Source organism: Streptomyces sp. URMC 127 (assembly GCF_051386535.1).
In the GTDB taxonomy this organism is placed as follows: Bacteria; Actinomycetota; Actinomycetes; order Streptomycetales; family Streptomycetaceae; genus Streptomyces.
Window position 1 is genome coordinate 1 of record NZ_JBPQTW010000004.1, and the last position, 57671, is coordinate 57671.

A 57671-nucleotide genomic window follows, 5' to 3' on the forward strand; every position below is an offset into this window, starting at 1 on the left:
TCCCCCCACCAGCACCCGCGCATCTGGCCCCTCCAGGGACTCGCCGGCACGCCGGTCCCTACATGTGCCCACATGCCACATGCCACATGCTCACCACGTCTTGCTGAAGCGGCTACTGAAATACTGAAATGTCGAACGAGACACTGAAGCGCCGGATGAGAACCGACAACCCCTTCGACCGTGCCATGGCGCGGCGGGTGGTTCAGCCACGCCAGGTTCCTCTCGACGCTGCGAACCACGTGGCAACAGATTGCTTGTAGCCGTCCGGCATGACCAGCCCGGAGACCTGGCCTTCGGGGAAGAGCCCGATCTTCTTGTGCTCGTGGCTGATCACCGGCTGCACGTCGGGGCTCAGGACAGTGCAGCCGTAAGTGACGATGAGGACCCGGCGGCCGGGGGTCGGCTCGTACAGCCACGCGCTGAGGACGGGCCCGGCTTTGATCTCCAGCCCGTCTCTTCTTCGAATTCCCGCTCGACCGTATGCTCGGGGCTGGGGTCGGTGGGTTCGAGGCGCCCGCCGGGCAGCTCCCACTCGTCCCGCTCGTTGTGGAGCAGAAGAACACGGCCCGCAGCGTCAAGAGCGACGCCTTTGACGGACACGGGCCAGGACGGTGGTACGTACGCGCTCACGTGCTTCTCCGGTAGCCGGCTTCTCGGTCTTCATGTAGGGTCTCGACTTCGATGACATGTTGATCTTTAGTGACCTGCGGTTTTGCCCGTTGTCTCACCGCAGGGTCCTGAAGGACAGTCTCAAAGTCATGGCATTTCTCGGGTCGCGGGCAGCGGTGGTTTAGCGGCTGCTGAGTTCTCCCTTGGTGAACCCGTGTGTGCGTGCCATGAGCACAGTGGCGAGTGCAGGGACGAGCAGTGCGAGCGCGACCCAGCTCAGCCAGGATGCATCCAATCCGCTGAGGACGAGGCCCCCGATGATGCCACCACCGGCGATTCCGACGTTCCATCCGGTGGTGAGGAGTGCTTGGGCGACATCGCCGGCGTCGCCCGCTGCTTCGGCGGCTGCGGTCTGCAGCAGGGTTGAGGTGCCGCCGAACGCGAGCCCCCAGAGCGCCGCGCTGGCGTAGACGAGCGTGGGCACGCCGGAGAAGAGGCCGAGCAGCAGCGTGCATGTCGCGAAGAGCACACACGCGAGGATCATGAGGAGGCGCAGGTGCCGATGGACGAGCGCTCCGGCGATCCAGATGCTCACCAGCGACACCAGGCCGAGGGTGAGCAGCACTGCGTCGACTTGCCCTGCCATGCCGAGCGGCGTGAGGAACGGGGCGATGTAGGTGTAGAGGATGCTGTGCGCGAGCACGAACGTGAGGGTCACGAGGAGCACGGCCGCTACGCCGGGAATGCGGAAGGTACGGGTGAGCGGGAGCCGCGAGCCCTTGGGCTGTCCGGGGAAGTTCGGCACCGCCGCGATGACCCACACGATCAACGCGAGCGTGAGGGCGGTCATGATCCCGAACGCGTATCGCCACTCGACGAGCTTGGCCAGAAGCGCCGCAGCAGGAACTCCGACGGACAGGGCAACGATTGCGCCCGCCATCGCGATCGCCATCGCCTTGCCGCGCTGAGGTGGGGGAACCATCCGTACCGCGTACCCGGCCAACAGCGCCCAGAGCAACCCGCCGACGATGCCGCCGAGGAACCGGGCGGCCAGCGTAAGTGCCAAGCTATCGGAGAGCGCGGTGACGGTATTGGCGATCGCGAATCCTGCGATCGCCACCAGCAGCAGGTGCCGGCGCGGCCAGCCGACCGTCGCCTTGGTGAGCGGGATCGCGGCGAGGATCGCCCCGATCGCGAAGACGGTGACGCTCTGCCCGGCAGCACCCTCGCTCACACCCAGGTCTCGGCTCATCTCGGGAAGCAACCCGGCGGGCATCGTCTCGGTCAGGAGCGTAATGAACCCGGTGGCGGCCAAGGCCAGAAGACCCGCCAGCGGGAGCCGGGCGTTCGTTGTCGAGCGAGGCGTCAGCGTATCTGGTCGTGTCATAGCCTTATCATCGATGGTTGACATTAGTGTGAAGGTCCACTCGGTGTGTGCCGAGTCACAGAACGCCAGCCACAGAGGGCAAGGAGAGGGATATGCGGATCGGTGAGCTGTCGACGCGCACGCGGACTCCGATGAGGTTGCTGCGCTACTACGAGGAGCAGAAACTGATCGAGTCAAATCGACTGCCCAACGGATACCGGGACTATGAGGAGTACGTCGTTGACCGGGTTCTCCAGGTACGAGGCCTGCTCGATGTAGGGCTGCCCACACGGATCATCAAGCAGATCCTGCCCTGCCTGAACACCCCCCGCACGATCCACATGCCCTACGTCACGCCAGACATGGTCGCAACGCTCGAACACGAACGCGACCGCATGGCCGAAAAAATCGAATGCCTCACCAAGAACCACCAAGCCATCACCGACTACCTCGACGCCGTACGCCGCAACATCCGAGCCTCCTAACCGATGTCGGGCCTGCTGAGCCTATTGCCAGCCACTCGGTCAGCTTCTCCGCATCCGCGACTGCCCCGTCGACGTGCATCTGCCAGATGGCGAGCCGCTGACCTGGTGGGATGTCACGTTGATTGAGAACGCTGGCCCTCGACGTTCTCAACGGACATGGCTTTCACGGAATTGTTCTGACGGATGGGACGGCTGACTCAGCCGTCTTGCTCTTCAACGAAGCTGCCCATGGTCTCCCTCAGGCGGCGCCGTGCTGCATCCAGACGCTCCGCGTAGTCAGCGGCGAAGATCCCGGGAAGTGCCTTGTTCAGCGTCCCTGTGAGCTTGTGGATCGGAGCCCACGCGGCTGGGTCGTCGACCAGACGGCTGAGGTCGGTCATCTGAACTCGCTCCAGCCAGTCCGAGAGGACGAGGGCTTCGTCCGGGGTGAGCTTGATGGTGATCTCAGTGTCGTCCATGAGTCGAACTTAGACCGGAGCCTCACGGAGGTCTCGTTCGCGGTAGAGACAGAAGTGCCGGTAGAGGGGTCCTGGGTTCCGAGGATGGTGTAGATCCGCGCGAATCGTCGGCTCAGGCCGGCTCCGCGTACCTGCCAGAACGATCGTGACAGGTACAGCGAAAACCAGAGCAGGAAAATGAGATCAACCCCCATGTACGGGACGAACATCCCCGCTCAGCACACGACGCAATGAGAATCCGAAACCGCGAACGAGAAGCGGTGAGAATCCGACAGCTTCAATGCGACAGGACAACTGCGAGTCTCACGACAGTGGCATTTCTGCCATCCATCTGCCGACTGCCGTGAGATTCTGCCAAGGCTTTTGAGACCCTACAGAACGGTTGTAGGGTCTCAATTCTGATGTCATTCGCCGAGGCTGTGACCAGGGCGGTCTCTCGTTGTCTCAAGCCATGTTATTCGGCTGCAGTCTCAGTTCCTTGCCATTTCCTCTCGCGGTCTCGTCACCGCCGCGCTGGCGGCCTTGAAGGCGTGGAGGGCTTCGAGGACTTACTCGCCGAAGGGAGTGAGCCTCAAGGGCTGCTGTTGGGTCCCGAGGATCAGCACTGTTCCCCCGAGGTCTCGTTCGAGGCGCCGGGTTTGGGCCGCGAAAGTGCCGACGTCCATGCCGGCAGACTGCTGCGGCTTTGAGCTGGGGTGGCGGCTTGTGGCCGCGAAGTGTTCTAGGCGTCGGAGTGCTGCCGCGCTGAAGAGCGTTGGTCGCAGAAGGCTGGGGGCTTGGTCGCCTCCTTCGATGAGCCTGCGTGTTTGGGCAAGGGCTGTTTCGCGTCCTCCTGTGCGCCGCGTCGGGATCTTGTGATCCTTCATCCAGGCACCCAAGGTTGATCGGCCGACACCCAGCTGACGGGCGATATCGTGCAGAGACCGGCGATGGGTGACGTACTGCTCATAAAGCCACTCCCGAGTCACGCTGATTCGGTGATGTCGTGGGTAACGGAGACGGACGTCGTAGAACTTTGCGAGTTTGCTGATCATCTGGTGGTTGACGCCGCTGCGAGCTTCGATCTCTCCGAGGGTGAGGCGCTGCTCTTCGTGAAGCCGTACCAGTTCCTCGCGCGGGGGGGGGCGTCCAGAGCTTTCGACATTGCTGGCCACGCCGCGAGGGGCGCGGGTGGGGCAAGTGCTGGGTGCGCATCCAGGAGATAGCGGACACATCGATCGTGGTTCCTAGGCGCTCAGCGGCTACTCCAGGCGGGAGACTGCGCTCACGGACCAGGTGGTGCAGCGTGCTGATGTCGACCTCTGCCGGATCAGGGCCGGGCAGCTGCATCCCGTCCAGGAGAGAGATGGGCGACTGCCAAGTGAGGGGTCCATCACGGATTCCGTGACGAGCGAGGAAGGAACTGGCCTCGTGGTCGAGTTCGTGCGCGATCTCGGGGGTGATCTGGCTGGTGTAGTGCGCCAGGTCGGCGCGGATTTCGCTGGTGGTAGTGGCGAATGCCGGGGGTGCGAGGTCGCCGGGCAGGCCGCTGAGATGTTCGAACATGAGGCAGCGGATGTGACGCAGACGGGTGGTTTGGCCAGGAGAGGCTCGATGGCGGCGGCAGATCGTCCTCCAGGATCGTTCGGACCACCGCACCCGGGTCGCGCTTGAGATCGCCGAGGAGAGCGGTCGAGCGGGCGAGGAGGTACAGGCCCTTGTCGTCCAGCTCGTCTGGCTGGAAGCGGTTCAACCATCGACCGAGCAGATTGCCGGCGAAGGCGAAGTTCTGGCGGCTTAAGGCGACGATGGCCCGATCGAGGTCGTCGGTCCACGATTCGTATTCCCAGGTCCTGGGGCCGGCCGAGGTGACGCGGCAGATAACCTGGGCGGTCCGCCGACTTCGGAGAGGAACGTCTCGAACCGCAGATGCACAGCCGCATCCGCGCGGGCGAGCGCGGTATCCAAGATCGCCTGAGTGTCCGGGCGAGGCTCCGTCGCCGCCCGGTGTTTCTCCCACTTGGAGACGGTTCCCACGGCGACGCCGAGATGCTCGGCGAACGCGCGGATGCTCATCCGCAGGGCAAGCCGCAGGGCCCGAGCCTCCAAATCGGTCCAGTGGTGCACGGTCGCCACGCGTCGCTCCCTTCCGAGAGCTCATGCAAGCACGACGCACGCATGCGGGGGGACGCAAGTGCAACACAAGTGCAACAACACGTCATTTCGCTGCCGCCCACATGGGAGAACGCTTCAACACGCAGGTCACAGCCTTCTGTTCACCGGGCAGCGCTCCAATGTCGCCACCTCCTCATCTCTTGGACGGTCACCTCCATGGAACCCCTTACCGAGCAGCGCCACGTCAGCGGCCCGGTTCGTCTACGGCTTCCTGCGGCTGGTCAACGTCCCCGCGGAACGCGAGGCAGCCCTCGAGCAGTCGCCGGCCGAGTACTGCCGTCGGCATGAGCTGACCTTCTCTGGACTGTTCACCGAACGCGTTGCCAAGGTCACCTCAGCGACGCTCACCGGGCTGATGGACACGCTGGAGGTGCCCGGCGTCTACGGCGTCGCGCTGCCCTCCGCCTCCCACCTGGTCCCCAGGCCATAGCCGAAGTGAGGGGCAAACGCATCTCGGAGACGGGCGCCCGTCTCCTGATCGCCCGCAAGGCCACCCCTGACCCGGCCCACCGCAGGCGCCCAGGCTCGAGTGGCTCCCCGGGCCGGCCGCGCGGACACGCCCCGTGCCAGCCCTGGAGACCGAGTCGTGAGTCCAAACGTCAGCGGACACACAGCAGGAGGCAGCGTGCTAACGCCCGCTTACTCGGCCCAGGCTCTACGACTTCCGCGTGCAGGTCTTTGGAACCTGATGGCCTCGCGGGCGGGGTTACGGAGGGGGCAGCGCGCCCTGTGCTTCAGCCCTCCGTCGGAAGCGACCAGTAGTTCTCCAGCATTTGCGTAGGCCAGGCTGGTTGGCTGACCTGGCCGCGCGGCCCGAATTCGGCGAACCACGGGGCGATGTCGATGACCGGGGTGCCGTCGATGGCATCAAGGTCGGTCACGTGCAGGTCGAGGCCGTCAACTTTGAGGAGCCGGGGGAAGGACATGCCCAGGCGGTTGGGCCTCTTCATGTTCCGGTGGACGAACGTTCCGGTGGCCGGCCAGTCGGGGTTGTTCCTGGGGCTCCGTGCCCCGAGGTGCACCTCGGACGGGTCGATCAGGTGGAAGCGGTACACGACGACGAGGTGGGAGAACTCCTCCAGGCCCTGAACGCTGTCGACGGGGAACCGATCGGGGTCGATACGGATGATCGACTGGGTGCCTCCCCAGTAGTCGTCAGTGGGCTCAATGCGTCCGCCCACGACTGTTGCGACAGGCTCGACGGTGATCGGCTCGGTCATCACATTCCCCTCTTCCGCTGGACGCTGCGGGGAGCACGGGGCCCGGTCTCGGGAATCCTCGCTCCTCATGGTCGCGTCAGGCTACTGTGTCCAAGATCCCCCGGGCTCGGGTATCCAGCTCGGTGGCGGCGACGATACCCCGGTGACGGAAGGGCGACAGCACCCTGCGCATGGTGACCACGGTGTCGCGGGCGCGGCCAGACTGAACACCGTCCATCGCGTCCAGGGCCCTCGACCAGGTCGCGCAGGCAGCCTCAACGTTGCCTTGCCGGGCCTGGACAGCTCCGAGATAGCCCAGGGTCACGGCGTGCGTGCGGCTGAAGGTTTCCGCCTTGCGGGTGCGCACACTGCGTTTGAACTGCTGCTGTGCTCCCTTCAGGTCGCCCATGTCTCGCAGTGCGCAGGCGGTCTCGTGGGCCAGGGATGCTTCCGAGAAGAAGAAGGTCCGGCCGGGTTCCTCGATTCCCTCGTGGGCGGAGCTCAGGTCATTCTCAGCACGCAGCAAGGCGGCCACGGCGGCCTGCCTTTGGCCAGCGACGGCCAGGGCGCGGGCGTGGACGACTCCGAGGAGAGCCTTCTCGCGGGGCGTGGCGAGGCGGTACCGGTTGCGATGGACGGAGGCTTCGGCCAGGTCGAGCGCTTGTCGGGAGTGGCCGAGGTCGACGGCCTGGTGGGCCATGGCGCGCAGGATGTGCCCAGCCAGCGGTGGGTCGTCGGCTTCGGCGGCCAGACGTACGGCGAGCGTGAAGTACGCCTGAGCGGTGGACTGCTGGGAGGCGTCAAAGGCCATCCATCCGCTGAGGTAGGTCAGTTCTCCTGCTGCGGAAAACAGATCGCGCCGCAGGCGTTCGCTGGGGAACGTGCCGTTGAGGGCGTCAGCGACACTGGAGCGCAGGTGGGCGACCACGGCGGGACGCCCGTCGGCGCCGCCGCGTCGCTGGTCGCGCCGGGAGAAGAAGGCCGTCATCTCCTGGATGGCTTCGACGTCGGCGCTACCGATCACGCGTTTGGATGCTGGCGGGCGGCTGCTGGCCCGTCCGGGGGCGTCGTCCCACCAGTGCGGTCCGGGCAGGGCAAGGCCGGCCAGCGAGTAGGCGGTGTTGGTCAGGGCTTGTCTGCGGTTGATGTCCAAGTCACTGCTCCCGAGGTCCCACAGCACCGTCCGTGTGTCGACGCTCCACTCAGGAGCGGTTGGCGCGTAGGTGTCCGACGGCCGAAGACCGATCTCGGATGGCGTGACCGTGCGTCTGAGCCCTCGCGACAGCGTCTCGCACAAGATAGGGCCCGCCTGCCCTTCAGGCTGCGACCCCAGAACCCACTGCGAGACGTGGGAGCGGGTGACGTGCGTGAGATGGTCGGCGCCGACTTCGGCGGCCACTCGGACGAAGCGCGCCGCTACCTGTGCCTGCGACCAGCCGGCTTCTGCGATGACGGCCGCCAGTTGGCCGTTTCGTGTACGCGCCACAGCCCGCCCCTGCCTGGAAAACGATCTTTAGCAGCTTTAGCCGCACTCCAGCCCTTGACGTCATACCCGCCCGGTGCCTTTCGCGGTTCGCTCAACGTACCCAATAACGTCTTTGCCCTGAGGGAGTACCCGGTGAACTCACCCGAGTTGGCAGGGAAGTTCGCGCTCGGGGCGGATCCCTTTGCCGCCCACTTCGTAGGCCTGGGGTTGCACTGTGTGGTGAAGAGGGTGGCCGACCGGCTGCGCTCTGCTGGTCTGGTCACCCTGGGCGGGCTGACCACCCACGCCGCTGTGCTGGCCTTCTCCCAACAAATCATGGTTATCCAGCGCCAGCGGAACAGCGGCCCAGACGGTCTCGCGGCGATCTACAACACCGGCCGGCATGACGAACGCCCCGGCTTCGCCGGGCTCACCAACGAGGAGCTGTCCTTACACACCGAAGGCACAGCGCTGCAAAGCCCTCCCCGGCTGGTGCTGCTGGTGTGTACGCAGCCCGCTTCCCGGGGCGGGCAGGCCCTGCTCGTGGACAGCCGCACGCCCTACGCGGAGCTCGCGGAGCGGCACCCGGACGCGGTGACTGTCCTGTCCGGCCCGCGTGCGGGGTTCTTCGGTCCGAGCACCTGGGTCTTCGCCCCTGCCTTCGCCCACCACGAAGGCAGGTGGGTCTCGGTGCGCTACCGGCAGGACAGCCTCGTCCGCTGGAATCCCCTGGCGCAGATGCACCTGCACGAGTTCCGGATGGCGACCGAGCGGAACCAGCAGATGCTGCCCTTGGAAGCCGGCCAGCGATACCTGATCGACAACCACCGGTGGCTGCACGCCCGCACCGCGTTCAAGGGCGCCCGACGCTGCTACCGGGCCCTGGGCTATCCGAGTACTCCCGCTCCCCCGGGTTTCATCCCCGCCAGTGCGGGCGGTGCGGCATGAGCGTCGCAACGGCCTCATCAGCCTCCCTGCCCCAGGTGTCCCCGACGGTTCCCGCGCTGCGCAAGCGCCCCCGCCTGCGGGCTCAGCGCCTCCAGGCGATGAGCGTTGCGCCGCAAGCGAGCGCGGTCAGCGATGCCCGCCGTGCGGTGAATCAGACCCTCACCCGGTGGGGCGTCGCCGAGGAACCGGTCTTCGTCGCAGAGCTCTGCGCCACCGAGCTACTGACCAACGCCGTCCAGCACGCTGTGCCCAGCCCCGGTGGCGAGATCAGCTTGCAGATCACGCAGGGCCGCGCGGGCGTGCTCATCGAGGTCGAGGACGGAGGCAGCAAGGAAGAGTCCGCAGCCGTTGCCGCCCGACCGTCCGGCTCAGTGGACGACGGCAAGTCGGAGCACGGTCGCGGGCTGCTGCTCGTCGAGGAGCTGAGTGGCGGCTGCTGGGGGCGGCGCCGGGTGGGCCCCGGGCAGTTCTCCATGTGGGCCTACGTCGCCGTGAGCGGAAGCCGGGGCGCCCGATGAGCTCTGCCCACGCTTCGGCGGCCCCGAAGATCAATGGCCAGCCCCGTCAGCGCCGTAGCCCACGGCTGTTCAAGGCCCATTTGGTCACCGGCTGGGACGGCGACGGGCTCAAGGTGATCGTTGAACAGCTTGAGCGGACCGGTCTGGTGACCTTGACCGGGCTCACGACGGCGCAGGACGTCGCCGACTTCGCAGCCCAGGTGATGGACACCAGCCCGTACCCGGGAGCGGGGCCGTACGGGCTGCACGGGATATGCGATACGCGTGAGCACGCGCACCGCATTGACGGTGCGGTCCTGACCCGGGGGCCGGTGGATCTGCATACATGCGGGGCCACGCTGCGCTGGTCGCCACGCCTGGTCCTGCTGGCCTGCGCGCAGAAGGCACGGACGGGCGGGGAGGTGCTGCTGGCCGACGGCCGGGCCCTCAACGTTGATCTTCTACGGTCGCGGCCGGACGCCGCACAGGCCCTCTCCCTGCCGAGGGCCGCGTACTTCGGGTCTGGGACGCAGGCGTTCTTCGCCCCGGTCTTCAAGATCCGGGCCGGCCGGCTGAGCGCCGTGCGATTACGGCAGGACGGGTTCCTGCGGTGGCCCGAACACACCCAGCCGTATGTGCCGGTGCTGCGCTCCCTGCTGGCCCGGCACCAGCAGGCGATTTCCTTACGTTCCGGCGAGGCCGTGCTGCTGGATAACGCCCGCTGGCTGCACGGCCGGACAGGGTTCACCGGCAACCGGCTCTTCTACCGGGCCGAAGGGCAGCTGCTCCCGCCTCCGGGCAGCGAAACCTGGCCGGAGGCGAGCACAGGGTGAACCGCGAACGCATCGAAGCCGCTGCCCGCGAGGGCTTCCAACAGGCGCTGGGAGCGACGGAGCCCGTCTCGACGGAAGACCTCGAACGTCTTTGGGACGCCTTGCACCGCTGGTGCCCCGAGCCGAACCCCGGGCCCGCACCCGTGCCGGTGCCGACGTGCGTGGCGTCGGTGCCGTCCTGGCGCCCTCCGCCGGTTCAGCGCCCCCTGCCGCGGCGTAGACGTCACGCCCGGGCCCGCCACCGGCGCCCGCGCACCAGGCGGCTGCTGCTCTTGTGCGGCGTTCCGTGGATCTTCGGGCTCGGCCTGCTGCCGGCCGTCCTCACCTAGACCCGGCACTTGCAGACCTTTCGCGCTGTGCGTCCGGAAGCACCAAGTTCCTGCCGCGCTGACGGGGGCCCGAATCACCGGACGGACTACCGCTCAGCGCCCGGCAAGCGCCGCGGCGTATCAGCGCACTTCTCCGAATCGATCAAGGGACATAGGGACATATCGCCATGCTGGCCCGTTCCACGAGCACGCAGCAGACCGGCCTTCACGGACCGTCGCCGTCGGCCCACGTGCGCTCACTGCCCGACCGCCCCCGTGGGCTCACTCCCGTACCGGCCCACCCCACGCCCGCCACGAGCGCCTCGCCCGGGGGCCGTGACCCGGTGCTGCCCTCGCATCTGGACCCTTCTTCCAGCGCGCGGATCATCGTCTACAACACCGGGACCGGGGGCATCGATGCGGGCGGCGACGAGCAGCGGCGGCGGGGGCAAGCGGCGTTTTCTGGCGAGCCGGGTTCCGGACGTGCTGGTGGTCTCGGAGTTGCGGGGCTGGGAGGAGGGTGGCTGGTGGCGGTTGTGGGAGCTGGCGGACGGCCTCGGCATGATCGCCCTGCCGCCGGTGCTCTCCGCGCGGGGTCGCGGCAATCACCTCGCGGTGCTGATCCGCCCGGAGACCGTGCGCGTGTACGCCTACGACCCGGACGCCTGCCGGGGTGCCTTCTACCACGGGCTGGCACGGCTGGTCGTGTACCTCAAGGATGCCCCGCAGCGGGTGACGATCCTGGGCACCCACCTGTGCTTCCTCGGCGGGGAGGAGCGGCTCGCCGAGGCACGGTGGCTGACCGGGTACGCCGACGACTACGAAGGCAACGGCCAGCGCGTGTTCCTGGCCGGCGACCTGAACACCATCGGCCTCCACGACGAGGAGCCGGACTGGTCGAAGATCCCGAGAAACCTCCGCAGCCGCCACTGCCTCACCAACACCGACGGCAGCTTCGGCGCCACGGACCGGCGCGCGATCGGCCATCTGACCGCTGCCGGGTTCGCCGACCCCTACGAGCTGCTCGACCGGCCCCCGCAGCGCACGGCCGGCTACTGGGGCTCCGAAGAACTCCTGAACCATCGGTCGGACTTCATTCTCGCCAACCGCCTCGCCGCCCCCGTTGTCCTCTATGTCCTCGATATCACGGTGCACGACACCGAGGTCACCCGGGGCCTGTCGGATCACCTGCCGGTCGAGGCCACCGTCGCCACCACCCCGCGCACCGAGCGGGGCACGCGATGATGGGCGGCGCGGTCACGGTGGTGGTCGCCGTCCGCGGGCAGGTGCGGGGTCTGCGCGCCCTCCTGGACCGGCTCGCCCCCAGACCTACTGCGGCCCCCTGGACGTCATCGTCGTCGACACCAACCCCCGCCCCCTCCTGTGCCGCACGCCCTCCGTGGCCTCCCTGCCGGTGACGGTGCTCTACGAGGAACGAGGGGGCCTCGGACACGCGCTCAACGGCGGCACGAGAAGAGGACCCGGCCGGGGTGCAGCGGTACTCGCTGGGTGAGGCGCTCTCACTGCGGGCGGGGTTCGACCGGGCGTGGCTGCTGTCGGCTGTGGCCGGCCTCGCGGCATGAGAATCGTCCATGTTGCCGCCCGGCTCCAGCACCCGGTGCACGCCGGTCCGTTTCTCGCTCTGAACTACCGCTCCCCCGACGGCGAGGAGCACGAGTTGGAGGCGCTGCGGACAACCTCGTTCCTGGAGCCACGGCAGGGCGTGGCCCTCACCCTGCTCGCCCTCGGCAGCTTCCACACAGGCGTCGCCGGAGACATGGCCAGGACGCGACAGGAAGTACAGCGCCTGCTCCAGGCAGCAGCACGGGTCCTGCGAGTGCCGGGGCGTACGGCTGCACTCATCCACTCCACGTACCAGAACCCGGCCTTCCCGCTTCCCACCCTCGCAGGCGGGGAGCGTCCGGCGCTGAAGCCCGGGTAACTGAGCGTGCTCGCCTCATACGCCGCTGCTCCCCCGCTGCTCTCCCGTGCTCTCCCGCTGCCCACGCTCTGCCAGCCGTTCGTCGTAGCCCGCAAGCAAGTGGAGCGCGCCCAGATGTACCTCCTGGGCGCGCTCCATGCCCGCACCCGCGGGCACGCCATTCGCCGTGCCCGGCAGCTGGGCATCTACGCCCCTCCGCGAGGACCGGAGAAGATTCGAGCAAGGCATCACGCTGGGGTGGCCGCGACGGTCGGTTGCGCCACAGCAGCCTGTCTGGGGGCGGTGAGAGCAGTGCCGTGTGCGTCACCCATCAACGCGCAAATCCGTAACCACCACCTGTCCGGAGACAGGCAGGCCAAGGCATCGGCCCGGCTGTTTCCGTCAGCAATGCAAGTACCGAATCGGGTGAGCGGCCCCGCCGGAGTGAATCGCACATCGACCGGCGGGCCGCCTGCCCAGCAGCCAGGGGCCGCTTGACGGTCACTCGAATTCCTGAACGACACACCGCCCTCGGGAGGCCGTGACCACACCCATCCGGGGGCCGTTTTCCGATCACTCGTCCGACCCGCTCGTCAACGAGGAGGCGTAGTGCATCACCACCAGGACCGGTTCACCAATGCCACAGGGGTGCGTTTGAGATTCGAACACGACCAGGCGCCTGGCCGCCGCACTGGGACGGCCACGGGGAGGTGGGCGTGACGAAACCGCGCTACCGGCTCGTGGTCGACGTGATGGTGCTCATGGTGCGTGCTGACGGGCGCGTCCTGCTGCTTCGCCGGGCGGGCACGGTGTACGCCTCCGGGCTGCTGTGCCCGCCCGGCGGGCACCTGGAGACCGGCGAGCCCGTCACCCAGGGGGCCCTTCGCGAGGTCGCCGAGGAAGTCGGGGTCACGATCGCGCCCCGGGATCTGGAGTTCTGCCACGCCATCCACCACCGCAGCCCCGAAGGCGAGGGCCGCATGGGGATGGTGTTCACCGCGCAGCGGTGGACGGGCGAGCCGGTTAACCGGGAGCCGGAGAAGTGCTCCGCCCTGGTGTGGGCGGATCCCGCACGGCCGCCGGCGGACTGCGTGCCGTACACCGCCGCCGTCCTGAAGCAGTTCTGCGCCGGTGCCCTGCTGTCCGAGCACGGCTGGCCGGCGGAAGGAGCGGCGTGAAGACGACGAGGCAGAAACGGGCGAGCACCGCTCCAAGTGCGAAGAACGGCTGAGGAGGAGGGGACATGGACGAGATCGTTTTGATGAGCGACCCGAGGGTTGCGGCCATCGGTATCCAGGAGTGCGGCGAGGCGCTGGTGGATGTCCGCCGGTCGACGTTGCTGGTGGACCACAGCAGGAGCGATGCGGAGGGGGCGTTCGCGCACCTGCGCGAGAGTGTGCTGGAGCGGCTGCTGGCCGCCCAGGCGGGTCTCCCCGAGGGGCTGCGGCTGCTGGTTGTCGAGGGCTACCGGCCGCCCGCCCTGCAGGCCCGGTACTTCGAGGAGTATGCCGCCGCGCTGCGGGCTCTCAACCCGGCGTGGTCGGAGGACGAGGTGCGTGCGGGAGCGTCGCGGTATGTCGCCCCTCCGGAGATCGGCCCGCACACCGCCGGGGCGGCTGTCGACATCACCCTTGCCGGTGCGGACGGCCTGGAGCTGGACCTGGGCACCCGGACAGACGCGACGCCCGAGGAGAGCAAGGGCGCCTGCTACACGGCCGCGACGAACATCAGCCCCCGCTCGCGCGAGCTGAGGAAGCTCCTCGGCACGGCTCTCGCATCGGCCGGCCTGGTCAACTACCCGAGCGAGTGGTGGCACTGGTCCTACGGGGACCGGTACTGGGCCCTGGCCACCGGGGCGTCTGCCGCCCCCTACAGCCCGTGCCCCCTGCCCCGTCAAGGGGGCAGCCGGTGACGGCCACGAAGCGGGCGCCGTTGTCGGAGAGCGAGAAGCTGCTGTTCTCCGGCGCGCTGCGGCACGACAAGGCATGGGCGAAGTACTCCGACCCGTTGCTGCGCATGAGCTTTTGGGCCATGGCCCGGCAGTTCCCCGGCATGCTCGCGATGATCGGCCGTGTCGCGTGGCGCGAAGACCCCCGCGCCCTGCTGGTGCTCGTTGCTGCGCAGCTGGCCTCCGGTGCGATGTCGGCGTTCCTGCTAGTCGCGACGAACCAGGTGCTGGTGCATCTCTTCGCCGACGGGCCCACTCCGGCCAAGTTGCGCGAGGCCCTGCCCGCGCTGCTGCTGGGCGGCGCGTCCTCGGCCGGGTCGGTGCTCCTGGGGTGCTTGATCACCCAGATCGAGGGGCGCCTGTATCCGAAGATCGAGCTGTCGTGCCGGACGGCGTACTACAGCATGATGACGCGGGTCGAGATGTCCGCGATGGAAGACAAGGACATCCACCGCCAGCTCGCCCTCGGCCAGTACGGCACCGACTCCGTACAGCGCATGCTGTCGAACTCCGTATGGATCATCAGCGGCCTGATGAGCTTCGGGGCCGCCGGCATCGTCCTGGCCACCCTGCACCCCCTGCTGCTTGCTGCGCTGCTGCTCATCGCGGCACCGCGCTGGTGGGGCGCCGTAGTCGTCATGCGCCGCGCCTACGCCTCCCGGCACGCGTGGATCGACCACCGCCGGGCCACCGACGTCCTGCTCTGGCCGATCACCCGGGCCAGCGCGACCCCGGAACTGCGCGTCCACGGCGCCGGGCGGCTGCTGATCCACGCGCAGGCAGACATGGGCCGTACCGCGGCGGCGGAGAAGGCCCGCCTGGCGCGCGCGGAAGCCAGGACGGAGATCGTTACGGCCGCGATGTCCGGCACCGCCCGCATCGTCGCCTACGGCCTGCTGTGGTGGCTGCTGGTCGCAGGCGGCATGCCGCTGGCCGCGGCCGGGACCGCGGTGCTGGCGATCCGCAACGCCACCGGCTACCTCAACCAGATCGTCTCCCAGCTCAACCGCATGTGCGAGGAGTCTCTGTACCTGACCGACATGAACAACTCCATCCGGCTCGGCGCCCAGCTCGCCATCCCCGACCACGGCGCCCGCGTGGAGGGCGAGGGCGTCGAAGTCGTCCTCCACGACGTCACCTTCCGCTACCCCGGCGCCGAACGCGACGCACTCCAAGAGATCTCGCTCACCATCCCCAAGGGCAAGGTAGTAGCCCTGGTGGGTGAGAACGGATCAGGCAAGACCACGCTCGCCAGCCTCATCGCCGGCCCCTACCTGCCCACCACCGGGACCGTCTCCTACAACGGCGTCGACGTCCGGGAGGCCGACCGAGAAAGCGTCTTCGACCGCATCGCGCTGCTCCCGCAGGACGTCGACTGCTGGCCCATGACCGTCCGCGCCAACGTCTACATCGGCGACCCCGACCAGCCGCTGGACCAGGAGAAGATCGAAGCCGCGGCCGAACGGGCCGACATCCGCACCGTGGTCGAGGAACTCCCCTACGGGTGGGACTCCATCGCGGCCAAGGACTTCGAACGCGGCGTGCGCCTCTCGGGAGGCCAGTGGCAGCGCATCGGCGTCTCGCGCGCCGTCTACCGCGAGCGCGATCTGCTGATCGTCGACGAGCCGACGGCTGCCCTCGATCCGAAGGCCGAGATCGAGATGTTCGACTCCCTGCGCTCCTTCACCGATGACGGCATCACCACCGTGCTGCTCATCACCCACCGGCTCGCCGCCACGGCCACCGCGGACGTGATCTACGTCCTCCACCAGGGACGGCTCCTCGAATCCGGCTCGCACGCCGAACTGACGGCCCTCACCGGCGGCCACTACCGGGAGTTGTACGAGCTCCAGGCCGCCCAGTACGGGAACGGGACCGTACCCGCTTCCAGGAAGGGGGAACCCGCAGGCGCCTGAGCCCAAGACCAGAGGGCTGACCGCTCGCTGCCCGCGGACGAGCATCACGCTCGCCCCCAGCTTGATGTTCCGCGAACTCGACCAGGAACGATAGGAGAGCGCATCTTGACCGTGATCGTCGGACTCGTAGAAGACGACCGGGTCCACATCGGCGGGGACTCCGCCGGCATCTCCGGATGCAGACTCACCGTCCGCAAGGACCCGAAGGTCTTCCGCAACGGCCCCTACGCCCTGGGCTTTTGCGGCAGCTTCCGCATGGGCCAGCTCCTGCACCACGCCTTCAAGACACCCAAACCCAAAGGCGATCTCGACGCCTTCATGACGACCCGGTTCGTCAACAAGCTACGCACCTGCCTGAAAGAAGCGGGCTGGGCACGCAAGGAATCCGAGCAGGAGAAAGCCGGCACCTTCCTCGTCGGCATTCACGGCCGCCTCTTCATCGTCTACCCGGACTACCAGGTAGCCGAGCCCGCCGACGGATACGCCGCCGTCGGCTGCGGCAACGAATTCGCCCTCGGCGCCCTCCACGCCACAGCAACCGCGAACCTACAGGCACGCGAACGCCTGACCACCGCCCTCACCGCAGCCAGCCACCACAGCACCGACGTCTGCGAACCGTTCACCTACACCACCGCACCCTCCCTAAGCGAGCTGTACGAGATGCAGGCCCGCAAGTACCAGGACGCTGCGGTGCCCGGCCCGCGCAAGCCCTCCGACGCGGTGAAGAAGGGCGCACAGCAGTGAGCGGCGCCCCGGCGGGAGAGGGAAGCAGTCTGTGGCGGCACCGGGACTTCGTGCGGTATTGGAGCGCGAACGCGGTCGACCTGGTGGGCAGCGGCGTCACGTCCGTAGCCCTGCCGATGATCGCCATCGTCGCGCTGCACGTCTCGGTGTGGGAGGCCTCACTGCTGGCGTTCGCTGAGCGGCTGCCGCCGCTGCTGTTCGCCCTTCCCGCCGGGGCCCTGGCCGACCGGTACCGCAAACGCCCCACGATGATCGGTGCGGCCCTCGTCTCCAGCGCGGCCCTCGCGGTCGTCCCGCTGGCCGACGCCACCGGTTGTCTGTCGCTGGAGCTGTTGTTCGCGGTGGCGCTGGTCGATTCGACGGCCGTCGTGTTCGGCTCTACCGCCCGCATCAGCTACCTGCCGTCCCTGCTGCCCCGCAACCGGCTGCTGGAGGCGAACGCCAATGCCGGTGCCGTCTCGTCTCTGGCCGACTGCGCCGGTGCCCAGCTCGGCGGCGCCGTCGTCGCCGTCCTCGGTGCGGCCCGCGCCGTCTACCTCGACGTCGCCTCCTATCTGCTGTGCGCCCTGTTGCTCGGCAGCATCCGCACGCCGGAACCCGCCCCGGAACGGCCGGTGAAGACGCCCACCTTGCGCAGCGAGATGAAGGAGGGAGTGCTGTACGTGGTGCGCCACCCCACGATCAGGCCGCTGCTGGTGACCGGCACCGCCTTCACGGCCGTCTTCGCCGTCCTGACCACCGTGTGGTCGGTGTACCTGCTGCGCGAACTCCACTACTCCGCGACCGCGCTGGGCACGCTGCTGAGCGTGGCCGCGCTCGGCGGAGTTGCCGGCGCACTCGCCGTCCGCCCGCTCGTGACCCGGTACGGCCCGGCCCGGGTCATGCTCACCGCCCTGGCCGTCCTTCCGATCACCGAACTGCCGCTCCTGCTCGTGGGTCCCGGGCGACCAGGGCAGGTGGCCATCGCCACGGGCCTGTTCGCCCAGCTCGCGGTCTCCACCATCCAGGGCTCGACCCAGCGCAGCATCCGCCAGGCCCTGTGCGATCCCGGCATGCAGGGCCGCATGCTCGCCACCGGCCAGTGGATCACCTACGGCACCCGGCCGCTGGCCGCCCTCCTGGCCGGGGCATCCGGCACCTGGCTCGGCCTGTGGAACACCCTCGCGTTGGGCACCGCCGCGCTCGCCATCCCGTTCCTCGTGCTCCTCGCCTCCTCGATCCGCACCCTGCACCACGTCCCCGGCCCCTCGATTGCCCCTCGGCCGCCCAGCCCGGAAGGAGAACCAGCGTGACAATCGAGAACCCTGCCGCCTACTGGGGCGAGCTGTGGGCGTCGAGCCCCCGGTACAGCCCGCTCACCACCGCCGAGACCGCATTCCTCGGCCAGTACGCGGGCCCCGGCCGCGGGCGCCTCGCACTCGACATCGGGTGCGGCGATGGCACGCTGACCCGCCACCTCGCCGGCCTCGGTTACGGCGACCGGGCTCGACTACACCCGGCCGCCTCTGCCCGCGCCGAGCCGAGCACGGAGGCCGTGCGTTACATCTGCGCAGACCAAAGGCGAGTTCCAAAGGCATGTTGAACGTCGCGACAGTGAAGACGACGGGCAGCGTACGGGCCCGGTACTCGGTCACCATCGGCAGGTCGAACGGAGCGGTCCCGTCACCGCTCGGCGTCTCCTCGGCCGACGCCTCGGGGCCGGGAGGAGGCGCCGGTTGGCGAGCTTGCGCGCCCTCTCGCCAATCGCGGCAGTCGTCACAACCCGGCCGTAGCCCGTGCGCCTCTGCGGAAACGTCCCCGCGCCGACAGGCCGTTCGGACCGTCGTCGCCGTGGGGCGGGAGGACGAAGCCGACCTCCGCGCCGCCGCCATCCGCGGTGCCGGCGAAGACCGTTCCGGCGTCCGCTGTGACGATGTCGTGCACGATGGCCAGACCGAGGCCGGAGCCGGGCGTCGCCTGGGTGCGGGGGCCACGGTAGAAGCGGTCGAAAACGGCCTGCTCCTCGCCAGGCGCGATGCCGGGTCCCTGATCCCGTACGGCCAGCCTGCCACCGCCGACGCGCACGGTGACCGGCGTGCCCTCGGGGCTGAACTTCACCGCGTTGCTCAGCAGGTTGTCCACGCACCGCTGGAGCGCGCGCGGCCGGGCTCGTACGGGCACCGGCGGGTTCGTGTCGTCCTCGATGACGAGGACAGCACGCCCGGTTCGCAGACGGCAGCGCCGCGCGCCGTCTTCCGCGACCACGGCCAGATCGACGGCCTCGGGCTCCTCTTCGGTGTAACGGTCGGTGGCCAGCTCTACGAGCTCGCGCACCAGCTCGTCGAGGGCCGCGGTCTCGGTGACCAGGGTGGTGAGGATCTTCTCCTCGTCCTCGGGGGCGAGCCTGCCGCGCGCCCGCTGGAGCAGCTCGGCGCTTCCGCGCACCGAGGTGAGCGGGGTGCGCAGTTCGTGGCTGGCGTCCTGGACCAGTTGCTGCTGCTGGGCACGGGAGCGGCGCAGCGCGGCGAGCATGTGCGCGAAGCTGCGCGTCAGCTGGCCGATCTCATCGGATCCTGCGGGGGGCAGCGGTGTGGCGAGGTCCTGCGTGGTGGTGATGCGCCGGGTGGCGACGGCCAGCCGGCGCACCGGTCTCAGGATCCGCCCCAGGACGAGCCAGCCCAGGAGCGCCGCCAGGCCGATGGCGCCCGCGGTGGTCCAGGTGATCCGCCGCTTGAACTGGTCGTCGACGTGCGCGGCGTTCTCGTAGCTCTGGGCGACCATGACGGCCCCGCCTCCGGGCAGGGGCCTGGTGAGAGTGTCGTACTCGGTGCCGGAGACGACGATGTCCACGCTGCTCACCCCCTTGCCCGTCCGGGCCACGCGCAGCGCGCCCGGCGGGACCGGCAGGACGTCGCGGCCGGGCGCCAGCGGTCTGACCGTGCCGTCGGCGGAGACGATCTGCTCGGTCATGTCCGGACGGGCGGGCGGCGTCAGGCCGGCTGCGAGGAGGCTGACGACGGTGCTCGCACGGTCGTCGAGGCCCCGCTCGAGCTCGTCGGCGACCAGCGCGCTCACGCCCCGGTACGACATGAGGGCGGCGAGGGAGATGGCGAGCGCGGCGGCCACGGCGACGACGGCGGTGATCTTCGTACGGAGGGTACGGAGAGGGCGGAGGGTACGGAGAGGGCGGAGGGTACGGAAATGGCGAAGTGGGCGGGGCATCACGCGAGCCGGATCGTGTAGCCGACGTTGCGGACGGTGTGGATCAGGCGAGGCTCGCCGCCCTGCTCGGTCTTCTGGCGCAGATAGCCGATGTAGACGTCGAGGGAGCGGGAGGTGGTGTCGAAGTCGAAGCCCCAGATCCGCTCGTACATCTGCGACCGGCCCAGGACCGCGCCCGGGTGGGACAGCAGCAGTTCCAGCACGTCGAACTCCGTCTTTGTCAGGTCCAGTTCCCGCTCCCCGCGGAACACCCGCCGGGACGAGGGGTCCAGGGTGAGATCCGCGACCGCCAGCGCCCTGCCTTCCTCGGCGGGCTCAGTACGCCGCAGCAGCGCCCGTATGCGGGCGAAGAGCTCCTCGGTCGCGAACGGCTTGGCCAGGTAGTCGTCGGCGCCCGCGTCGAGCCCGGCGACCCGGTCGCCGACCTCGTGGCGGGCCGTCAGGACCAGCACGGGCAGCCGGTCGCCGCGCCTGCGCAGCATCCGGCACAGGCCCAGGCCGTCGAGGCCGGGCATGACCACGTCCACCACCGCCAGGTCGGGCCGTTCCCGTTCCAGGAGGGCCAGGGCCTCAAGGCCGTCGGCGGCGAGGAGCACCCGGTAGCCCTCGAAGCGCAGCAACTGGTCCAGGGTGCTGCGCACTCCCGGGTCGTCCTCGGCGACCAGCACCGTCCGGCGGTGTCCCGTTTCATCCGTCATGTGATCATCTTCGCCGGTGGTGGACGGGGTCACGGCGCCGGCCCGTCAGTCGTGGACAGGAGCGTGGACCGACGCGCGGACCGACGCGTGGACCGGAGCGTGGACCGGAGCGTGGACCGGAGTGACGGTGATCGGCGGGAGGGTACGCAGGCAGGAGGTGTCGCCCGCCTCGCCGGTGCGGATGAAGTGCGAGGAGGCCCCGGTGACGCAGCCGCTCGGCTCCAGCTCGGGCACGTGACCGGTGTTGCGGACCGAGAAGAACCGGCTGTGTCGGAACTGCGCGGCGGCCTTCTCGCCGTTCGCGTCGGGCGTGTTGGCATCGAGGTCGCCGGAGAGCACCAGGACCGGGACGTCGGGCAACTCGATGTCCGTGGGCTGCGGGTCCGGGGTGTTCTCGCCCGGCCAGCCGATGCACACGTCGCCGCCGTCCGTGTGCCCCTCGGTAAAGCCCTTGGTGCTGAACGCACCGTGCTCACCGGAACGCACGGCCGCCAGCGCCGCGCGGTACTGACGCCACCGCACGGACAGCGGCGCGTCCTTCGACCAGGGCTTGCGGTAGTCGTTGCAGGCGACCGCGATGTACGGCGCCTGGTCCACCGTGCTGCCCGTCTTCCCCTCCTCCGCGACCAGCTTGCGCAGCGGCTCGGCATCGCCCTTGACGAAGCGGTCGAGCGCGTGGGGCAACTGCCCGAGCAGCGATTCCTTCTCCGGCTCGTGGCCGACTCCGCTGCTGGCCGACTCGAAGAGCAGGTTGGCGAGCTTGTCCTCGGTGAACTTCTTCTTGTAGATGCCATGTTCGGTGGCGATCGGCATGGTGATGGGCCGGTCCCGCAGGCGCGCGGCGGCGGTGGCCAGGTTCTTGACGGCCTGCTCCCCGTCGCACGCGACGGGGACGCTGCGCTCACAGACGCGGCGCAGGGTCAGGGAGACCGCCTGGGCGCTGGGGCGCGCCAGCGGGTCGTCGTGGAGGGGAAAGGCCCCGGACAGGACGATGTTGCGTACGTGCTCGGGGTGGCGGGAGGCGTACACCGGCATCAGGTAGGTGCCGTAGGACAGCCCGTACAAGCTGAGCTGGGGTATGCCGAGGTGGTCGCGGATCGCGTCGATGTCGTCGGCGGTGGCCGCCGAGGTGTAGGCGGCGGCCTTGGGGCCGAGGTTCGCGGCGCACCGTTCGACCGCGGCCCGCTGCTGGGCCCGGGTGCCGAAGCGGTACGCGGCGTCGGTGACCCCGCACGGGATCGGCTCCGACGCCCCGGTGCCGCGCGGGTCGACAAGAAGCAGGTCATGGTCCTTCAGCAGGCCACCGCCCTCCAGGCCGCGGGCGAAGTCCTGGGCCTTCTCGATGGCGGTCTCGCCCGGGCCGCCCGGGTTGACGGCGACGGTGCCCGCGGCGGGGCCGGGCGCGCTGTGGCGCACCACCGCGTAGCTCACGGCGACCTCGCCGAGCTCCGGTTTCCCCGCGACGAGCGGGCGGTCCAGCCGGCCGCAGTCGACCTGGTGCCCGTCCACGTCCGGGCACCAATCCGGGGTGACCGTGGCCGTGTGGCCGCTCCTGGGAGCGGAGGCGGTGGCTGACGCGGACGCGGAGGCGGAGGCGGAGGCGGAGGCTGACGCGGAGGCGGTGGCAGTCGCCGCCGGCAGGATCGAAGCCATCACCGCCGTCATGCTCACCGTCAGCCCCGCGCGCCGGACCGTGCTCTTGTACGTCATCGCCCTCTCCTTTGTCTCAGGTGCGGGCACAACGTTGCCGGGCGCGTTTCACAGCCACGGCAGAGCAACGGCAAAAGTGTGTAAGAACCACTGGGAGCGGGTCCAGGTCGACGACATTAGGCGGGTCCATCCAGTGCCGGAGCTCGTCCTGCCGCCAAAACGGCTCCGGCTCCGGTGCCTGGCAGAGTGTGCCGTCACCGTCGGACCGTAGAGCCTGCGCAGGATGAAACCGGCTCTCGGAGGGACACCGTCTGCTGGGACCGGTCACGGGCTGCCACGGCACCCGGCCATGAGGAACGAGCTCAGCGGTCTGCCGTCCGCATCGGCAAGGTTTCCAAGCCACCGTCGCGTGCCCGAACGCAACGACGGCTTTCTGCCTACCGCTCCGGTGAGGTGCCCCTGGGTGAGGTGAGTGCGCGGAATGCGGTGGGGGTAGTTCCGGTGTGCTGACGGAAGAAGGCGCTGAAGGCGGTGGGGTGGGTGAAGCCGGTGCGTTCGCCGATCGCGGCGGGTGACAGGGCGGTGTGCACCAGGAGGCGCTTGGCCTCCAGCAGCACGCGGTCGTTGATGAATTCTTTGGCCCCGCGGCCGACGGCGACGCGAGTGGCCCGGGTGAGCGTGCGGGTGCTGTAGCCGAGCCGATCCGCGTAATCCTCGACGCGGTGGGTCCGCGGGAAGTCTTTCTCCACCGCTTCCCGGAAGCGGTGGAACGTCTGGTTGCCCGGTGCCTCTCGGTCCATGACCGGGTCGAGGTGGGCCAGGCGGATGAGCAGGGCGGACAGCAGGTGGCGCATGGCCTCGATGTGGGCTGCCAGCGGCAGGTCGGTCAGGCTCGCGTATTCGTCCTCCAGCGCGTCGAGAACCCGGTCGAGGTACCGCGCTTGCCGCTCGGGTGGAGTGATGTGCTCGCCGTGGGTGTGCGGCTCCATGGCGCGTAGCAGAGCAGTAGTGGAACCGCTGATGAAACCGGCGGGAAAGACGACCACGGCGCCTTCGGACTCTTCCAGGGTGGAGGAGAACTGCACGACCTGCCCGGGTCGCACCCACAGCCAGTCGCCGGTGGCCATGTCGTGTGCGGTGAAGTCGACCGAGCAGCGCAATGCTCCGGCCCGCACGGTGATCAGCTGGTGGAACGCCGGGCGGCTGGGCCGGGCCGGGTCGATTCCGCTCTCCCGCGCGCGTTCGGCCAGCCGCGGCAGCGTGAGCACTTCGATGCCGGGCGGGGCACCGAGCGCCGGACGGTACGGGACCGCGGCAATGTCGTACGGCGGCCGGCCGTCGGCGGGGTGTCCGTTTTTCTTCATGACGTGTCCCAAGTTTATGGGAGCGGCATGCCGGACCGGCCCTAGCGTGGAGGGCGAGCACAGAACACGGCGGCGCGGGCCCGGATGACGACCGCAGGGTTCGGCCGTGCGCGCATGACCGAAAAGCCCAAGGGACGGGATGGAGCGGCCGGTCTCTGGTCCCGCAACTGCCCCCCTTCTCACGATGACCGGGAGACCACGGACATGACCTTCGAGTACGCCACCCGCTACCGCACCCGTTCCCGCATACCGGCCGAGCCGGGTGTGCCCTATTTCATCGAGAAGGGCATGGGCGACCGCGCCCATCTCTTCGGCGATCTGGTCACCGTTTACGCCGGAGGCGAGCAGACGGAGAACACCTTCAACTTCTTCACCGTCGAGGGGCCCAAGGGCGACATCATCCCCGCTCACTCGCACCCCGACACGCATGAGGTCTTCTACATCACCGACGGCGCCGTCCGGCTGTTCGTGGAAGACCTGCAGGGCAACCAGCACGAGAAGCTGCTCACCCCGGGTGACTTCGGCTTCGTGCCGAAGAACTGCCCCCATGCGTACCGCATGGAACGCCACCACAGCCGGGTCGTCGGCGTGGCCGCCGGCCCCGGAGGCACGTTCGAGCGGTTCTTCGAGAACTTCGGCGCACCCACCGACGAGCTCACCCTGCCTCGGGAGCCCGTGGTTCCCGGCCGGGAGAAGTTCGCCACGGTGCCCGAGCAGTACGATGTCCGTTTCCTGCCGGACCACCAGTGGCGCACCGGGAGCTGAGCGCAGTCCCTGACCCGCCCCGCCGCTGCCTGCCACTCAACATATGTCTGTCCTCAGCGACCCGCCTCCGCTGCCGCTGGAGTTCCGGCTGGAGCGACTGCGCGCCTCCCGGGGTTCACCCGATCGGTGCCCGGTACGCGCAGCGGATGCCCTTGGCTACGGTCCTGCTTCGGCTCCAGCTGATCTGCTCGGCGATCGCATTCGCCGGCATGTCCGGCTACTGTTCCGTCAGCTCGCGGGGGCTGCGGCTCGGTCGCGTCCACGATCGGGGCCTTCGGCGCTCGCTGGTACTTCGACGGCGCGCGTCACTGGGCACCGGCCGCCGCACCGTGTGCCTGGCGATCCCGCGCTTCCTGGCGATCGCTTTGATCGACATCAATCGGCATCAATCGGCGCCGTTCGGCATCTTCTCGGCCCGGTAGGCAAACTCCGATCTGCCGGTTCTCAGTGCGGCCGGCCGGCCGTGCCAGAGTGCTGCCGCTGGACACCGGCCGAAGCCGTGCCCCGCTTGATTCAGCCGGGACCGCTCTGGGAGACCCGCTCTCTCCCACCCGGCGCAAATCTCCTGCGCTGGGGCGTTCATGGATGAGCCCGGAATGTTCTGGAAATCTCCCTCATCAGAGGATATTGGGGTGCTTCCAGCAGCATGCGCGGGTAGCGAGGTATCGAGGCAAGAACGACGAGGCAGTCGCCTCCGAGGTCCCCGGAGGCCGAGCTGCGCGACATCGGCGCGGGGGAGGCTTCGCATGGCCGCACTGGACTCGGTCGTCCAGCACATGGCCCTTGCCATCGCCGCGTTCACCGGCATTTACAACGTCGTACTCCTTTCCCTGGGAGCCTTCCGTCTCCGCCGCGCAGACGGCTCGTTGCGCGGTCAGCTCCGGTGGACGCATGACGGACCCGTTCCGCTGCCGTCGGGCTGGAGCGTCTTCGTTCTGGTCCCATGCCTGAATGAGGAGCGCGTCATCGCCAACACGTTGCGCTGTCTGCTCGACGGACAGCCGGGGGTGCGCATCGTGGTCGTCGACGACGGCAGCGACGACGGCACTTCACGCATCGCACGCGCGGTGGGCGGGAGCAGTATCACTCTGATCCGCAGGGCGCCCCCCGAAGCCCGGCAGGGCAAGGGCGCCGCGCTCAACGCCGCACTCGGGGTCGTACGCGTGCACGTCGCCAACGAGGGCCTCGACCCCGCGCGCGTACTGGTGTGCGTGCTGGACGCCGACGGCCGGATGACGCCGGGCGCAGTGAGCCGGGTCGCGGAGCTGTTCGAGGAACCCGCGGTGGGCGGGGCACAGCTGGCGGTACGCATCCGTGGCCGGAACCGCTGGGCGTTGCAGCTGCAGGACCTGGAGTTCTGGGCGCTGAGTGCGGTCACTCAGTTCGGCCGGGTCGCCACCGGCACGGTGAGCATGGGCGGCAACGGCCAGTTCAGCCGGCTCTCCGCCCTCGACCAAGTCGGTTCGCGCCCCTGGTCGGACTCCTTGACCGAGGATCTCGACCTGGGCATCAGCCTCGCTGCCCGCGGCTGGACGGTCACCTCCACCACCCATGCCTTCGTGTCCCAGCAGGGACTCACCAGCCCCCGCCGCCTGCTACGGCAGCGCACTCGCTGGTACCACGGCCACATGAGCGCCCTCACACGCCTGCCGGACCTCTGGAGCCGGCAGGCGGTCGGCGTTCTGGGCCGTATCGAGCTCACCGGCTACCTTCTCGTCCCGTACGTCGTCACTCTCCCCGGCTCGGTCGTCCAGCACTATCTGCTCCTCCGCGCACTGTCCGGCGGCGGGGACGAGAGGCTCCGTCTCTTGGCCGGGCCGGCATGGCTCGGCGTTCCGGCCTGGCAACTGCTGGCCCTCACGGCCTACCTGGCTCCGGCACTGATCTACTGGCGCCGCACCGATGACTTGCCGCTGTGGAAGGCTCTGTGCTGGTCCCCCGCCGTCATAGTGTGCGCCTACCTCGGCTTCGCGGCCGGCTGGTGTGCGCTGTGGCAGATCCTCACCCGGCACCGGCAGTGGGCCAAGACCGAACGCGAAGAGGAGACATCCCTGACGGCCGAGATCCGATCTGAGGCCCGGGAAGTCCGGGAGGTCCGGGAGACCCGGGAGGTCCGGGAGATCCGAGCCCGGATCCGGACCGAGATCCAGGCTGAAGACGTCCCCCGGTGAGCAAGGCGCCGGCGAACCGGCGATTCGGCCCGCGGGGCCGAGTGCCATGGCTCAGACGGTACGGAACCTGGGCCTCGCCGCATCCGGCAACGTTCGCCACGTCTGCCAGACTGCGCGGATGATCGTCAAACTCGCACGAGAGCAGGACTTGCCTGGCCTTCTCGGCTTGGCAGCTGAGGTCGAGCACTGGTTCGGCCCGATGGTTGAGAATCCCGGTTTCCATAGCGCCGTGGACAAGCATATTCGCCGCTCGACGGCGCTCGTCGCCGTCTCGGGATCGGATGTCCTTGGCGGCCTGCTGTTTGGTGGCAAGACCCCGGTCTACCACGTCCACTGGCTCGTCGTCTCGGAGAAGGAACGCGGGAAGGGCGTCGGTCGTGCGTTGATGGCGGACGCGATACGTAGATTCGTGAGGGGTCCGGGCAGCATTGAGGTGATTACTTTCGGGGCCGACCACCCGGGCGCAGTCGCCAGCGGTGCACGCGTCTTCTATGAGTGCCTTGGTTTCAGCCCGGCCGAGGCCGCCGATCCGGGCCCGGAAGGTGGTTCACGGCAGGTCTATCGCCGGGCCGTCATCTGACTCAGCCCAGCGTTTGCCCTGACGACAACATTGCGAAGGCGTTCATCGGCGATGTGCTTGTTTCGCCAGATGATGCAGCGGCGGATCACGCTTCCCTGCTCCTTGTGGCTGGCGTGGTCGGTACCGTCCAGCGCGAAGTAGCGCAGGGCAGCGAACAGATGCCTCACCCCGTGCGGGCGGTGCAAGTCGCCCGCCGTCGGGGCCTGGGCGCGCGGTCGGGGGTCCCTGTGCCGTCTCCGCGCTCGGCCCATTGCCGACCCGGGTGAGGCTGGAGGTTGAGCGGCCCGAACTCATCCAAGCAGAAAACGACGTCGGGCTCGCCGACCTCGGGCATGACCTCGCCGCCGGCGATCGCATACAGGTGCTCCACGCGGGCCTTCTGGCGGCATAGTCCGGGTCACGGAAGGCCTTCCAGGCCTTTATGCGTTGAAACGACACGCCCTCCTCGCGGCATGACCCGCAGGCCCTCGTGGCTGATGTCGTCGACCACCCCCTCGGCGACCAGGTCACCGCGCCCAGTGAGCCGTGACGGGGGCGGCCCCCTGCCGGTTGTTCTCGGTGCAGCACCACGCAGAGCCGGTTCCGTCCCGAGGCGGGGCCGGCTGCCCGCACACCGAACGCACCAGGAGGCACTCGTGCACGATCCGCACCGCCGGGAGCTGGTGGGGCTGGCGGCCAGGGGCGCGCTGGCCGGTCTCGCGTACGCCGTCCTCGGCCGGCCCGGCAGCCGGGCCTTCGCCGCCGCCGCTTCCCGTACGCACTTCCGCGCACTGGTGATCGGATCGGGCTTCGGCGGTTCCGTCGCGGCCCTGCGCCTGGGCCGGGCCGGAGTCGACACCCTGGTCGTCGAGCGCGGGCGGGAGTGGCCCACGCTCCCCCGCCGTCCCCTGTTCGGCTCGTCCACCCGCATCACCGACACGATGTTCTGGTTCCGCCGCACCACCCGCTGGCCCGGCATGCTGCCGGTGCCGGTCACCCCGGCACCCGGAGTCATGGAACTGTCCGAGGAACCCCACCTCGACATCGCGTGCGGAGCAGCCGTCGGCGGCGGCTCCGTCGTCTACACCGGAGTGACCGTCGCCCCGCCCAAGCGCTACTTCGAGCGGCTGTACCCCTCCGGCCTCTCCTACGAAGAGCTCAGCACGCAGTGGTATCCGACCGTGCGGACCATGCTGCGCACCTCCCCGATGCCCCGCGACGTCTATGCCTCGGCCCCGTTCACCCACTCACGGCTGTGGGACCGGCAGATGGCAAACGCGCGCATGACTACCCGTCCCGTCGACTCCGCCTTCGATTGGGACGTCGTCCGCCGCGAACTCGCCCACACCGTCCAACCCTCGGCGACCATCGGCGAGTCCGACTTCGGCTGCGGCAACGGCGCCAAACGGGACCTCACCCGTACGTACCTCCCCGCGGCCCTCGCCACCGGGCACGTACAGCTGCGCGCCCTGCACGAGGTGCGGTCCGTCGGACGCGGACGCAACGGCACGTACTCCGTCGTCGTGCGCCGACTCGGCGAGGACGGCACCGCCTTGGGCCTTACCGAGTACACCTGCGACATGCTGTTCGTCGCCGCCGGCACGCTCAACACCAACCGGCTCCTCGTGGCCGCGCGCGAGGAGGGCCGGCTGCCGGACCTGCCGGACAGCCTCGGGACCGGGTTCGGGGACAACGGAGACCAGGCGAACCTGCGCTCCCAGCCCCTGGAGCCCATCGGCCCCGTCCAGGGAGCGCCCTGCGCGTCCACCGCCTTCCTCCCCTCCGAGTTCGGCCTGCCGCTGCGCGTCGAGAACTGGCTGCTGTCCGGCTTCGCTTCCCTCCCGGCGACCGCCACCTTCGCCGTGACCGTCGACACCGACCACCGCGGCACCTTCCGCTACGACCCCTCACGCCGGCGCGTGGTCCTGGCGGACTGGTCACGAGAAAAGTCGGCTGCCGCGGCCCGGGCCGTGCTCGCCTACAGCAACCGCGTCATCGAGGCCAACCCGGGGAGCCTGCCGGTGACCCTGAACAACCTGTACCCCTTCACCGGGCATCCCCTCGGCGGGTGCGTCATCGGCCGGTCCACGGACCTGGAGGGCCGGGTCAAGGGCTGCAAGGGCCTGTACGTGGTGGACGGCTCGCTGCTCCCCGGGAACGCCGGAGGCGCCAACCCGTCCTTCACCATCGCCGCCCTCGCCGAACGGGCGCTCGCGCGCATCGTCGCCGCGGGAGGGTGACGGACGGGGCGGTGCGTCCCTGTCCCCCGGGCCCGGTGCACCCCGGCGACCAGCGCATGCGCACGGCGGCCGCCGACGGGCGGAGAACCGCCGCACATTCCGGGTACGTCGGCGATGGACCACGGAATCGGCCACGCGCCGAGGCTGGACCCTGGCTCCGTCAGCGTCGTCACACCCGCGTAGACGCCCGGTCGCACTTCGCGCATCCAGCCCGTGAGCAAGCCCGCCATGACACGCGGGTGGACGATGCAACTGGCCTCGGCTTCGCCCGGCGCCGGGCGTGGCCGTCGTTCGGGTAGACCGTGCAGCCGACCTCGCCGTGGATCACCCGCAGGGCCGGACCCACGCTCTGGGACAGATGTCCGCCGCGCTCACCGGTCGGGAAGCCCTTGCCGTGCCACACCGCACCGCCCGGCACACCGAGCTTCTCCGGGGCCTGCCTGCTTGCCGTCCTTGCGCACCCCGAGTTTGCGCAGCCATTCGAAGGCCCGCAGAAACCGAACGGTTATGACGTCGTGTGACACGAGCCCCTGCCAAGAGTTCAGCAGGGACCCAAGGCCTTGATGAAGGAACGGCCAGTGGGCGGCGCCTCCGATCCGGCACCGGGCCTCCGCGAGGTAGACGAACGCGCCGCCGGATCAGCCTTGTCCGGGATCCTCGTGACTCAGCTACTCACAGCCGAGCACGTTGAGCGCGGCCCACCTGACCGGTGGGCCGCGCTCAACGTGGCGTTTACGGTTTGCGGGTCACCAGCTCAGCACGACACAGGCGTTGCCCCCACTGTGGCCCTTCGCGAGTTTCTTGTCCTTCGCGCTGTGGCCTCCCTTACCTCCCGCGCCGCTGCCCTTCGGACAGCCGGCAGGGATGGGACCGGCCTTACCCCCCGCACCTCCACGCACGTCGTTGCTGTCCTGGCCGTCGCCGCCGGCCGTGCGAGATCGGCGAGCAGATCCAGTCCGATCTGATCCCCCACCGTGGAAGACCCACCCAGCTACCGTCTGCTGCCGGTCCGACGGCCCGGCCCGGCCTCACCGCAGATGCCGGGTGAAGAACTGAGCCGCGGCGTCCCCTGCGAACTGCGGTACGCCGGTGTGCCCGCCCATGTTGGCGTGCAGTGTCTTCTCCTTCGAGCCGAAGGCATCGAACAGGTCCAGGGCCGCCTGCCGGTCGTTCCCTTCGTCATCCCACTGCAGCAGGACGTGCAGCGGAATGGTGACCCGCCGGGCCTCCTCGAACATGGTGCGAGGGACGAAACTCCCGGCGAACAGAACAGCGGCCGAAATGCGCGGCTCGACCACCGCCAGCCGGGTCCCGATGGAGATCACACCCCCCGAGTACCCGACCGGACCGCCGATCTCGGGCACTGACAGGAGGGCGTCCAGGGCGGCCTGCCATTCCGGGACCGCCTTGTCGACCAGCGGGAGAATGAGGGCGTCAATGATCTCGTCGCTGACCGGCTCACCGGCCTCCATCGCCCGGCGCAGGTCGGCGCGGGCCTGCTCGGCGGCGGGCCAACGGGGCCGGTCGCCGCTTCCGGGGAGCTCGATGGTGGCCGTGACGAAGCCGTCCGCCGCAGCCTGCCGGGCCCGGGCGACCAGCCGGGGGTACGACTTGCGCAGTCCGAGGGGAGGAGGGCTGAGCAGGATCAGCGGCGCCGGTGCCGATGCGGATGCAGCTTCGGGCGTCCACAGGATGCCGGGGATCTCATTGAGGGTGAATTCGCGTTCGAGGACGCCGTCGTCGAGGCGCTGCTCGGAAGTGAAATGCATGGTCGTGCCTTTCGGGAGTGCACTGAATCGGCGCTCCCGGACGACCTGTCTATCGCCCGACCGTGTCCCTGGAGGGGAGCACCCATGTCGATACTGCGTTCACGGGTACCACCTCCTCAATCTCTTGCACGGCCTCCGGAAACATACCAGTGGCAGCTGTGATTGCGCCAACGGTTTCTTGCGGCGGCACCGTGGCCGGAACCGCGGCACCGGAGTCACGTGCCTGTCACTGGTCGGGGCGCGCACGTCCGTCCGCATCAAGCGCCCTCGGTGCACACGGGCGTCTCCCGCTGCCCACGACTGTGCTGTACAGGCCCGCGCCCATGCGGCACAGCGGCCCTTCTCGCGGCTTCCTCAAGGCCGTGAGAAGGGCCTTCGCGGCCTTTTTCATGGCCGAAAACGCTCTCCTCAAACCCTTCACACAGGCCATTGAATGCCGTGGCCGACACTGATCGCTCATCAGCAGTATCAGTGCACTCTTCACACTTGGGAGACACCCCTATGAGACGACTCCGCCCCGCGGGTCTGGCGCTTCTCGGCGCGACGCTCGCCGCCACCGTCACGGCAAGCCCGGCCCACGCGTCGCCGGGCGAGACCCGCACGGTGTGCGCCGACTCGATGACCCCGGACGGCTGGGTCGACGTGAACTGGGGCACCAGCGCCTCCTGCCGCGTGATGAGCGGCTCGAACATCAAGATGATCAAGCAACTGGACGGACTCCCCGTCGGCACCCAGGTCAACGCCTGCGCCTCCGCACAACCGCCGAAGGGCTGGACCAAGGTGCAGACCTACTACAGCGGCGGCTGCGTCGTCTTCGTCAACTCCTCCTTCACACCGAACGCCTGGCTGCTGCAGAAGACCTCCTGACCGGAAGGCCACGAGGGTACGGCCGCAGGCAAGCAACCGTCACCGACGACCTCACCAGACCCGGGGCGGGGCGGGTGTGCAACCCGGTCGCACGGGACGGAGCGAATACGGGGCGCGCAGCGCACCGGCTGTCGGCGCATCGGCGGCCACAGCATCCTCACAAACCAATGACGTATCCACGAACGACGACGGTCGGCCCTCAGGTGGGGCTGACCGTCGCCCGTCAGCCCGGAACCGAGCGAAGCACCCTCCCCGTGGGCCGGCCCTGAGTCCAGGAGCATTGGGATAGCCCGCCCAGTCCGCTGGCCGGCGTCAGCCCGTCATCTGACGTCCGGGACGTCGATCGCTCCGGCTGGGGATGACCACGACCGGGGCGACCGAGTCGAGGCGCCGGGGTCCTTCAGCTGCACCGAGGACCTGACACGTGGCCGGGTCTCCGCCCCCGCTCCTCGGGGACCAGCGGGTTCGGCCGACGACCGACCTACCCGGTGGCGACACCGCGCGTCCAGCTCGGTGGCCGGACACGCGGGACACAGATAGGCGGGGAGGAAGGCTCTCACCGGTCCTCCCAGCTGATCGGCATGCCGAGGCCGACCGCGGCGATACGCGCGTGATGCTCAGCGAGTGGGTGGCAATGCGGGGCTGCCTCCCTGCCGCTCGGCTCGGCCGGGAAATCCGAGGCCGCGAAGGATCAGCATTGGCTTTGCCGTAACTGTCCGGCTCACCACCGGTGTCGGAGGAAGACGTCGCTTCCCCCGTTGGTGTCCTTGGGTACGAGGTTGCCGGCCCCACTGTCGAAGACCGCGGAGCGCCCGGAGAGGTCGATGTCGAAATTCAACGAGAACTCGTTTGCCTGAGCCCCGTCGGACGCGACATTGACACGCCCCATCGCGCCGGTCCACAGGTCTCGCACGAAGACGTCCTCCTGGCCGTTGGTGTCGCCCGGAACCAGGTTGGACGCACCGGACGTGAAGAACGCGTACCGGTTGTCGGCGCTCATGGCCACGTGCCCGTAGGACATGCCATTGGCCTCGGTTCCGCCGGCCGCCACGCTGAGCCGCCGGGTGGCGCCCGTGCGCAGATCCGCGGCGAAAGCATCCGCGACGCCGTTCGTGTCACCGGCGACGATGCTGCCGGCGGAGCTCATGAACAGCGCGTAGCGGCCGTCCGGGCTCAGATTGATGTCGGTGAGAACCGCTACCTTCGATCCGGTGAGGGAATGTGCGGCCAGATCGGTGCGGCCGGTGCGCAGCTCGTGCACGTAGAACGCGCGGGCACGCGGCCGTGCCAGCAGGTCTTGGTCGGCACCCGCCTCGGGGGTCAGGTTGAACGCCCTGCTCTTGAACCCGACGCGGCTGCCGTCCGCGCTGATCACCGGGGAGATGGATTCGCCGTTCCCCTGCGTGCCGTCGGAGGCGACGCTGACGCGTGTGACGGTCCCTCGCCAGCGGTCCTTCACAAACACATCGCGCACATCGTTGGTGTCCCCGGGGACCAGGTCGCTGCGAGTGGAGAGGAAGGCGACATAGCGGCCGTCCGCGCTGATCGACGGTTCGCTGTCCTCGACGCGGACCTGCTTCGGACCCGCGATGAGGATGTCGGTGCGCCCGGTCCGGCGGTCACGTACGTACACCTCGGTACTGCCGGTGGGGTTGCCACCGGGGACGAGGTTCGTCGCATCCGAGCTGAAGACGACGTAGCGGCCGTTGCCGCTGACCGCCGCGTCCCACGTCGAGCCGTCGGCCGGTGTGCCGTCGGTGGCCACGCCGACCCGCTCGACCCTGCCGGTGCGCAGCTCCTTCACGAACAGGCCGCCCTTCCGGGAGTCGCCGGGGATGAGGTTGTCCGCCCCTGAACTGAAGAGGACCACACGGCCATCGCCGCTGATCTTCGCCTGCCCCGACTCACCGTTCGCCTCCGCGCCGTCGGCGGCGACACTCACCCGCTCGGTACGCGCCCGGTGCCCTCCCGTTGCGGCGGCCGTCGGCAGCACCGCCGTCACACAGGTCCCTAAGGCCACCGCCACAACGGCCGTCCGTCTGAGATAGCGCATGCGACTCCCCCTTGCTGAAGGAATGGATGGAGTACGAGCGAAGGGAAGCCAACCGCTGCGCGAGGCCCGCGGTCAACGGGGAGGAGCAGACTCCGGCCCGTACCAGCCAAGGCGTCAGCCGGGACCGGTGACTGACGGGCGCCGGCGGGCGCGGCAACCGGCCTCCCGCCGATGCCGCACCAGGAGCAACCGGCTCGTGGTGTTCCTTGACACGGGTCACTGCGTTTCCGTGCCCACGTCTTCCACGGCCGCTTCGGTCCCTTCGGTTCCTTCGGTCTCTTCGGGCTGCACGGGCTCCGATAACTCGGGTCAACAGGTCACCAATCGGCGTTGATCGGCTGTTGAACGCCCGTTCCTAACCTCCTCGAAGCAATCAACCCCTAGGAAAGGGAACGGACCGATGAAGGCATCGATCAAGCAGTTTTCGAAGAAGTCGCACATATGGGGCGCCCTCGCCCTGGCTACACTCGGCGTCGCCGCCCTGCCGGCGACGGCGCAGGCGGCTGCACAGGCCGGGCCGCTCGTGGGGCTGGCCGGCAAGTGCTTGGACGTGCGCGGCGGCGCCCACGACAATGGCACTCCGGTGCAGCTCTTCAGCTGCAACGGCACGGAGTCCCAGACGTGGATGTACGTCGAGCAGCCCGGTGAGATCGGCGCCACGATGAGCGCGTTCGGCAAGTGCCTGGACGTCGCGTCCAGCGGCACCGCCGACGGCACCCCCGTCCAATTGTGGGACTGCAACGGCTCGGGGGCCCAGAAGTGGGTTCGCTACCAGGGCGACGTCCTGATCAATCCCCAGTCCAACAAGTGCCTCGACGTCCGCGGCGGCAACCCCAACGACGGCACCCCGGTACAGATCTACAGCTGCAACTACTCCGCCTCCCAGGTCTGGAAGTTCTAGGTCTGGAAGTTCTCCGGCGGCGCCCCGAAGCCGTGCATGTGGGGGCATTGAGCGGGCGACCTGCTGCACTTCGCCAGCTTCTGCCGGCGGGCCCGGGCCCCACAGTCCTACCAGCCCTGATGCTGCCGGCCGACGACTGCAGAAGCCCCGAGGATCGGGCGGTGACGGCAGGCCCGCCCTCCCGCTCGACTACCTCCTGGACGGGTCCTCACCCGAACCGCCGGCTAGTCCCCGCCGGCGGCTTGCCGGGCACGGACGGCGGCTGAGCGGGCATTGGGCCGGAGGCGGCCCGGACCGACCCGGGCAGTGGTGGACAGGTGAGCCCATCGCTGCCCGGGTCGGTCCACTTTGTTGATCGATCCACCGTTTACCCGCTGCTGATCCACATCAGCGGACTTGGCGATGGTGGCGGCTGTCTGCGCGCGGGGACGACCGCTACTACGGGAACGACCGCGCGGGAGAGCGAGACAGATGATGACGACCGGTGAAGTGGACTGCCGGCGAAGACGGGGGCGTGGGCCGGTCGGATGGATGGGCGTGGTGGTGACCCTGGTGGTCCTCGCGTTGACCGCGGGGCTTCTCCAGGCACCGCCGGCTGCGGCGCAGGACGACGACCCGAGCGCTGCGTACCGCGCCCTGATGGCGCGTCTGACCGAGCGCTTCTCGACGCCGTACCGGGGCCTGTACCGGGTCACCCGGCCGAACGCGGACGACGGCACGGTTCTGGGGTCGGAGAGCATTCTCGCTCTCTATACGGGGCCCACGCCGCCGGGCGACGTCACGGATATCGGGGTGATCATCCGGCCGGAAGACGTGTACATCGTGGGATTCTACGTGACGAGGAGGGGCACTCCTCGGGGGCCCAATCGGGACGTCTGGTACCTCCGCGAAACGTTCACCCCGGCGCAAACCGCCTGGCTTAACCGCTTCCCTCTCGGAAATGGTCAAGCGAGACAGCTCACTTACGACAGCAACTACAGCGAACTGCGCGGCTGGACGCATAACTACCACACAGGGAACGCGGGCACAACCAACACTTGGCCGCTGGTCAACCAGTACAACATCAACCGGGCCATCGATGACTTCCGTTCCGCGCCCGTCCCCAGGGAAGTGCAGGGACGACCAGCAGCCGTCGCGGGGGGAGGTGTTCTGATGATGGCCCTGGTGATCGCGGAGGCGCTCCGCGATTACGCCATCAGGACCAGGGTCATCCGAACACTCGATGGAGAGCAGCTGGACGACGATAGGAGGCCTCTAAATACCCTTTCGCAGGCCGACGAGGACGCCATGAACACATGGGCCGGCAACAGCACCATGTTGTCCAATGCCAATGCCGACGATCCCCATCGTTATGCCGAGCTGACCGATCCCCTGAACAGTGAGAACCGGCTCCGCATCGCGATCTTGAAGCGCAGCTGCACCCGCTTCGCCTCCCGGTCCGCACGGTCGACGGAATCCTCTCCCGGGCAGTGTTCGATGACGGACAAACCCATCCAGGCAGCAGTCGCCCTCAACGACCACTCCGACGTCCTGCTCTTCAACGGTCCGAACTACCAGCGGCTGAGTCATAAGACCGTGACGATCGGCGGCAAGAGCAGTCGCTCGTGGGGGCTGTCCGGGGGGCCGAACGCGGCGCGGAGCATCTCCGAGGACGTTCCGGCATTGCGGGGGACCGTATTCGTCAACGGCATCGACGCCGCGATCCGGCTTCCCGGTCACCCCAACGACCTGCTCCTCTTCAGGGGTGACCAGTACCTCCGTCTGTCGCTCGACAAGGAGGCCGCAAAGCAGGGACTCCTGGGCGGCACCGTTGCCACCGGCCCGATGAAGATCTCCGATGCGTTCCGCCCGCTCCGCGGGACCGCCTTCGCCGACGGTTTCGACACCGCAGTGGCCGTCGACGGGAACAACGCCTACTTCTTCAAGGGGGAACAGTACGCCCTGGTCGCCATCGACATCGACGGTACCGGGGACAAGATCGTCAACGGTCCCAAGAAGATCGCTGACAACTGGTCGGTCCTGCGTGACACCTGCTCCACGAGCGAGGGGACGCCGAGCGGTGAGGGACTCTGTTCCGATCTGGACGCGGCGTTCTACGCCCCTGTGCCCGGTACCGAACGGGACCGGGCACATGGAGGGGATCACGACAACGGTTCCTCGCCCCCGATCATGGGGACGGTGTTCATCAAGAACGGCGCCTACGCCACCATGAAGGTCAATCCCGGCACGGTGAACGACGAGCGCCTCGCCACCGGCCAGATCGACACCGACTGGGGCGACGTGCGGCAGTCGATCTTCGGTGCGGGAGACGGTGCCATCCGCATCCCGGACAGCGTGCGCCGTCCGCCCAAGGAGATCTCCTCCGGCCAGTTCGAGGGCCTGACGGGCAGGTGCTTGGACGTCAAGGACGGCTCGCGCGGCTACGGCACCGCCGTCCGGCTCGCCGACTGCAATGCCGGCGACGCCCAGAACTGGAACCTGCCCGGCGACGGAACCGTCCGGGCCCTGGACCTGTGCCTGGACGCGGACCACTCAGGTAAATCCTGGGGTACCAAGGTTCAGTTGTGGGGCTGCAACGGGAGCCCCGCCCAGCAGTGGACCCGTACCGACGCCAACGAGCTGAAGAACGTCAACGCCGACCTGTGCCTGGACGTGCCCGACTCCGTGCCCGACGACGGACGGCAGCTTCAGCTGTGGGGCTGCAACGGGAGCCCTGCGCAGAAGTGGGTGCTCGACATTCTGTCGCGCAAGGACAAGCCGGAGCCCCGGACCGGCGACGCCGGTGACCCCTTCGACGACTCCGCCGATGACCGCGGCACCAAACCCGCCTCCTCCGGCGACTGCCGTCCCGAGGGCATGACCCCGACCAAGGGCGTGTCCACCCGCTACTGCGACGTCTACGACGGATCGGGCCGCGAGTGGGTCGGCAAGGACCGCACCCGGCGCGTCGTCGGCTACTTCACCGGCTGGCGGGCCGGCACGAACGGGGACCCCAAGTACCTCGTCTCCAACATCCCCTGGTCCAAGGTGTCCCACATCAACTATGCGTTCGCCCGCGTCGAAGGCGACCGGATCTCCATCGGCGACCCGTCCGACGCCAAGAACCCGGCGACCGGCATGACGTGGGACGGCGCGAAGAACGCCATGGATCCCTCACTCCCGTACAAGGGGCACTTCAACCTGCTCAACACCTACAAGAAGAAGCACCCGGCCGTGAAAACTCTGATCTCCGTCGGCGGCTGGGCGGACACGCGGAACTTCTACGCCATGACCACCAACGGCGACGGCTCGGTGAACCAGGCGGGCATCGACACGTTCGCCGACTCCGTGACGGACTTCCTGGACCGGTACGGGTTCAACGGCGTCGACATCGACTACGAGTACCCGACCGCCCTGCCCAACACCGGCAACCCCAAGGACTGGGACGTCTCCAACCCCCGCCGCAAGGGCCTCCAGCAGGGCTACAACGCCCTGATGAAGACGCTGCGCGAGAAGCTGGACAAGGCCGGGGCCGACAAGGGGCGCTACTACCTGCTCACCTCCGCCGGATCCTCCTCCGGCTATCTGGTGCGCGGGCTCGACGCCGGGCAGGCGCTCCAGTACCAGGACTTCGTCAACGTCATGACGTACGACCTGCACGGCTCGTGGAACAAGTTCGTCGGCCCGCAGGCACCGCTGTACGACGACGGGAAGGACAACGAACTGGCCGCCGCCGGCATCTACGACGACAAGAGGGCCGACACCAAGGACTTCCAGAAGCACGGCTACTTCAACGTCGACTGGGCCTACCACTACTACCGCGGCGCACTCCCGGCCGGACGCATCAACCTCGGCATCCCGTACTACTCCCGCGGCTGGCGAGACGTGCAGGGCGGCTCGGACGGGCTGTGGGGGACGGCGGCGATGCCGGACCAGTCGCAGTGCCCGCAGGGCACCGGAGGCCGGGGGCCGGCCAACGCGCAGTCGTGCGGTCTGGGCGCGACCGGGATCGACAACGTCTGGCACGACACCGAGGACGGCCGCGAGGTCGGCGCCGGATCCAACCCTTTGTGGCACACCAAGAACCTCCAGGACGGGATCACCCCCGGATACCTGGAGTCCTTCGGAGTCAAGGACGGGAAGGTGACCGGCACCTACGCCGAGAAGTACTCGGACGCCCTCGAAGCGCCCTGGCTGTGGAACGACTCCAAGAAGGTGTTCCTGTCCACCGAGAACGAGCGCTCCATCGACGCCAAGGCGAAATACATCGCCGACAAGGACATCGGCGGCGCCATGGTCTGGGAGCTCGCCGGCGACTACGCCAAGCGCCCGGGCGGCGAGTGGGGCATGGGTTACGACCTCACGACCCGCCTGGACAACGCCTTCAGGAGCGCGGGCGCGTACGGCAACGCCAAGGCCGGTGGACGGCCGCAGCCGAGGGACGTGATCGACGTCAAGGCCGAGCTGGTCGACTTCCCCACCGGCGCGAACGACTTCTACCCCGTCCAGCCCAAGCTGCGGATCACCAACGACAGCAAGGTGCCCCTCGGCCGGGGGACCGAGATCTCGTTCGACATCCCGACCTCGACGCCGCCGGTCGTCAAGGACAACAACTACAAGGAGATCAAGTCTCTCGCGCCCGGACACACCGGCCCCAACACCGGGGGCCTGAAGGGGGACTTCCACCGGCTCACCCTCACGCTCGGCTACTGCGAGGACCTGCCGCCGGGCAAGTACCGCGACATCGACCTCAAGTACTACCTGCCGGTCACCGGGCCCGCGAACGTCACCTTCAAGATCGGGGACAAGGAGTTCGGCAGCACGGGTGACCGGCGCCGCGAGACCGACGTCGTCGATCCGCCTGCCCCCGCCCCCGGGGACCGCTGCCAGGCGGCCGACTACGTCAAGGGCCAGGTCTACCGGCCCGACGGCGGACGGCTGTGGCGGATGTACGACAAGGGGGAGAAGGGCTGGATGTTCGAGTACGGCGACAGCCCCTCGGGCCGGCCGATGATGATCGACAACTACCCCGACCAGTCCCGCGTCCACCTGGTGGAGCTCAGCGAGTCGAACCCCAACCAGTACTGGCGGATCCGCCCGGCCGGGGACGGCCTCTACACGATCGGCAGCGGCGACCGCTGCATGACTGCGGCCGGCTCCCGGGAGGACGTCGCGTCGGTCGGCTGTGACGGGCGCGCCGAGCAGAAGTGGAAGCTCGTCCCGATCACCGACAACGGCGGCGAGGGGACGCCCGGAGGCCCCCGGCACAACGGGGTGTTCAAACTCCGCTCCGCCACCGGCGACCACGACATCGAGGTCGCCAACGGCGCGACAGCCTGGGAGACCCACCTCGTGAACGGCGACCCGGCCGCTTCGACGGCCGCGTTCGTCAAGCACGACGGCTGGTACTGGTACGCCCAGTGGTACACCACCGTCGCCCCGGGCGAAGCCGAGTCCAACGGTGGCAAGCCGTGGAAGAAGCTCGGGCCCGCCGCGTAGCGAGCGGAATTGACGGACAGGGCCCGGCGGAGCGTGATGCTCCGCCGGGCAGGACCGCTCAGCCATCGGGGCGCGATCGCCGATGGCTGAGTTCCCTCGGCGGACGGCTGCCCCACTCCCCCGCCGGGACTCCGCGTCCCCGGATCCCCCGGCCGGGCGACACGGCCTGCGTCACCGACCGCCGTGGTCACAGCTCCCGGAGGTGCCGCGCGATGTCGTCCGCGTCGGGCAGGCCGAGCTCGCGGAAGACGCTCTCCGAACGGCGGTAGTGTTCCCGGGCCCGGTCGGCGTCACCCTGGAGCCGGTGGGCGTGGCCGAGCTGCGCGAGGGCGCGGGCGAGGATGCCCGCGTCGCCGCGTGCCTCGGCGATGTCGCGTGCCGGCTCGGCGTGTTCGGCGGCCTCCGCGGGACGTCCCGAGAGGTTGTGGGCCTCGGCGATGGCGCCGAGCAGGAGGCCCTCGCGGAAGCGGGAGCCCGTCTCACGCCACAGACGCAGGCTCTCGTGCAGGCTGTCGAGGGCCTCGGACGTCCGCCCGGTCCGCAGGCAGACCTGGCCCAGGTTGTGCAGCGCGTTGGCCTCGCCCGCGACGTCCCTGGTCGCCCGGGTGACGGCGACGGCCTCGCGGCAGTGCGCCAGCCCCTCTTCAGCCCGGCCGGTGGCCAGCAGGGCAAGGCCGAGGAAGCCGAGCGCGTACGCCTCGATGCCGCGGCTGGCCAGGGCCCTGCCGTGGGCCAGTGCCTCGGTCAGCATGGCGTGCGCGGCGGTGAAGTCGCGCAGGGCCAGCGCGCCTCCGCCCCGGGTTATCAGGACGTGGGCGAGCAGCGTGCGGTCCCCGGTCGCCCGGCACAGCTCGACGGCCCGGTCCAGGTACGGGGCGCCGAGCCGCATGGCGAAGCGGTGCTGGACGGAGCTGCCCAGCATGTACAGGGCGCGTGCCTCGGCGGTGCGGTGACCGGCGGCGCGCGCGGCCTCGGCCAGGATCCGGGCGGCGCGTTCGATGCCGTAGGGCTGCGCGCCGAGGCGGCCGAGCGGGTCCGCGGCCAGCAGCAGGTCCGCGCAGACGGTCAGCGACAGGCAGGGGTCGCCCGCCGCCTGCTCGATGAGCCCGAGGAGCGACGTCTGCTCGTCGAGCAGCCAGGCGGCGGCCTCCTGCGGGCCGGTGAAGCCCAGGCCCGCGGAGCGCAGCGGGGCCGCGTTCCCGGGGAACACGTCGTCGGGCAGCCACGCCCGGTGGGCGCCGAGGGCGGAGGCGAGGCAGAACTCCAGCAGGCGGGTGAGGGCGGCGGTCCGCTCGCTGCCGGGCACGTCGGCGCATGCGCTCTGGCGGGCGAAGAGCCGGAGCAGGTCGTGGTAGCGGTAGCGGCCGGGGGCGACCGACTCCAGCAGGCTCAGGTCGACCAGCGACTCGCACAGCTCCTCCGCTTCCCGCTCCGGCCGGGCGAGCAGTGCCGCGGCGGCGGGCGCGCCCAGTTCGGTCATCTCGGGCAGGGCCAGCAGGTGGAAGGCGCGTATGTGCTCGGCGTCCAGCAGGTCCATGCCGAGCCGGAAGGTCGTCTCCACGGCGGTGTCCTCCGCCCTCAGCGCGCCGAGGCGGCGCTGCTCGTCCGCCAGCAGCGCGGCGGTCTTCGCGAGCGTGTGGTCCGGCCGGGCGGCCAGCCAGGAACCCACGATGCGGATGGCGAGCGGGAGACGGCCGCAGGCCTCGAGCACCTCGGCGGCGGCCTCCGGCTCGGCGGACACCCGCGGTCCGCCGGCGATCCGGGTCAGCAGCTCCAGGGCCTCCGGCCGCGCCATGGGCCGCAGGTCCACCAGGGTGGCCCCGGTCAGGCCGGCGAGGCGGGAGCGGCTGGTGAGCAGCACCGCGCTGCCGGGCGCGCCGGGCAGCAGGTCGCGCACCTGGGCCAGGTCGCGGGCGTTGTCCAGCAGGATGAGCACCTGACGAGTGGCGAGCATGGAGCGGTAGAGGGCGGCCCGCTCCCCGGGCAGCGCCGGCAGGTGACCGGCACGGACGCCGAGGACGCGCAGGAAGCGGCCCAGCACCTCCATGGGCTCCGCGGGCCGGGGGTCGGTCCCCCTCAGGTCCGCGTAGAGCTGCCCGTCCGGGAAGCGGTGGCGCATCCGGTGGGCCACGCGGACGGCCAGAGCGGTCTTGCCGATGCCGCCCATCCCGCTGATGGAGCTGAGGGCGACGATCCGGCCCTTCTCCAGCGCGGCGCACAGCCGGTCCACCTCTTCGTTCCGGCCCGTGAAGTCGGCGGTGTCCTGGGGCAGCTGCGCCGGTCCGTAGGGCCGGGCGGGAGCCCGCAGCCCTGTCGCCTCGCCCGGGTGCCGCCCCGCTCCGGCGGCGAGGATCTTCTGCTGGAGCCGGTCCAGGCCAGGGCCCGGGCGGGTGCCCAGCTCCTCGGCGAGCGCCCGGCGGACGTGCGCGTAGACGTCGAGCGCGTCCCCCTGTCGTCCGGCTCGGTGCAGCGCCGTCATCAGCAGCTCGTGGACCGGCTCGCGCCAGGGGTGTTCGGCGGCCAGCGCGCGCAGCGGAGCGAGCGCGTTGTCGTGCCCGCCCAGCGCGATCTCGGCCTCCCAGCGGGCCTCGAAGGCCGACAGGCGCAGCTCCTCCAGGCGGACGCGCTGCGCCTCGGCGTACGGGCCGGGCACGCCGGCGAGCGGCCTGCCGCGCCACAGGTCCAGCGCGGAGACCAGCAGCGAGCGCGCCCGTTCGGGCCGGCCGGCGGCCCGGGCCCGCCGTGCCTCGGAGGTACGGAGCTCGAAGACCGCCAGGTCGATGTTCTCCGGGGCGACGCGCAAGGTGTAACCGTCGCCCGTCGTCAGCAGCGTGCGCGCGGTGGTGCGGGGCGGCCGGCCGGGCTCCAGCAGCCGGCGCAGGGTGAAGGCGTGGGTGCGCAACGATCTCAGCGCGCCGGCCGGGGCCTCGTCGCCCCAGACCGCGGCGATCAGTTCCCGGGCGGACACGGGGGTGCGCGCCCGTAACAGCAGGACCGCGAGCACCGCCTGCAGCTGTGGCGCGCCGACGGGCATCGCGGCCGACCCGTCGTGCACGCTAAGGGGACCGAGAACGGTGAACCGGTAGCCAGTGCTTCGCCCGGGTCCGCCGCCGGAGGAGTGGCGGGGAGAGGAAGTGGAGGGCATGGGATGTCTCCGGATGACGTGAGGGCCGTTCTTGCGTGAGGGCACGTTCGAGTGAGAAGGCACGTTCGGCGAGAGGTCGCAGAGGGCGGATCGCCGGGACACAGGTTGCGCTGTGACGGGTCAGGCACGCGAGGAGAGCGGGCCGATCTCGTCAGGGGGCCGGTGCCGGTTCGGCCTCGTCCCGGGGACCGGGGTCGCCGCCGAGCAGCGCGAGGAGGTCGTCGGCCTCCGGCATGCCCGGGCGGGCGCAGATCTCGTACGCGGTGCGCCGGTGCGTCCGGGCGCCGTCGTGGTCCCCGAGCCGGCCGAGGGCGGAGCCGAGCACGGCCGGCGCGTGGGCGCGGCCCCAGGCGTTCCCGGCCTCCTCCAGCGTCGCGGCCGCGGTCCGGGCCAGCTGCGCGGCCTCCTCGGCACGGCCGGTGGCGAGCCGGTTCTCCGCGAGCCGGAAGAGTGTGAGCCCTTCCCACAGCCGGTTGCGCCGGTTGCCGAAGAGGGTCAGCGCCTCGGTGAGGCGTGCGGCGGATTCGGCGGTCCGCCCGGCGGCTCCGAGGGCGACGCCCAGTTCGTACACGGCGAACCCCACCCGGCGGCCGCCGCTCAGCCCCTGATGGGCCGCCAGGGCTTCCTCGGCGTCCGCGACCGCCGGACCCGTCTCGCCCTCCGACCGGCGCACCCGGCAGCGCACTTCGAGGACATTGGCCTCACCGAACCGGTCGGCGTGCGCCCGGAAGACCGCCGACGCCTCGGCGAGGAGGGCACGGGCCTCGTCGTGGCGGCGCACGTGATACGAGCAGCGCGCCAGCAGCACCAGGGCGTCGGCCATGACGAGCGCGTCGCCGGCCGCGCGGCTCGCCGCCACGGCCCGGCGGCAGACCACGGCCAGTTCGTGCAGGCGCGCCGCGTAGTAGTAGCCGTAGCCGAGAGCCAAGCAGGCACGTCCCTCGCTGCGCCGGTCGCCCAGGCGGAGTGCCGCCGCCACCACCGCGTGGGCCGCCTGCTCGAACTCCAGCGGGGGGCAGCCGCGTTCCAGCAGTTCCTCCAGCATGAGCAGCAGGTCGGCCGCCGGGGCGACGGCGGGGACCTCGGCCGCTTGGCGCACCGCCGCGAACAGGCACGGTGCCTCCTCGCTCAGCCAGGCACCGGCGTCTTCGGCCGTGGCGAACAACAGGCCGGGGACCGTCGCTGCCGCCCCCAGACGTTCGGCCCCGGCGAGGGTACCGGGGTGCGAGGCACGCACCGTGGACACCAGGAACTCCAGCAGGCGGCGCAGGCTGGCGGATCGTTTCTCCGGGGGCTCGTCCGCGCTCGCGCGTCCACGCGCGTACAGGCGCAGCAGGTCGTGGTAGCGGTAGCGGCCGAGGGCGGGAGACTCCAGCAGGCTGACATCGACGAGGGACTCGCACAGTGCCTCGGCCTCCGGCGCCGGCAGGCCGAGGACAGCGGCCGCGGCGGCGGACGAGACGTGCGGGCCGTCGGGCAGGGCGAGCAACCGGAAGGCGCGTTGCTGCGCCGGCCGGAGCTGAGCGTAACCGAGTGCGAAGGCAGCCTCGACGCTCAGGCCGGCGACGCGCAGTTCCGCCAGCCGGTGCTGCTCGTCGGTTAACCGGGCGTGCAGCGCGCCGAGCGGCCACGCGGGACGGGTGGCCAGGCGGGCCGCCACGATCCTTACCGCCAGCGGCAGGTGGCCGCAGGCCGACACCAGCCCGGCAGCGGCGTCCGCCTCGGCGGCGACGCGGGCCCGGCCCACGGCCTTGCCCAGGAGTTCGACCGCCTCGTCCCGGGTCATGGCGTCGAGGCCGACCAGGCGCGCGGACACCGGCCCCGCGAGCTTGCTGCGGCTGGTGACCACAACGGCGCACCCGGGCGGCCCGGGCAGGAAGGACCGCACCTGCTCGGGGCCGGGGGCGTTGTCGAGGAGGACGAGCACACGGCGTCCGCCCAGCCGGTCGCGGAAGAGCGCGGAGCGTTCCGCCAGGCCCTCGGGTATCCCGGCGTCGTCCACGCCCAGCGCCCGCAGGAACGAGCCCAGCACGATGGCCGGATCGGCCCGCCGGCCGCCGGCGTCCTGGAGGTCCGCGTAGAACTGGCCGTCCGGGAAGGACTCCCGCACCCGGTGCGCGACGTGCACGGCCAGGGCGCTCTTGCCCACCCCGCCGGCCCCGGAGACCACCACCGTGGTGGCGGCCCCGGGGCGGTCGGAGGTCAGCAGCGCGCACAGGTCCGCCACGAGCGTGGCGCGGCCGGTGAAGTCGGCGAGGTCGACGGGAAGCTGAGCGGGCAGCAACGGAGCGGCCGGCTCGCCCTCAAGCTCGGCGCTGCCGGGTGTCTCCGGCGCCGTGAGCAGATCCCGTGCCTCGGCGAGGTCGCGACCGGGTTCGAGCCCGAGCTCCTCGCTGAGCAGCAGCCGGGCCTCGTCGTAGACGGCGAGCGCTTCGGCGAAGCGGCCGTCACGGTGCAGCGCCATCATCTGGAGGGCGCGCAGCCGTTCGCGCAGGGGGTGGTGTGCGGCCAGGCCGGCGAGCTCGGTGAGGACCGACTGCGAGCCGTCCAGTTCCAGGTCGAGCTCCAGGCGGGCTTCGAGGGCCGTCAGGCGCTGGTCGGCGAGCCGGGCGCGGTGCACGTCCATGGCCGCGCCGGGGATGCCGGGCAGCGGGACGTCCTGCCAGAGCTCCAGCGCGAGGCGCAGCCGGGCGCGGGCCTCCGCGAGCTGTCCGGCCGCCCGGGCCCGGCCCGCCGAGGCGACATGGTCCTCGAACCGGGCGAGATCCACGGCCTCGCGCGGCACGTGCAGCGCGTAGCCGTCGGGAACGGACACCAGGACCCGGGGGGACTCACCTACGGCCCGCTCCGGTTCCAGCAGTCTGCGCAGCCGCGAGGCGTACGTCCGCAGGGTCCCCACGGCGCGGGGCGGCGGGTTCCCGCCCCACAGCTCTTCCACGATGTCGGCCATCGAGGCGGCCCGCTCCTGGCGCAGCAGCAGCACCGCGAGGAACGCCTGCTGCTGCGGGGAGCCGAGCGCCAGCTCCTCGTCGTCGCGCCACGCCCGCAGCCGGCCGAGCAGCGCGAAGCGCAGCCTGGTTTCCTCGGTGTTCCCTGTGTTCCTGATGTTCCTGGCGTCGCCGGTGTTCCCGGTGACCATCTTCCGCCCCACCCCATCCACGCCTTCAGGCACGCGTGCCGTACGGCGGGCCGGCGCCGCCTTCCCCCGGCCGCGCGGCGCGCCGTCTCCGGCGTATGCCGACCTGGATCCTACCTGCGGATAATCCACTCTTTAACGCTGCCTGGCCACCTATTGGGGCATAGCCCTCTATACGGGTGGGTGCCGTGCTACCGCGGCCGACGGAGACCGCCACCGCTGCCCTTCGACCGCGGCCCTCCAGACGCACACGCGGCCCGGATACATCCTTGTCAGGTCGGCGGAGATGGGCGGTGAGGTGATGCGGTGAGACGCCGCCGGTCCAACCCTGCATGCGGGGGAGGCAGAGAGGACGCAAACTGCGCAGGGACTGCAGTCCTTGCGGCCTCGCCGGAGGGGCAGCCGGGCAGGCGCCCGCCACCTGCCCCCTTTCAGGACCTCGTCAGCGAGCGTTCGCTGGTGAGTCCGGCGTCCGATGTGACGACTCTGGCCGTCGACGCGAGCGCCGCGCCGGACGCTGGCAGACCTGTCCCGGGCAGCGGCCGGATCCGTCCTTCCACGAGGACGAACGATCCACTTGCGCTTGCATACGGACAACGCCGCCTGCGGGGCAAGGGGTAAGTGAGATCGACTCCTAGCCGGCGGCAGTTTCGTCCCTCGCGAGGAGATCGGCGAGCCGGTCCGGCATGGACAGGAAGGGAGAGTGGCCGCTGGGCAGCCGGTGCACAGTCTGCGCACGAGCTGCCATGCGTTCCTGGTCGTGCGGTGCGAGAGCGCGGTCGTGTTCGCACAGGATGTACGTGGAGGGAACGTCCCGCCATCCCACTGCCGTCACCGGTTCGCAGAAGGTTCGCAGGCTCTGGTGGGTCAGGCGCTGCAAGGCCTTCTCAGCTTCCGGCGCGGGAACGTCGGAGTAGAAGGCCTCCCGGGGGTTGGGCATAGGCGGGGCGTATCCCTCCACCCGGTCCGGCACACGCATGCCGTGGAACCCGTACGTGCTCTCACCCGCATCGAGTTGGTAGGCCGCCAGGTAGACGAGGCGGGCTATGCGCCGGTCGTGGGCAGCTGCCACGGTGGCCGGCTGACCGGCGTAGGAATGGGCGACGACGGTGACGGGCCCGTCGACGCGGTCCAGCGCGGCGTACAAGGCCTGCACGTCATCCTGCAGACCTGTGGTGCCGTCCCCGTCCGGCGCTGCACTGGGCAGGTCGACAGTCACTGCGGGGAGGCCGCGTGCGGCGAGGGCGGGCAGGAGGTGCTCCCAGCACCAGGATCCGTGCCAGGCGCCGTGCACGAGGAGGAGTGTGTTCACGGCGCTTTCGTCTCCAGGCATGGTCGCTTCCTTCGTCTCTCATCTCAAGGCGACAGAGATACTGCCGCACGCCTCCGCAGCCTGCGCCGCTCAACTCCGTCGAGTGCGCAGCAGTTTTGATGAACGACCTGACCGGCTTCGTTCATTCCCGGCGCTCTGGCTGAACCAGCGTGGCCGAGCGATGCTGGGCTTTACGGGTCCGCCGGTTCGCCTGCAGGAACCCGCCGTGTGACCGGCGCACCTCCGTCGAGCAGGTGCCGGGGCCGGCCCGGCGTTCGTCCGGTGGAGCGAACGTCTGCGGTCGACGCCCGCCGCGGTTGGTCTCGCGCTCGCCGGACGGACCGGCCCGCCGCATCACCGCGATGTTCCAGCCAACGGCGCCGCGGCGGGGGCGCGGGCAGGTCGTGAGGTGCGGGCGTGCCCCTTCGCTCGCTGACCGCAGGGTTCCGGCCGCTCATGGCACCATGCGGGTCACTGGTCGCCGCCCGGGCACCCGGATGGCCGCAGGCACGGCGACCGGAGCCGGCCCCGGTCGTTGCCCAGACCATGACGGACTTCACTGAGTGGATGGCCGAGGTAGCAGCGCAACCCGGCCCGAGCGAGGAACGCCTCGACCAGCTGCGCGCCGGCGGCGCCCTGACCGAGGCGGAAGCCGCAGTGTGGCTGGTTCAGGTCATGGCCGACTATCGGCAGCAGCCGGCCGGCTGGGAAGTGAACACGGCGGTAGGACGGCGCGCCGGACCGGAGCGCACCCGGTCCGTCTCGGTCAACGGCCGGCTTCCGCAGATCGTCGCCGGCGTCATGGACCAGGCGCAGACCCTCGCCAACACGACTCGCAGGCCCGTGAAGGTGCTCCATGCCGTGGACAGCAAGCCGGAGCGCTTCCTGCCCACGCTGACCGAGTCCGGCGCCGACATGGGTGCCTTCACCTCGCCGGTCTGGGTGGCGCTCCCCGAACCGCTGCCTCTCGACGGCAAGCACGCCGCTACGCCACCAGCCGTTCGAGAACCTGCTTCAGCAGCGGAATGACCGCCGCCGGCCGGGCCGGTTCCCGGATGCCAGGTCCGGCCCGGCCGTGGCCGACGCCCGGCCGGCCACGCCACCGCGACAACCCTGGCCATCACCGCCGTATCCGGGTCGGCGGACGGCCGACCCCGGCCCTCAACTACCCTCCCCGCCTCAGCCTGTGCTTTATGGTCCCTGTGACTGACCGTTCGTCCGAGGCCGCTGTTACGGTTGCGGGTTGTGACTGAGCTGCTTCCTGAGTTCCCGTACCACCCTGACCCTGTTGCTACGGGCGTGGTGGTTCCCTCTGGCGCGACGTGCATCTGCTGTGGGCGGGAACGCGGGTACATCTACAGGGGACCGGTTTACGCGGCCGAGGAGCTCAACGGCCGGCTGTGCCCATGGTGCATTGCGGACGGCAGCGCCGCAGAACAGTTCGAAGCCCACTTCACAGGGGGAACGGGCTTGGGCGACGACGTGCCTCCTGAGGTCTTCGCGGCCGTCGACAGGCAGACCCCGGGGTTCTCCGCATGGCAGGAACCGCAGTGGTTCTTCCACTGCGGGGACGGTGCCGCGTTCCTGAGTCTGGCCGGGGCCGTCGAACTTACCGCTCACCCCGACGCACTGGAGATGCTGCGAGAGGAGACGACCAGTTGGGGCTGGCCGCCGGACCAGGTCGAGCACTATCTCAGCTCGCTGGACAAGGACGACCAGCCGACAGCGTATCTCTTCCGATGCCGGTCCTGCGCAGCCCACCTCGCCTACTCTGACATGCCGTAGACGCACAAACGGTCGAACGAGGTCACTCACCCGGGAGTTCGGCATGTGCCGGCAGCAGCCCTCGCGTGATCCTTCCTACTGATCCAGTTGCACGAAGAATCACCGGCCTCAGGGCCGCTGTTGGAGGTGAGTCCGCTGCACCACGATGTCCGGCAGGAAGTGTTCGCTGTGGAGTCTCCCTTCCGGGAGGACTCATTTGACTGCCTGACCGCGCGCGGGAGCGCGCTGTTCGAGCTGGTGGACGCTCTGCTGTGTGCGGACGGGCCGGTTACTAGCTGTGCTTAATCTCCTGATCTGTGACGCTCGGTGAGAGGTGGCTGGGAAGTTTGGGCGGCCAACGGTACAGGCCGCACTGGCAGGGGTCCCGCCGGTATTGCTGTTGGAAGGAACGCTAAGGGCGTTGGTGGCAGTTTGACAGGTCGTGTCAGTTGAGCACCTATCGGATGATCACCTCCGCGTTGCCGGCTCGCTCCAGAGCGGCAAGGTGCGGGCGTATGACCTGCTGCGGATGATGACCAGCGGCGACCGCGTGACCGGCCTGGGCGACGCGTTCGCCCACTACGGGAGGATCTTCAAGATCCTCCACCTGCTCCAGTTCATCGACTCTGAGGCATACCGGTGCATGATCGGCGTCCAGCCCAACATCGGCGAAGGCCGCCACGCGCTGGGACGGCGGATCTGCTTCGGCCGCCTGGGCGAGCTCCGCCATGGCTACCGCGATGGCATGGAAGACCAGCTCGGCGCTCTCGGCCTGGCCCTCAACGCCGTCGTGTGGTGGAACACCCTGTACATCGACGCCGCGGTCGACAAGCTCGAAGCCGGCGGCGTCACGATCTCCCCGACATCCGCTCACGGCTGTCCCCGCTGGTCCACGAGCACATCAACTTCCACGGCCGCTCCCCCATCGTCCGCTCCCACCGCGACGGCGCTCTGCGGCCCTTGCGCGCTTCAGTGATGTGAGGATTTTGGTGTGCCTCCTGAGCCTGAGTCCATTGGTCCTGAAGTCTGTGTTCCACCGTTGACACGACCGCAGTTGGCGGAGGCCCGGCGGATGCGTGCGGTCGAGTTGTTCGAGCGGGGACACCCTGATGCCGAGCTCGCTCGGATGGTGGGAAGCCATCCCGAGAGCGTGCGGCGGTGGAAACGTCTGTGGGAACAGGGCAGGGCCCGGGCATTGCGGCGGCGTCCGGCCGGCGGTCGGCCGCCCAAGCTGGATGACAGCCAGGTCGAGGTGGTCCGGGCCGCGTTGGAGCAAGGCGCCCAGACGCACGGGTTCGAGGCTGACCTGTGGACCCTGGAGCGGGTCGGAGTGGTGGTTGAGCGGCTGACCGGGGTGGAACTGGCACGGGCGTCGGTATGGCGGCTGCTGACCGGACGGCTGGGGTGGAGTCTGCAACGGCCCAGACGCCAGGCCGTGGAGCGGGACGAGGCGGAGATCGCCCGGTGGGTCGCCCAGGAATGGCCACGCATCAAAAAGGGGCGGTGAAGAAACGTGCCTGGATCGTGTTCTTCGACGAATCAGGCGTGTCACGGCTGCCCCAGGTCCGCCGCACCTACGCGCCCCGCGGCCGCACTCCCATGCTGCGGCACCGGCTGAACTGGAAACGCGCCGGGATGGCCGCCGCACTGGGCTACCACGCCACCGACCCCGGCCGTGGTCCACGGCTGTGCTTCCACCTCAAGCCCGGCAGCTACAACACCACCTCGCTGATCGAAGCGCTGGAACAGGTCAAAACCTGCTACGCCGGTGAGCCGGTGGTACTGGTCTGGGACGGACTATCCGCACACTGGAGCCGGCGCATGCGCGCCTGGGCGGCCGATCAGGACTGGCTCACCCTGGAACGACTGCCCGCCTACGCACCCGAGCTCAACCCAGTGGAATTGCTGCGGTCATCCATCAAGACCCGCGAGCTGGCCAACCTCGCCGACGTCGCCGACGCCGAGGCCACCGAACGCAGCATCCACCGCATCTGCTCCAACGAACAGCTCCCCTGGTCCTTCCTCACCCACACCGGTCTGATAATCCACCCCCAACAACCACAGAACTAACGAAAAACTCAGTAAAGACGCCATTTCGTTTGGTGTGGTCTTGCGGCAGTCTGAGATGGTGTGGCGCGGTTCAATGGCTCTGAACGGTGCCCGCATGCAGTCGGCCCCGCCCGGGTGGGTGGGGCCGATAGTGCCGTCAGGGCAGCGGGAGGTTGTCAGGAGCAAGATCGCGCCAGCACGGCGCAGTGGCGGGTGCCTGCAACCTGCCGTGCCCTGCCGTGTCAGTTGACCCAGATGGGCTGAGTCCAGGAACGATTGACCTTCTGGGTGTTGTCCCAGTCGTAGCTTTGATCCCACTTGTCGTCGGCCGCGACGCATTCGAAGCGGATGTATTTGGCGTCGGGGAAATGATCGCGGTGCTGGTCGGGGTCGGGGAACGGGAACGGGGTGGTGAAGGTCCCTCCAGCGGGGTCCTCCGGGACGGTCAGGCGGGGGCTGCCGTCGACGATGGCATAGACGCGTTCGGCGTTGGTTGTGATGGTCACTCCTGATCCGCTGGGGTGGACCGTGACCTGGTCGATCGTGACGCCGGGGACGTTCTTGTGGACGTTCGGCGGGTTCTCCGGGCCGGGTGGGATTTTCGGGTCCCTTGGGGTGGACACGGCGGAGACGTAGAACCTGCCGGAGTGGATGGCGCGCATCAGGGAATCCACGCTCGGGTTGTTGCCCTCGTCCTTGTCCAGCCACACTTTGATCCAGGACACGCCCACGTCACGCTCCGCGACGCTGCAGCAGCCCGCCACGCCCCATACACGCTGACCCGGCTCGTTTGGCTCAAGTGGCTTGAGCAGGCGGTCCCAGAGGTGGAATGCGAACGGACTGTACTTCCCGCCGGAATCCTCAAAGGCGTGGGGACGTTGCATCCACCAGCTGTTGACGATTTCCAGGGCGTCGACTTTCTTGCTGCCCAGGATGTTCTTCTCCCGGCCGTCGGGCCTCCTGGGGAACTGGGGGTGGAGCTGCGTGATCAGCTGCTTCGGGTGTGCCGGGTTGTTCTCATCGCGCTGAGGGTCGCTCTTTGCGCGCTGGACGATTTCGTCGAGCGTGAGGCACTCGTTCTTCGCCACCTGGTAGCGGGGGTCGCCCGACGGGTTGACGTGACTGAGGTGCTGGTCGGTGCTGACGCGGCCCCCGTCGAGCTCCGCCCCGGGGATGACGGTTAAGCCCCCGGGCGGGTGGGTGATGCCCCCGATGTCGTTCCGGGTGGTGTACTCGTTCTGCTCGGCGAGTACGACGAAGTCGTACCCGGCGTCTTTGTAGGTCTGTAGCACGGCAGCCGCCGACCTCGGCTCGTCCTCGGCGTGGTGGGTGGAGCCCGGGTACATCTCCGCGACATCGCTGTGCGCGTGCAGCGACCCCTTATACCAACGCCCTGGGCCGGTGCCCGCTCCCGCATACGGGTTCGTGAGAGTCATATTTCGAGGCTAACCACGGCGCCATCGCGTCGCTGTTGTGCGCCCACGAACCCGATTTTTAAACGCCCCTCAATTAGCCATTTCGCGCGGGCATGTGGGGGCCACCGCGATGGCGGTGAAGGCGAGGTAGTGCTCGGGCTCGGGTTCGTGGCGACGCTGGAGTCATCGACAGCCGAACAGTCAGGACGCCGCGCGCTCCACAACCCAGCGGGATCAGCACCCGGCTGTCCTGGAGGTTTGCAGCGGAGACGCCGACCGGCAGAGGTGGATTCTCGAGCCGCTCCTGCCTCGGTCGGTCGGATTCGGTCCCGTCAGCTGCCCACTTTGAAGGGCCCGCACGCTGACGGAGCCAATCGCGCATCGTGACCAGGCCAGTTCACCGCGGGCACCACGTTCGTCCAGGACCAGGCGGTGGAGCTTTGCCCACACTCGGACCTGGGACCACTCGGTAACCGACGGAACGCGACTACCCCCGACAGCCCGAAGCCTGACGGAAGTCCGGACCGTGGCCCATGCATGGTGGCGCGCGTGGGCCGGCAGCTGAGAATGGACCGATGGATGAGTCGATGGTCAGATCAAGCCGGCAGGTGGAGTACGTCGGCGCTCCGGGCAGCGGCACCACCGCGTTGGTCGAGGCGGTCGCGCGGGCCACGGGCCATGTCCCCGTAACGCGGCATTTCACGGCACTCGACTGGCCGCCCCGCACGAGCGGTGCCAAAAAGCTGACGCGAGGACACCGCCACGCAGTGGTGCTGGTGATATCGGCGGCCGACGGGCCGACCCCCGCCACGGAGGAACTGCTCCGGCTCGCCAGGGCGGTCGGTGTGGAGCACGTGGCTGTGTTCGTGAGCAGGACGGACCTGCTGCAGGACCCGGATCTCCAGCAGGTCCTGGAGCTGGAGACCCGTGAACTGCTACGGCGGTACGCATATCCGGCCGACCAGATACCGATCGTCTTCGGCTCGGCACTGCAGCCCTCGGCCGTCGAGGAGCTGCTGGCCGTCACGGCCGGCTTCCCGGCCGTGCCCCGCGAGCGCGACATGCCGTTCCTGATGCCGGTCGAGGACGTCTTCTCCTCCTCTGGCCCCCACCCGCGCACAGTCCTGACCGGACGGATCGAGCGCGGCACCGTCCGCGTAGGTGACGAGGTGGAGTACGTCGGTCTGAGCACCTCGGGGACTGCCACCGTCACCGCCATCCAACTGTCTCGCGGCGAGCGCGCCGAGTGGGCGGAGGCCGGGGTGAACGTCGGCCTCGAACTGCTCGGCGTCACGCGCGAGGGCGTCGAACGCGGGCAGGTTCTCGCCGCCCCCGGCACGGCCACCGCCCGCAGCGCCTTCGAAGCCGAGGTCTACGTCCTGCCCGAGGACGACGGCGGTCGCGACGTGACCTTCGTGCAGCGCCGAGCCCAGTTCTACTTCCGCACGACGGATGTGACCGGGCAGATCCTGCTCCTCCGGCAGAGCGACCAGGAGATCGAGGTGTCCACGGGCGGCCTGACCTTCATGTCTGTTCAGCTCGCCGAGCCGGTTGCCATGGAGAAGGGCATGCGGTTCTCCATCCGGGAGGCGGGCAAGGCGGTCGGCGGGGGCGTGATCACGGCGATCCTGCGGTAGACGGGGCAGTACAACCAGCCTCAGCGCTTTCGCCGGAGGATCCGGAGGCTCAGTACGCGCCGCCGCGGAAGTAGAGGCTGTGGTGCGTTCGGGGGCGGTCGTCTCGTTCGTGTGCCGCGTCGGAGCGGTCCGCTGGGGAGGATCGCTCGCTCAGGTCTCGCAGTCTTTCCAGACCGGCCAGGACCTTGTCGCGGTTCTCGGACCGTTTCATCCACGCCGGCAGCCGCGCGAACATCGCCAGCGTCGGACGAGCGAGGCCGCGCTCGCGCAGCCGGGCACCGGTGTAGGCGGCCAGCTCGTCCAGGTGGGCCTCGTTGTACGCCCACAGAACCTTGCCGCAGCAACGGGTCTGCAGCCACAGCGGCCGCCGGAAGAACGGATCCTCGGTGCCACCCATCACCGCGCCGACCAGGCCCTTTCCCTGCATGCCCGGCTCCCAGGCGTCCGTGGCACCGCAGCCCGAGCAGGACAGTCGGCGTGGCAGGAACAGCAGCTCGCCGTAGTGCTTGCGTTCCGGCAGTCCTGGCCTGGGCACGACGAGCGCACGGCCACCGCACCGAGGGCAGACCACGAGGATGCAGTCGGCGAACCGCACCAGCCACTTCCCGGAGTCATGGTGGCGGACCGGTCCGCTCGGTTCGTTGTTCATATCGGTCACCTTTGCAGGTGGGTACGGCTTCGTGCGACTTCATATGCCTCGCCTCGCCCGCAGCCCCTGGTCACACCAACACAAGCCAGGCTTTAGGGTACGGCGATGGAGATCTTCCATCTGCGCTACTTCGTAGCGGTCGCCGAGAACCTCAGCTTCTCGCGGGCCGCGCGGCAACTGCACATGGCCACCTCGCCGTTGAGTCAGCGAATACGGGACCTGGAGCGCGAGCTCGGCCGGCGGCTGTTCGACCGGGATTCGCACCACGTGGCTCTGACCAGTGCCGGCGCGGCGCTGCTGCCCGTCGCCAAGGACGTCCTCGGCCGGTTCGACGACATCCCGTGGCAGCTGCGCCGGGCCCTGGGTTCCGAGCGGCAGACGGTGTACGTGGGGGTGGTGCCGGCTCTGCACGCGCGGCTGCGGGAGCGGCTGGAGCGGGTCGAGGAGCGCTGCGCCGAGGGGTACGACGTCAAGCGCTGGCCCGGCAACAGCGCCAACCTCGTCAAGGCCGTACAGCGCGGTGACCTGGCCATGGCATTGGTGCACCTGCCGGTGCACGCCGAGGGGATCGAGGTGCTGGAGCTGCTGCGCGAGCCGCTGGGCGCGCTGCTGCCGGCCGCCGAGTTCGGCTCGCGCAGTTCGGTGTCGCTGAGCGAGCTCACCGACCACACGTATGTGACGTCAGCTCCCGGTACGCTCCCGACCTATTTCGACCAGCTCCGGGTCCGTTTGAAAGCCGCGGGCATCCACAAGGAAATCACTTTGAATATCGGTGATTATGCGAGCGTCCGCGAGATCGTGGCCAACGGCTCGGTATTCGGAATCACGCTGCTCAGCGCGAAGAGCAGTGACAGCGGAAAGGGCGCGAGCGTCGTCCTGCCCTTCCGGGACTTCTCCCCCGGCCTCGCGACCGGGCTGATCTGGCGCCGGGACCGGGCCGAACCGGACGGCGACCTGCACGGACTGGTGGCGGAGGCCGGGGCTGTGTTCACCGAGACCGACCCCTCCTAGAGGCCGGCCGGCTCCGTCAAGCGCTGCCGAACCCGTCCGAACGCCTTCCCCTTCCACTCCGTTCCTCCATACGGCGTGACCACTGTGGTCACGCCGTTTTTCGCGCATCGGTACCACTGATCCCTTGGGTTCCCGTACGCCACCGGATTAGCGTTTTTCCAGGACGCGGGAAAGCCCGAAGAGGGCGAGACGCTCCCCCTTCCCGCCCCGTTTTTCCGTAGTAGTGGAGTGGTGATGGAATCCGCAGATCTCACAGAGCCCGCTGAGCCCGCAGAGCACACAGAATCCGCAGAAGTCGCAGCATCCGCAGAAGCCGTGGCGGGGACAGCCCCGTCGGCCACCGGCCCGCTCGCCGGAGTGCGCGTCATCGACATGGCCACCGTCGTGATGGGGCCCTACGCTGCGCAGATCCTCGGTGATCTCGGCGCCGACGTCATCAAGATCGAGTCGCCGAACGACACCGTTCGCGTCGGCGCCCTGCACCGCACACCCGGCATGACGCCGCTGAACCTCAACGTCAACCGCAACAAGCGCAGCGTGCGCCTCAACCTCAAGGACGAGGGCGAACGCGCCAAGGCGCTGGAACTGGTGGGCACCGCCGACATCCTGATCACCAATATGCGCATCGACGCGCTGCGCCGCCTCGGCATGGACTACGAGAGCCTCGCCGCCGCCCACCCGCGCCTCGTCCACGTCCACGCCCAGGGCTTCCGTCCGGGCTCCGACCGGGCCCGGCTGGCCGCGTACGACGAGACGGTGCAGGCCGCCTCGGGGTTGCTGGATCTGGCGCAGCGCGCCGGTGACGTGGGGGCTCCGGTGGTGCTGCCGAGCATCATCGCCGACAAGGTCGCCGCGCTGACCATCGTCTACGCGGCGCTGGCCGCCCTCGTCCACCAGCGGGCGACCGGCCGGGGGCAGCAGGTGGAGGTGCCCATGGTGGACACGCTGCTGGCGTTCAACCTGGTCGAGCACCTGCAGGGTCGCAC

The 57671-nt window shown here is 69.4% G+C and carries 46 protein-coding genes and 4 pseudogenes (1 of these 50 running past the window's edge); 30 read left to right on the plus strand and 20 right to left on the minus strand.

The window, feature by feature from the left end; genetic code table 11:
* Window positions 1–351 precede the first annotated feature (351 nt).
* Together ACSNOH_RS02120 and ACSNOH_RS02125 are read right to left on the minus strand one after the other, a co-directional pair.
* Complete coding sequence (locus ACSNOH_RS02120; protein WP_436719416.1) at window positions 352–630, minus strand: NUDIX domain-containing protein; 279 nt, start codon at window positions 628–630, stop codon at window positions 352–354.
* Window positions 631–790: 160 nt separating this feature from the next.
* Window positions 791–1996, minus strand: a complete 1206-nt coding sequence (locus ACSNOH_RS02125) for an MFS transporter (RefSeq protein ID WP_436719417.1) — start codon at window positions 1994–1996, stop codon at window positions 791–793.
* 92 nt (window positions 1997–2088) lie between these two features.
* Here ACSNOH_RS02125 and ACSNOH_RS02130 point away from each other — a divergent pair, with 92 nt between their 5' ends.
* Window positions 2089–2460: a MerR family transcriptional regulator gene (locus tag ACSNOH_RS02130; protein ID WP_436719418.1), complete on the plus strand. Its 372-nt coding sequence runs from the start codon at window positions 2089–2091 to the stop codon at window positions 2458–2460.
* 197 nt (window positions 2461–2657) lie between these two features.
* Here ACSNOH_RS02130 and ACSNOH_RS02135 read toward each other — a convergent pair whose 3' ends face one another.
* From ACSNOH_RS02135 to ACSNOH_RS02155, 5 genes and pseudogenes are all read right to left on the minus strand, one after another.
* Window positions 2658–2918 carry a hypothetical protein gene (locus tag ACSNOH_RS02135; protein WP_436719419.1) on the minus strand — a complete coding sequence of 87 codons (261 nt, stop codon included), beginning with the start codon at window positions 2916–2918 and terminating at the stop codon, window positions 2658–2660.
* Window positions 2919–3466: 548 nt separating this feature from the next.
* Window positions 3467–4072, minus strand: a complete 606-nt coding sequence (locus ACSNOH_RS02140) for a hypothetical protein (protein ID WP_436719420.1) — start codon at window positions 4070–4072, stop codon at window positions 3467–3469.
* 473 nt (window positions 4073–4545) lie between these two features.
* Window positions 4546–5033: pseudogene (locus ACSNOH_RS02145) on the minus strand (helix-turn-helix domain-containing protein); the annotation flags it as partial.
* A 773-nt stretch (window positions 5034–5806) separates the two neighbouring features.
* Window positions 5807–6292 (minus strand): SAM-dependent methyltransferase, encoded by a 486-nt coding sequence (locus tag ACSNOH_RS02150; protein WP_436719421.1) that lies wholly within the window; start codon window positions 6290–6292, stop codon window positions 5807–5809.
* A gap of 76 nt (window positions 6293–6368) precedes the next feature.
* On the minus strand, window positions 6369–7424 hold the full coding sequence (locus ACSNOH_RS02155; RefSeq protein WP_436719422.1) for a Tat pathway signal protein: 1056 nt from the start codon (window positions 7422–7424) through the stop codon (window positions 6369–6371).
* A gap of 219 nt (window positions 7425–7643) precedes the next feature.
* On the opposite strand from ACSNOH_RS02155, the gene ACSNOH_RS02160 reads away from it, so the two are divergent.
* The 11 genes from ACSNOH_RS02160 (at window position 7644) to ACSNOH_RS02210 (ending at window position 18433) form a co-directional block, all read left to right on the plus strand.
* Window positions 7644–8684 (plus strand): TauD/TfdA family dioxygenase, encoded by a 1041-nt coding sequence (locus tag ACSNOH_RS02160; protein ID WP_436719495.1) that lies wholly within the window; start codon window positions 7644–7646, stop codon window positions 8682–8684.
* Window positions 8681–9202: an ATP-binding protein gene (locus tag ACSNOH_RS02165; RefSeq protein WP_436719423.1), complete on the plus strand. Its 522-nt coding sequence runs from the start codon at window positions 8681–8683 to the stop codon at window positions 9200–9202. The genes ACSNOH_RS02160 and ACSNOH_RS02165 overlap by 4 nt, the downstream gene beginning before the upstream one ends.
* Window positions 9199–10014 carry a TauD/TfdA family dioxygenase gene (locus tag ACSNOH_RS02170; RefSeq protein ID WP_436719424.1) on the plus strand — a complete coding sequence of 272 codons (816 nt, stop codon included), beginning with the start codon at window positions 9199–9201 and terminating at the stop codon, window positions 10012–10014. Before ACSNOH_RS02165 ends, ACSNOH_RS02170 begins: the two co-directional genes overlap by 4 nt.
* Before the next feature lie 725 nt (window positions 10015–10739).
* On the plus strand, window positions 10740–11567 hold the full coding sequence (locus ACSNOH_RS02175) for an endonuclease/exonuclease/phosphatase family protein (protein WP_436719425.1): 828 nt from the start codon (window positions 10740–10742) through the stop codon (window positions 11565–11567).
* A 334-nt stretch (window positions 11568–11901) separates the two neighbouring features.
* The gene (locus tag ACSNOH_RS02180) at window positions 11902–12264 is read left to right on the plus strand and encodes a hypothetical protein (RefSeq protein WP_436719426.1); all 363 of its coding nucleotides are present in this window, start codon (window positions 11902–11904) and stop codon (window positions 12262–12264) included.
* 695 nt (window positions 12265–12959) lie between these two features.
* Window positions 12960–13421, plus strand: coding sequence for an NUDIX hydrolase (locus tag ACSNOH_RS02185; protein WP_436719427.1), 462 nt, complete (start codon window positions 12960–12962; stop codon window positions 13419–13421).
* Between the two features lie 65 nt (window positions 13422–13486).
* Window positions 13487–14155: a M15 family metallopeptidase gene (locus ACSNOH_RS02190; RefSeq protein WP_436719428.1), complete on the plus strand. Its 669-nt coding sequence runs from the start codon at window positions 13487–13489 to the stop codon at window positions 14153–14155.
* Window positions 14152–16107 carry an ABC transporter ATP-binding protein gene (locus ACSNOH_RS02195; RefSeq protein WP_436719429.1) on the plus strand — a complete coding sequence of 652 codons (1956 nt, stop codon included), beginning with the start codon at window positions 14152–14154 and terminating at the stop codon, window positions 16105–16107. The genes ACSNOH_RS02190 and ACSNOH_RS02195 overlap by 4 nt, the downstream gene beginning before the upstream one ends.
* 111 nt (window positions 16108–16218) lie before the next feature.
* Entirely contained in the window at window positions 16219–16851 is a 633-nt protein-coding gene (locus tag ACSNOH_RS02200; protein WP_436719496.1) for a hypothetical protein, read from the plus strand.
* Window positions 16848–18143, plus strand: coding sequence for an MFS transporter (locus tag ACSNOH_RS02205; RefSeq protein ID WP_436719430.1), 1296 nt, complete (start codon window positions 16848–16850; stop codon window positions 18141–18143). The genes ACSNOH_RS02200 and ACSNOH_RS02205 overlap by 4 nt, the downstream gene beginning before the upstream one ends.
* On the plus strand, window positions 18140–18433 hold the full coding sequence (locus ACSNOH_RS02210) for a hypothetical protein (protein WP_436719431.1): 294 nt from the start codon (window positions 18140–18142) through the stop codon (window positions 18431–18433). The genes ACSNOH_RS02205 and ACSNOH_RS02210 overlap by 4 nt, the downstream gene beginning before the upstream one ends.
* A 173-nt stretch (window positions 18434–18606) precedes the next feature.
* Here ACSNOH_RS02210 and ACSNOH_RS02215 read toward each other — a convergent pair whose 3' ends face one another.
* The 3 genes from ACSNOH_RS02215 to ACSNOH_RS02225 form a co-directional block, all read right to left on the minus strand.
* Window positions 18607–19956: a HAMP domain-containing sensor histidine kinase gene (locus ACSNOH_RS02215; RefSeq protein WP_436719432.1), complete on the minus strand. Its 1350-nt coding sequence runs from the start codon at window positions 19954–19956 to the stop codon at window positions 18607–18609.
* 95 nt (window positions 19957–20051) lie between these two features.
* Window positions 20052–20750, minus strand: a complete 699-nt coding sequence (locus tag ACSNOH_RS02220; protein ID WP_436719433.1) for a response regulator transcription factor — start codon at window positions 20748–20750, stop codon at window positions 20052–20054.
* A gap of 45 nt (window positions 20751–20795) precedes the next feature.
* Window positions 20796–22259 (minus strand): alpha/beta fold hydrolase, encoded by a 1464-nt coding sequence (locus ACSNOH_RS02225; RefSeq protein WP_436719434.1) that lies wholly within the window; start codon window positions 22257–22259, stop codon window positions 20796–20798.
* 19 nt (window positions 22260–22278) lie between these two features.
* Here ACSNOH_RS02225 and ACSNOH_RS02230 point away from each other — a divergent pair, with 19 nt between their 5' ends.
* Window positions 22279–22671 carry a hypothetical protein gene (locus ACSNOH_RS02230; protein WP_436719435.1) on the plus strand — a complete coding sequence of 131 codons (393 nt, stop codon included), beginning with the start codon at window positions 22279–22281 and terminating at the stop codon, window positions 22669–22671.
* A gap of 166 nt (window positions 22672–22837) precedes the next feature.
* On the opposite strand, the gene ACSNOH_RS02235 is transcribed toward ACSNOH_RS02230, so the two are convergent.
* Window positions 22838–23764: a helix-turn-helix transcriptional regulator gene (locus tag ACSNOH_RS02235; RefSeq protein WP_436719436.1), complete on the minus strand. Its 927-nt coding sequence runs from the start codon at window positions 23762–23764 to the stop codon at window positions 22838–22840.
* Between the two features lie 204 nt (window positions 23765–23968).
* On the opposite strand from ACSNOH_RS02235, the gene ACSNOH_RS02240 reads away from it, so the two are divergent.
* The 4 genes from ACSNOH_RS02240 to ACSNOH_RS02255 all read left to right on the plus strand — a co-directional run bounded on the left by ACSNOH_RS02240 (window position 23969) and on the right by ACSNOH_RS02255 (window position 27280).
* Window positions 23969–24529: a quercetin 2,3-dioxygenase gene (locus ACSNOH_RS02240; protein WP_436719437.1), complete on the plus strand. Its 561-nt coding sequence runs from the start codon at window positions 23969–23971 to the stop codon at window positions 24527–24529.
* Window positions 24530–24675: 146 nt separating this feature from the next.
* The gene (locus ACSNOH_RS02245) at window positions 24676–24951 is read left to right on the plus strand and encodes a hypothetical protein (RefSeq protein ID WP_436719438.1); all 276 of its coding nucleotides are present in this window, start codon (window positions 24676–24678) and stop codon (window positions 24949–24951) included.
* A 324-nt stretch (window positions 24952–25275) separates the two neighbouring features.
* The gene (locus tag ACSNOH_RS02250; protein ID WP_436719439.1) at window positions 25276–26700 is read left to right on the plus strand and encodes a glycosyltransferase; all 1425 of its coding nucleotides are present in this window, start codon (window positions 25276–25278) and stop codon (window positions 26698–26700) included.
* 118 nt (window positions 26701–26818) lie between these two features.
* Window positions 26819–27280 (plus strand): GNAT family N-acetyltransferase, encoded by a 462-nt coding sequence (locus tag ACSNOH_RS02255; RefSeq protein WP_436719440.1) that lies wholly within the window; start codon window positions 26819–26821, stop codon window positions 27278–27280.
* Here ACSNOH_RS02255 and ACSNOH_RS02260 read toward each other — a convergent pair.
* A pseudogene (locus ACSNOH_RS02260) lies at window positions 27259–27887 on the minus strand (IS630 family transposase); the annotation flags it as partial. The gene ACSNOH_RS02255 and the pseudogene ACSNOH_RS02260 overlap by 22 nt on opposite strands.
* A gap of 28 nt (window positions 27888–27915) precedes the next feature.
* On the opposite strand from ACSNOH_RS02260, the gene ACSNOH_RS02265 reads away from it, so the two are divergent.
* Window positions 27916–29499, plus strand: coding sequence for a GMC oxidoreductase (locus ACSNOH_RS02265; protein WP_436719441.1), 1584 nt, complete (start codon window positions 27916–27918; stop codon window positions 29497–29499).
* Window positions 29500–30527: 1028 nt separating this feature from the next.
* Here the strand turns inward: ACSNOH_RS02265 and ACSNOH_RS02270 are convergent.
* Window positions 30528–31268 (minus strand): alpha/beta hydrolase, encoded by a 741-nt coding sequence (locus ACSNOH_RS02270; protein ID WP_436719442.1) that lies wholly within the window; start codon window positions 31266–31268, stop codon window positions 30528–30530.
* Between the two features lie 501 nt (window positions 31269–31769).
* On the opposite strand from ACSNOH_RS02270, the gene ACSNOH_RS02275 reads away from it, so the two are divergent.
* Entirely contained in the window at window positions 31770–32135 is a 366-nt protein-coding gene (locus ACSNOH_RS02275) for a hypothetical protein (RefSeq protein ID WP_436719443.1), read from the plus strand.
* Window positions 32136–32856: 721 nt separating this feature from the next.
* Here ACSNOH_RS02275 and ACSNOH_RS02280 read toward each other — a convergent pair.
* Window positions 32857–34188, minus strand: coding sequence for a hypothetical protein (locus ACSNOH_RS02280; RefSeq protein ID WP_436719444.1), 1332 nt, complete (start codon window positions 34186–34188; stop codon window positions 32857–32859).
* Window positions 34189–34588: 400 nt separating this feature from the next.
* On the opposite strand from ACSNOH_RS02280, the gene ACSNOH_RS02285 reads away from it, so the two are divergent.
* Window positions 34589–35089: an RICIN domain-containing protein gene (locus ACSNOH_RS02285; protein ID WP_436719445.1), complete on the plus strand. Its 501-nt coding sequence runs from the start codon at window positions 34589–34591 to the stop codon at window positions 35087–35089.
* 537 nt (window positions 35090–35626) lie between these two features.
* The gene (locus ACSNOH_RS02290; protein ID WP_436719446.1) at window positions 35627–40567 is read left to right on the plus strand and encodes a glycosyl hydrolase family 18 protein; all 4941 of its coding nucleotides are present in this window, start codon (window positions 35627–35629) and stop codon (window positions 40565–40567) included.
* Between the two features lie 187 nt (window positions 40568–40754).
* On the opposite strand, the gene ACSNOH_RS02295 is transcribed toward ACSNOH_RS02290, so the two are convergent.
* The 3 genes from ACSNOH_RS02295 to ACSNOH_RS02305 form a co-directional block, all read right to left on the minus strand.
* On the minus strand, window positions 40755–43622 hold the full coding sequence (locus ACSNOH_RS02295) for a BTAD domain-containing putative transcriptional regulator (RefSeq protein ID WP_436719447.1): 2868 nt from the start codon (window positions 43620–43622) through the stop codon (window positions 40755–40757).
* Between the two features lie 241 nt (window positions 43623–43863).
* Entirely contained in the window at window positions 43864–46851 is a 2988-nt protein-coding gene (locus ACSNOH_RS02300; RefSeq protein ID WP_436719448.1) for an AfsR/SARP family transcriptional regulator, read from the minus strand.
* Window positions 46852–47482: 631 nt separating this feature from the next.
* A complete protein-coding gene (locus ACSNOH_RS02305; protein WP_436719449.1) occupies window positions 47483–48181 on the minus strand; it encodes an alpha/beta fold hydrolase in 699 nt (232 codons plus the stop codon).
* A 546-nt stretch (window positions 48182–48727) separates the two neighbouring features.
* On the opposite strand from ACSNOH_RS02305, the gene ACSNOH_RS02310 reads away from it, so the two are divergent.
* From ACSNOH_RS02310 to ACSNOH_RS02335, 6 genes and pseudogenes are all read left to right on the plus strand, one after another.
* Window positions 48728–49189 carry a hypothetical protein gene (locus ACSNOH_RS02310; protein WP_436719450.1) on the plus strand — a complete coding sequence of 154 codons (462 nt, stop codon included), beginning with the start codon at window positions 48728–48730 and terminating at the stop codon, window positions 49187–49189.
* Between the two features lie 216 nt (window positions 49190–49405).
* The gene (locus ACSNOH_RS02315) at window positions 49406–49945 is read left to right on the plus strand and encodes a CbrC family protein (protein WP_436719451.1); all 540 of its coding nucleotides are present in this window, start codon (window positions 49406–49408) and stop codon (window positions 49943–49945) included.
* Window positions 49946–50071: 126 nt separating this feature from the next.
* A pseudogene (locus ACSNOH_RS02320) lies at window positions 50072–50221 on the plus strand (NF041680 family putative transposase); the annotation flags it as partial.
* 145 nt (window positions 50222–50366) lie between these two features.
* Window positions 50367–50900, plus strand: coding sequence for a Tn3 family transposase (locus tag ACSNOH_RS02325; RefSeq protein WP_436719452.1), 534 nt, complete (start codon window positions 50367–50369; stop codon window positions 50898–50900).
* Between the two features lie 15 nt (window positions 50901–50915).
* On the plus strand, window positions 50916–51431 hold the full coding sequence (locus ACSNOH_RS02330; protein WP_436719453.1) for a winged helix-turn-helix domain-containing protein: 516 nt from the start codon (window positions 50916–50918) through the stop codon (window positions 51429–51431).
* On the plus strand, window positions 51428–51994 hold the full coding sequence (locus ACSNOH_RS02335) for a transposase (protein WP_436719454.1): 567 nt from the start codon (window positions 51428–51430) through the stop codon (window positions 51992–51994). The genes ACSNOH_RS02330 and ACSNOH_RS02335 overlap by 4 nt, the downstream gene beginning before the upstream one ends.
* Window positions 51995–52215: 221 nt before the next feature.
* Here ACSNOH_RS02335 and ACSNOH_RS02340 read toward each other — a convergent pair whose 3' ends face one another.
* Window positions 52216–53409, minus strand: coding sequence for a hypothetical protein (locus tag ACSNOH_RS02340; protein WP_436719455.1), 1194 nt, complete (start codon window positions 53407–53409; stop codon window positions 52216–52218).
* Between the two features lie 103 nt (window positions 53410–53512).
* Window positions 53513–53906: pseudogene (locus ACSNOH_RS02345) on the minus strand (IS5/IS1182 family transposase); the annotation flags it as partial.
* Between the two features lie 57 nt (window positions 53907–53963).
* On the opposite strand from ACSNOH_RS02345, the gene ACSNOH_RS02350 reads away from it, so the two are divergent.
* Window positions 53964–55025, plus strand: coding sequence for a GTP-binding protein (locus ACSNOH_RS02350; protein ID WP_436719456.1), 1062 nt, complete (start codon window positions 53964–53966; stop codon window positions 55023–55025).
* Between the two features lie 49 nt (window positions 55026–55074).
* Here ACSNOH_RS02350 and ACSNOH_RS02355 read toward each other — a convergent pair whose 3' ends face one another.
* Window positions 55075–55674 carry a hypothetical protein gene (locus tag ACSNOH_RS02355; RefSeq protein WP_436719457.1) on the minus strand — a complete coding sequence of 200 codons (600 nt, stop codon included), beginning with the start codon at window positions 55672–55674 and terminating at the stop codon, window positions 55075–55077.
* Between the two features lie 105 nt (window positions 55675–55779).
* Between ACSNOH_RS02355 and ACSNOH_RS02360 the strand changes: the two genes are divergently transcribed.
* Complete coding sequence (locus tag ACSNOH_RS02360; protein ID WP_436719458.1) at window positions 55780–56685, plus strand: LysR family transcriptional regulator; 906 nt, start codon at window positions 55780–55782, stop codon at window positions 56683–56685.
* Between the two features lie 315 nt (window positions 56686–57000).
* A protein-coding gene (locus ACSNOH_RS02365; protein WP_436719459.1) for a CaiB/BaiF CoA transferase family protein crosses the window boundary here: on the plus strand, window positions 57001–57671 show its 5' portion. It continues 532 nt past the right edge of the window; only the first 671 of its 1203 coding nucleotides appear in the window; it begins with the start codon at window positions 57001–57003; its stop codon lies off the right edge, out of view.

Coding starts and splice junctions, on each gene's coding strand:
- ACSNOH_RS02125 (WP_436719417.1), bottom strand. CDS start 1,996: ATGACACGACCAGATACGCTGACGCCTCGCTCGACAACGAACGCCCGG.
- ACSNOH_RS02130 (WP_436719418.1), top strand. CDS start 2,089: ATGCGGATCGGTGAGCTGTCGACGCGCACGCGGACTCCGATGAGGTTG.
- ACSNOH_RS02135 (WP_436719419.1), bottom strand. CDS start 2,918: ATGGACGACACTGAGATCACCATCAAGCTCACCCCGGACGAAGCCCTC.
- ACSNOH_RS02150 (WP_436719421.1), bottom strand. CDS start 6,292: ATGACCGAGCCGATCACCGTCGAGCCTGTCGCAACAGTCGTGGGCGGA.
- ACSNOH_RS02160 (WP_436719495.1), top strand. CDS start 7,644: ATGGTCGGCGCCGACTTCGGCGGCCACTCGGACGAAGCGCGCCGCTAC.
- ACSNOH_RS02165 (WP_436719423.1), top strand. CDS start 8,681: ATGAGCGTCGCAACGGCCTCATCAGCCTCCCTGCCCCAGGTGTCCCCG.
- ACSNOH_RS02170 (WP_436719424.1), top strand. CDS start 9,199: ATGAGCTCTGCCCACGCTTCGGCGGCCCCGAAGATCAATGGCCAGCCC.
- ACSNOH_RS02175 (WP_436719425.1), top strand. CDS start 10,740: ATGCGGGCGGCGACGAGCAGCGGCGGCGGGGGCAAGCGGCGTTTTCTG.
- ACSNOH_RS02180 (WP_436719426.1), top strand. CDS start 11,902: ATGAGAATCGTCCATGTTGCCGCCCGGCTCCAGCACCCGGTGCACGCC.
- ACSNOH_RS02190 (WP_436719428.1), top strand. CDS start 13,487: ATGGACGAGATCGTTTTGATGAGCGACCCGAGGGTTGCGGCCATCGGT.
- ACSNOH_RS02220 (WP_436719433.1), bottom strand. CDS start 20,750: ATGACGGATGAAACGGGACACCGCCGGACGGTGCTGGTCGCCGAGGAC.
- ACSNOH_RS02235 (WP_436719436.1), bottom strand. CDS start 23,764: ATGAAGAAAAACGGACACCCCGCCGACGGCCGGCCGCCGTACGACATT.
- ACSNOH_RS02240 (WP_436719437.1), top strand. CDS start 23,969: ATGACCTTCGAGTACGCCACCCGCTACCGCACCCGTTCCCGCATACCG.
- ACSNOH_RS02245 (WP_436719438.1), top strand. CDS start 24,676: ATGCCCTTGGCTACGGTCCTGCTTCGGCTCCAGCTGATCTGCTCGGCG.
- ACSNOH_RS02250 (WP_436719439.1), top strand. CDS start 25,276: ATGGCCGCACTGGACTCGGTCGTCCAGCACATGGCCCTTGCCATCGCC.
- ACSNOH_RS02255 (WP_436719440.1), top strand. CDS start 26,819: ATGATCGTCAAACTCGCACGAGAGCAGGACTTGCCTGGCCTTCTCGGC.
- ACSNOH_RS02270 (WP_436719442.1), bottom strand. CDS start 31,268: ATGCATTTCACTTCCGAGCAGCGCCTCGACGACGGCGTCCTCGAACGC.
- ACSNOH_RS02275 (WP_436719443.1), top strand. CDS start 31,770: ATGAGACGACTCCGCCCCGCGGGTCTGGCGCTTCTCGGCGCGACGCTC.
- ACSNOH_RS02280 (WP_436719444.1), bottom strand. CDS start 34,188: ATGCGCTATCTCAGACGGACGGCCGTTGTGGCGGTGGCCTTAGGGACC.
- ACSNOH_RS02285 (WP_436719445.1), top strand. CDS start 34,589: ATGAAGGCATCGATCAAGCAGTTTTCGAAGAAGTCGCACATATGGGGC.
- ACSNOH_RS02300 (WP_436719448.1), bottom strand. CDS start 46,851: ATGGTCACCGGGAACACCGGCGACGCCAGGAACATCAGGAACACAGGG.
- ACSNOH_RS02305 (WP_436719449.1), bottom strand. CDS start 48,181: ATGCCTGGAGACGAAAGCGCCGTGAACACACTCCTCCTCGTGCACGGC.
- ACSNOH_RS02310 (WP_436719450.1), top strand. CDS start 48,728: ATGGCCGAGGTAGCAGCGCAACCCGGCCCGAGCGAGGAACGCCTCGAC.
- ACSNOH_RS02340 (WP_436719455.1), bottom strand. CDS start 53,409: ATGACTCTCACGAACCCGTATGCGGGAGCGGGCACCGGCCCAGGGCGT.
- ACSNOH_RS02350 (WP_436719456.1), top strand. CDS start 53,964: ATGGATGAGTCGATGGTCAGATCAAGCCGGCAGGTGGAGTACGTCGGC.
- ACSNOH_RS02355 (WP_436719457.1), bottom strand. CDS start 55,674: ATGAACAACGAACCGAGCGGACCGGTCCGCCACCATGACTCCGGGAAG.
- ACSNOH_RS02360 (WP_436719458.1), top strand. CDS start 55,780: ATGGAGATCTTCCATCTGCGCTACTTCGTAGCGGTCGCCGAGAACCTC.